This window comes from Rhodococcus sp. 06-156-4 (assembly GCF_002259345.1).
Taxonomy (GTDB): domain Bacteria; phylum Actinomycetota; class Actinomycetes; order Mycobacteriales; family Mycobacteriaceae; genus Rhodococcoides; species Rhodococcoides fascians_E.
The window spans coordinates 57,672-114,737 of sequence record NZ_NPGB01000039.1 but is presented as its reverse complement, the minus strand read 5'-3'; the positions used below and the strand labels follow the sequence as shown (position 1 = coordinate 114,737).

Genomic DNA, 57,066 nt, shown 5'->3' with positions numbered 1-57,066 from the left:
CAAGACCGACCTCGCAGTGCTCAAGGCCGACGTCGGCAACCTCACCGTGGCCGAGCTCGGCAACTCCGCCGACGTCCAGGTGGGGGAGGACGTCGTCGCCGTCGGCTCGCCGCTCGGCCTGAACAAGACCGTCACACGCGGCATCGTCAGTGCACTCGACCGGCCCGTTCGACTGTCCGGCGAAGGCACCGACACCGACGCCGTCATCGACGCAGTGCAGACCGACGCCGCGATCAACCCGGGTAACTCCGGAGGACCACTGATCGACGCCGAAGGCCGCGTCATCGGCATCAACTCGGCTATCCGCAGCGAGAGCGGCGGATCGGTCGGCCTCGGTTTCGCCATCCCGATCGACGACGTCACCGAGGTAGCTCAATCGCTGATCCGGACCGGCGAGATGAAACACCCGGACATCGGCATCAACGCTCGATCGGTGATCAACGACGCAACATCCGGTGCCGAAGTGGCGAACGTGCGTGCGGGAGGGCCGGCACAGGAAGCCGGAATCGTCGAGGGCGACGTCATCACCAAGGTCGGTGACCGCGCTGTGACCAGTGCCGATGAGTTGGTCGTTGCCGTTCAATCGAGCGAAATCGGCCAGTCGACGCCTGTTCAGCTGGTCCGGTCCGGCAGACTCGTCGATGTGTCGGTCACCCCGGTTTCGGACTAGGCTGGCAGGCGTGTTCGGCAACATCGGCTGGGGAGAGCTCGTCATTCTCCTGGTAGCAGCACTCGTCATCCTCGGTCCAGACCGGCTGCCCGGCGCCATCAGCTGGGTCACCAAGTCCATCCGCCAGGTCAAGGAATACGCCAACGGCGCAAGCCAGCAACTCAAGGACGAGCTGGGCACCGACTTCGAGGACCTGCGTAAGCCCCTCGCCGACCTCAATCAGCTCCGCGGCATGACGCCCCGCGCTGTCATCACCAAACACCTGCTCGACGGTGACGACTCCATCTTCACCGGCAACTTCGACTCCAAGAAGCCGAACGGCAGCTCCAACGGAACCCCGAACACCCCCGCCAAGCCGTCGCTCGAGAAGAAACTGCCCGCAGGCCAGACCCCGCCCATCGACTCCGACGCCACGTAGCGCTCTTAGCGTCACAGCATGAAGGCGCCACCGCAGTGCACTGGATCCCGTGGGTCGGACAGCTGCGGTGGCGCCTTCATGCTGTGGGTCGAGCCTTACAGCACCTTGTTCAGGAAGTCCTGGGTCCGAGGGTTCTGCGGATTGCCGAAGAGCTGATCCGGGGTTCCCTCTTCGACGATGACGCCGTCGGCCATGAAGATGACTCGGTCCGAGACCTCGCGGGCGAAGCCCATTTCGTGGGTGACGACGACCATTGTCATTCCGCCCTTGGCGAGGTCCCGCAGAACCTGCAGTACTTCGCCGACCATTTCGGGGTCGAGTGCCGAGGTGGCTTCGTCGAACAGCATGATCGACGGGCTCATCGCGAGTGCTCGGGCGATGGCGACGCGCTGCTTCTGACCGCCGGAGAGGCTCGCGGGCTTGTAGTCCGCGCGCTCGGACAGTCCGACCTGCTCGAGCAGTTTCAGTGCCGTGTCCTTGGCCTCGGACTTCGACATCTTCTTCGTCTCGACGGGTGCGAGCATGACGTTCTCGAGTGCCGTCATGTGCGGGAAGAGGTTGAAGTGCTGGAACACCATGCCGATGTTCTGGCGAATCTTGTCGAGATTGACGTTCTTGTCGGTCAGGTCGACGCCGTCGACGACGACGTGGCCGCCGGTGATGTCCTCGAGCTTGTTGAGGCATCGCAGGAAGGTGCTCTTACCGGATCCTGACGGTCCGATGACGCAGACGACCTCGCCGTTGGCGATCTCGGCGTCGATTCCCTTGAGGACCTTGTTGTCGCCGAATGCCTTCTCCAGCGCCTTGATCGAAATCTTGGTGCTCACTTGTTGATCCTCTTCTCGAGCCGGTTCGACAGCTTGGTGAGTGCCATGATGATGATGAAGTACATGACGCCGATGATCAGCCACATGTTGAACGACTCGAAGTTGCGGGCGATGATCAGTCGGCCTGTCTGGGTCAGCTCGGCCAGGCCGATGACCGACAGCAACGAGGTGTCCTTCAACGTGATGACGAACTGGTTGATGTACGACGGAATCATCGTGCGGATGGCCTGCGGCATGACGACGCGGCGCATCGACTTGAGGTAGCTGATCCCGAGGCTTCGCGACGCTTCCATCTGGCCCTTGTCGACGGCGAGGATTCCGCCTCGGACGATCTCGGCCATGTAGGCGCCCGCGTTGAGCGACAGCGTGATGATGCCGGCGGTGAATGCGGACATCTGGAAGTTCAGTGCCGCAGGGACACCGAAGTAGATGAAGAATGCCTGCACCAGCAGCGGTGTGCCGCGGAAGACGTCGACGTACGTCGTGCCGATTCCTCGGAGCACGATGTTGGACGAGACACGGAACAGGCCGAAGATCGCGCCGAGAACCAGAGCGATCGCGATGGAGATGACGGTGAGAACGACCGTCAGCCACAGACCTTTGAGCAGCAACTGCCAGCTGCTCTTGATCAGACCGGGGATCGAGTTGTCCGACGTCGACGCTTCCGCGCTGAGGTAGGTGTCGAGAATGTCGTCGTACTGCCCGCTCTCACGCAGGTTCGCGAGCCCGGTGTTGAACTGCTCGAGCAACTGCGCGTTGGTGCCCTTGGCGACGGCGAAGCCGTAACTTGCTCCGGCTTCCTTGTCGGTGACGGTCTTGAATCCGTTGCCCTGGTTGATGCCGTAGGCGAGAACGGGGTAGTCCTCGAAAGCGGCGGCGGAGTTGCCGGTACGCACTTCCTCGAACATCGTCGCCGAGTCGTCGAAACTACGGATCGTGAAGCCGTACTGGTCTGCGATGGAGTCCGCGAACGTCGCGCCCTCGGTGCCGTTCTTGACGGCGACGGACTTCCCGCGCAGGTCCTCGTAGCTCTCGATGTCGTTGTTGGACTCCAGAATTGCCATCTGGACACCTGAATCGAAGTACGGGTCCGAGAAGTCGAACGTCGCCTTTCGTGCGTCGGTGATGGACATTCCGGCGATCATTCCGTTGAACTGACCGCTCGTGACGCCTTGCAGGGCGGTGTCGAAGCCGACCTGCTCCACGTTGTAGGTGAAGCCCTGGTCCGCGGCGATCGCTGCCAGGAGGTCCATGTCGATTCCGACGAGTTTGCCCTGCTCGTCCTGGAACTCGAAGGGAGCGAACGTGGTATCGGTGGCGATGGAGTAGTTCTGTCCGGACGGCGGTGGCTGCTGCGCCGACGCCAGGGCCGGACCGAACAGCGACCCCACCAGGGTCACGAAAAGGGCGAGCACGATCGGTACCAGTACCGTCCGACTCGATTGCGGCTTCTTCATGCAGGCCACTCTCTATCGAAGAAAAGGATTCTCACCAAAGTGTAAGACTTGGCGAATTCTAAGACTCCAACCCTCGACAGGTGTGCATTCGGGTGGTATCAGGCCCTTCGGGTGGTGTCGATGCTCAGCGACATTCCGACGAGCCCGCGCTCCCGCACTGCGAGTTGCTTGGCCACCGCTTCCAACGCCTGCGCGGCCGGAGTCTCGGGCTGCGCCAACACGATCGGAGTGCCGGCGTCGCCACCCTCACGGACTGCAGTGTCGAGTGGAATCTGGCCCAGCAGAGGCACTTTCGCGCCCACGGCTTTGGTCAGCCGATCCGAGACATCCTGGCCGCCGCCGGATCCGAAAATGTCCATGCGGGTGCCGTCGGGCAGCTCGAGCCAGGACATGTTCTCCACGACTCCGGCGATGCGCTGACGGGTCTGCAGAGCGATGGCGCCTGCGCGTTCGGCGACCTCGGCGGCAGCCTGCTGCGGCGTCGTCACGACGAGGATCTCGGCGCCGGGAATCAACTGAGCCACGGAGATGGCGATGTCTCCGGTGCCGGGCGGAAGGTCGAGGAGCAGCACGTCGAGGTCGCCCCAGAACACGTCCGCGAGGAACTGCTGCAACGCGCGGTGCAGCATCGGTCCACGCCACACGACGGGCGTGTTGCCCGAGGTGAACTGCGCGATGGAGATGAACTTCACGCCGTGTGCCTGCGGCGGCATGATCATCTTCTCCACTTGAGTGGGTTTGGCGTCGTTGCCCAGCATGCGGGGGACCGAGTGACCGTAGATGTCGGCGTCGAGCACACCCACCGACAGACCACGCTTGGCCAGCGATGCGGCGAGGTTGACCGTCACCGACGACTTCCCGACGCCGCCCTTGCCCGACGCGACGGCGTACACACGCGTAAGCGAGCCGGGTTGAGCGAACGGGATGATCGGTTCCGCGGAATCGCCGCGTAGAGACTTGCGGAGTTCGGTGCGCTGCTCGTCGTTCATGACGTCGAGTTCGACGGTGATGGTGCCGACTCCCGCGACATCGGCGACGGCTTTGGTGACGCGGTCGCTGATCTCCGTTTTCATCGGGCAACCGGCAGTGGTGAGGTAGATCCCGACGTCGACGGATCCTCCGTCGCCGATGGTGACACCCTTGACCATTCCCAGGTCGGTGATGGGTTTGCGAATTTCCGGATCGATGACTTTCGAGAGCGCGCTTCGAACGTCGGATTCCGTCAGTACTGCCATGAGCTCATGCTAGTGGGGCGGGAGTGGAGCCTGCGGAATGACCCGGGGGAGGCGGGAGTGGAGCCTGCGGAATGACCCTTAGTGGATGCGCGGGAGCTGGTCGGAGGTGGGGACGATGCCGGTGGCGTAGCCGGTGGACCAAGCGAGGACGTTGGCGACGTAGGCCATGGAGTTGTTGTAGCGCAGGATGGCTTTGGTGGTCTGTCCGAGGTCGCGGAGGTTCAGGCCGCCGTCGCACAAGTAGTCGCCGGTGGCGAGGGCTGCGTCGTAGAGGTTCTGTGGGTCGGAGATGCCGTCGCCGTTGCCGTCGGCTTTGTAGCGGTTCCATGTTTCGGGGAGGAACTGCATCGGTCCGACTGCGCGGTCGAAGTTGGGGTCGCCGTCGAGTGCGCCGCCGTCGGTGTCGGCGATGACGTTGTTGCCGGCGAGTGATCCGTCGAGGCGGGGGCCGAGGATGGGCTCGAGCAGCTGGCCGAGGTCGTCGGCTTTGCCGTTGTTGGCGTGGGTGGATTCGACGCGGCCGATGCCGGCGATGATGGTCCAGCTGATTCCGCAGCCGGGCTGGGTTTCGGCGAGAATCCGCTCGGCGTTCTTGTAGGCGGAGACGTTGACCGTCGGGATTGCGATGGGGCTGGCGGCGAGGCTCGTCGGCAGCTCGGGAGTCGGCGGGATCTCCGGCGCGGGCGCCGGGACGGGTGCTGCCTGCGGGACGGGTGCCTCGGCTGCGGCGACGGGCTGTGCCTCGGTGTCATCCGCGATGGGGGCGGGTGTTTCCACGACGGGCTCGGCTTCCTGCGCCGTGGAGGTGGTCGTCATGAAGGGGATGTACTCGGCCGCGCCTGCGCTGGTGGCGGCGGTGATGAGTCCTGCGGGGACGAGACCCGTCAGAGCAATCACCGAATTCCGGCGTACGTTGGAATTCGATGCTTTTCTGTGACGTCCCACGCGTCGGTACCTCCTGATCGTTTGCGAACCGGAGTCGAGGGTACCTGATTCGAGATCGTTCCGTTACACGGCCGTTATCAAGCGGCCCGGGCGGAACTAGTCCACGTCGAACGGGGCGTCGCTCTCCGGCGCCGGACCGTCCTCACGCTTGCGTGGGCTTTGCTTCTTCCGTGACTTCTTCGGCGCCGCGGACGGCTCGCCGCCCATCTGTTCCAGCAACTCGCGGATCTCGTCGAGTTCACGCCGCAGGTAATCACGAGTCGCGACCTCACCGACGGCGATACGCAGCGACGCCAGCTCGCGGGCAAGAAACTCCGTGTCCGCCTTCGTCTGCTGTGCCCGGGCACGGTCCTCTTCCAGCGAGACCCGGTCGCGATCGTCCTGACGGTTCTGCGCGAGAAGGATCAGCGGCGCCGCGTACGCAGCCTGCGTCGAGAACGCGAGGTTCAACAGAATGAACGGATACGGGTCCCACTGAAGTGCGACGACGGCGACGTTCAGGAAGATCCAGACGATGACGATGATCGTCTGAATCGCCAGGTACCGTCCGGTGCCGAGGAAGCGGGCGGCGCGCTCTCCCGAGCTGCCGAGGTCGACGTCGAGATGCCAGTTGAACAGCCGCGAGCCCTGCGGTGTGTCCATGCGCTGCCGAGCGGTTTCCTTCACTGTCCTGCCACCTCCTGATCACGCCAGTCCTCGGGAAGAAGATGGTCGAGAACGTCGTCCACTGTCACTGCTCCGACCAGGTGATCTTCGTCGTCCACCACCGGCCCGCACACCAAGTTGTACGTCGCGAAATATCGGGTGACGGCCGTCAGGCTGTCCTCCGGCGACAACTTGGGCAGCGCCTTGTCGATCACGCCGCCGACCAGGCTCGCCGGCGGCTCGCGGAGCAGTTGCTGCAGGTGAACACACCCGAGGTACGCGCCCGTCGGAGTTGCCGTCGGCGGGCGAACCACGAACACCAGCGAGGACAGCGCAGGCGTCAGATCCGGGTTACGTACCCGGGCGAGAGCCTCGGCCACCGTCGTCGATGCGTTCAACACCACCGGTTCGGTGGTCATCAGACCACCGGCAGTGTCCGGTGAGTGTTCGAGAAGGCGCCGGACAGGAGCGGAGTCCTCCGGGTCCATCAGACGGAGCAGCGACTCCGCCTCGGGCTCGGGCAGTTCACCCAGAAGGTCGGCTGCGTCGTCGGGGTCCATCGCCTCGAGCACGTCGGCGCCGCGTTCTACACCGAGGTAATGCATCAGTTCGACCTGATCGTCGTCGGGAAGTTCCTGCACGACGTCGGCGAGCCGCTCGTCGTCGAGGGCGTGTGCCACCTCCATCCGTCGTTTCACCGGCAGCTCACGCATCGCGTTGGCCACGTCGGCAGCCCGGAGATCCTCGAACTGCATCAACAGCTGCGCGACGCCTTGGCCGGGGAGGGACAGCTCGTTCTGGGTCAGGCCCTGGACGTGTTGCCAGTCCACGACATGGATTGCACCTCGGCGCGCGAGCCTGCCGCGGCTGCGCCGGACCGCGACCCGAGCGACCAGCCAGTCACGGGTTCGAGTCAGTTCGATGCCGAGGTCGACGACGATGGAATCGGCGTCGTGCAGCTCTTCGAGTTCCGGGTCGTCGACGCGAACCTTGGAGTCGAGAATCTGCGCGAACACGAGGATTTCGTTGGCTCGCTGCGAGAATCTGCGCAGACTCACGTTGCCGGTGTTGAGCTGAACGGAGTTGGGTTCGATGCTGGTGACGCGCAGCATCGGCACGAAAATTCTTCGGCGCGTCGCGAGTTCGACGACCAGGCCGAGTACTCGGGGTTGGGCGCGGCCGACGCGCATGGTGATGACGAGATCGCGGACGCGGCCGATCGATTCGCCGTCGGGGCCGAGCACGACCAGACCCGCGAGCCTGGCTGCGAATAGCTTGCTCAGTGCTGCCATGATGGAAAGGTTAGAGCGTGACAGTACGAACCGGAGAATCGACAGCCGGTGAACAAGCAGGGAGCGATGAGGCTCGAATGAGCTCGGTGAAGCAAGACCGTCCCCGCCGATCCGTACTCGCGGTTCCCGGCAGTTCCGCGAAGATGATCGAAAAGGCCAAAGGACTGAAGGCCGACGCGATCTTCCTCGATCTCGAGGACGCAGTCGCCCCGATCGCCAAGGTGGAGGCGCGCGGACGCATCGTCGAAGCGCTCCGGTCCGACGGATGGGGAGACCAACTGAAGGTCGTCCGCGTCAACGACTGGACGACGCCCTGGACCTACGGCGACGTCATCGACGTCGTCTCCGGTGCAGGTTCTCGGTTGGATGCGATCCTGCTTCCGAAGGTCGAGACCGCAGCGCACGTCGAAGCACTGGATCTGCTTCTGACCCAGGTCGAGAAGACGAGCGGACTCGAGGTCGGCGCCATCGGAATCGAACCGCAGATCGAAAGTGCTCGCAGCCTGCGCAACATCGACGAGATCGCCACGGCCAGTCCCCGTGTGCAGACTCTCGTGTTCGGTCCCGCGGATCTGATGGCCAGCGTGAACATGCGCACCCTCGTCGTCGGCGAACAGCCGGAGGGGTACGACACCGGTGACGCCTACCACCACATCCTGATGACCATTCTGCTCGCCGCGCGGACCTACGGACTGCAGGCGATCGATGGTCCGTACCTCCAGATCCGAGATCTAGACGCGTTCCGCCGCGCCGCGGGCCGCACGGCCGGTCTCGGCTTCGACGGCAAGTGGGTACTGCATCCCACCCAGATCGATGCCGCCAACGAAATCTTCTCGCCCCGGCAGGCCGATTTCGACAAAGCCGAGAACATTCTCGAGGCGTACGAATTTCATACCTCCGAGGCCGGTGGTGGCCGCGGTGCGGTGATGCTCGGAGACGAGATGATCGACGAGGCGTCGAGAAAGATGGCCCTGGTGGTCAGTGCGAAAGGGCGCGCGGCAGGAATGCTGCGTAGTGAAGTAACACAAAGTGCAGATTCGGGCACAATAGAGCAATGACGAATCCACTTTCGCAGCCCGGCCGCCCAGGTCAGGGTCTTCCGACTCCGCCGTCCGGGTGGCCGATCGGTTCCTACCCGACGTACGCCGAAGCGCAGAAGGCCGTCGACTACCTCTCCGACCAGGAGTTCTCGGTTCAGGACGTCACCATCGTCGGCGTCGACCTCATGCAGGTCGAGCGTGTTCTCGGTCGGTTGACGTGGCCGAAAGTCATTGGCGGAGGCGTCGTCTCGGGCGCCTGGCTCGGACTGTTCCTCGGCCTGGTGCTTGGTATCTTCACCAACGGCAACATTCTCGGGGCGTTGATCATCGGCATCGTCGGCGGCGTCATCTTCGGATTGATCTCCGCGGCCATTCCGTACGCGGCCACCAAGGGCCAGCGAGATTTCGCGTCGAGCATGCAGTTGGTCGCCGGTCGGTACGACGTGTTGTGCGAGCCCAAGAGTGCGGAGAAAGCACGCGATCTGCTCGCGCGTCTCGCGCTCTGACACGTTCGTCGAGACGGCAGGTTACGGAATAGTTCCAATATCCCTATCGCCGGCCTTCGTTCGGTTACGTTTCTTTACGTACAGGACAGTCAATAAGGAAGTTCTGTATACGTAATCGAAAATACGGAGGCGGAAAGTGCCGAGACAACGTAGTCAAAGGCCTCGGAGTGCGAGGCCTGCACACGCAACCAGAATAGGGGTGTTGGCGGCCGCTGCGTTGGTCGCCAGCCCGTTGCTCGCAGCCTGCGGATCCTCCGACAGCAGCACACCGGTACTGAGTTTCTACACCGCAGCGGACGGCGCCGAGCAGTACGCCGCCGCTGCGGAGGCGTGTTCGGCCGCGTCTAACGGACGCTATCGAGTGGAACAGCGAACTCTCCCCAAGAGCGCGAACGATCAGCGACTGCAGTTGGCCCGACGTCTGGCGGGCAACGACAATTCGTTGGACCTGATGACCCTCGACGTGGTGTGGACCGCCGAGTTCGCCGAGGCCGGCTGGGCACTTCCGGTCCCGGATGATCTCGCCGCCAAGCTCGAAGGCGGCGCCACCCTGGAAGGCCCGCTCGAAACGGCGCAGTGGCAGGACCAGCTGTACGCGGTTCCACTGAACTCCAACACGCAGCTGCTGTGGTACCGACCCGATCAGGTGCCGGGTGGTCAGCCGCCGCAGACGTGGGACCAGATGATCGACGAAGCCGAATCGAACGCGGCCGAAGGCAAACCCGCGTACATCGGCGTCCAGGCCAAGCAGTACGAGGGCCTGATGGTGTGGTTCAACAGCCTCCTCGTCAGCGCAGGCGGTCAGGTCGTCGCCGACGACGGTACGACGGTGACCCTGAACGACACTCCCGAGCATCGTGCGGCGACCGAGAAGACACTCGAGATCATGAAGCGCGTCGCCACGGCCGACGGCCACGACCCGTCGATCTCGCAGACCGACGAGGCCACCGCCCGTCTCGGTATGGAGGCCGGCAACTCGGCATTCCAGGTCAACTACCCGTTCGTGCTCCCGGGCATCAAGGAGAACGCGGCAGCCGGGGCAGTACCGTTCCTCGATCTGACGAACGTCCCTGCGGACCAACAGGATGCCAAGGTCGCCGAGGTGTTCCGCAGCGCGCCGTACCCGGCGGTGATCCCGGATACTCCGGCCAAGGTGACCATCGGTGGCTTCAACATCGGCGTCGCCAAGACCACTCAGCACGAGGACCTCGCGTGGGAAGCCGTCGAGTGTCTGACCAACGAGGACAACCAGCGCAACAACGCCGTCAACGGCGGAGTTCCGCCGGTGCTGGCACAGCTGTATCAGGACCCTGAATTCCAGGCCGTCTACCCGGCGTGGGAAGGCGTACTCGACTCCATCGAGAACGCCGCGGTCCGACCCGTCTCACCTGCCTACCAGAGCATTTCGATCCTGCTTGCCGACGCGCTCAATCCACCTCAGAACATCGATCCCGTTGCGGACGTGGACAAGCTCGCCGACCTGGTCTCCAAGGCTGTCAATTCGGAAGGGCTGATTCCATGAGCGAGACGTTGGACAAACAGGAGATTCTGAAGAAGGTCTCCGACGGCAAGAAGGCCGAACGTCGGCTCGGTCTGACGTTGATCGCTCCCGCCGCGATCATGATGATCGCGGTGACCGGATACCCGATCATCTACGCCTTCTGGCTCAGCCTGCAGAAGTACAACCTCGCGTTCCCCGACGATCGTGAGTTCGTCGGAATCTCCAACTACGTCACCGTTCTCACCGACGGATACTGGTGGACGGCGTTCGGTGTCACCACCGCGATCACCATCATCTCGGTGATCATCGAATTCGTACTCGGCCTCGCGGTAGCGCTCATCATGCACCGCACGATCTTCGGCCGCGGACTGGTGCGCACGGTCGTGTTGATCCCGTACGGCATCGTCACCGTCGCCGCCGCCTACAGCTGGTACTACGCGTGGACGCCGGGCACCGGCTACCTCGCCAACCTGCTGCCCGACGGCAGTGCCCCACTGACCGAGCAGATTCCGTCGCTCGCCATCGTCGTGCTCGCCGAGGTGTGGAAGACGACGCCGTTCATGGCCCTGCTTCTGCTGGCCGGTCTCGCACTCGTCCCGGACGATCTGCTCAAGGCCGCGCAGGTGGACGGCGCGGGAGCGTGGACACGGTTGGTGCGCATCACGATCCCGCTGATGAAACCGGCGATCCTCGTTGCGCTGCTGTTCCGCACACTCGACGCATTCCGCATCTTCGACAACATCTACGTGCTCACCAAAGGCAGCAACGGCACGGGATCGGTGTCGATTCTCGGCTACGACAACCTGTTCGGAGCGTTCAACCTCGGACTCGGCTCGGCGATCAGCGTTCTGATCTTCTTCTGCGTCGCCATCATCGCGTTCGTGTTCATCAAATTGTTCGGTGCGTCGGCGCCGGGCTCGGACGACGGAGGCCGTAAGTAATGACGACCGTGACGCCTCGCAAGAAGGTCGGTTGGACCGTCATCAATGCGCTCGTGCTGCTGTACGCGCTCATCCCACTGGCATGGATCATCAGCTTGTCGTTCAAATCGACGGCCACCATCGCCGACGGCAAGTTCATTCCGAGCTCGTTCACCCTGGACAACTACAAGGGCATCTTCCAGACCAACCAGTTCACCTCGGCACTGATCAACTCGATCGGAATCGGACTGATCACCACGGTCATCGCCGTCGTGATCGGAACCATGGCTGCCTACGCCGTCGCTCGCCTCGACTTTCCGGGCAAGAAGGCGCTCGTCGGTGCGGCTCTGCTCATCGCGATGTTCCCGCAGATCTCGCTCGTGACACCGTTGTTCGACATCGAACGCGCCATCGGCCTGTTCGACACGTGGCCGGGCCTGATCATTCCGTACATCACGTTCGCGTTGCCGCTCGCGATCTACACGCTGTCGGCGTTCTTCCGGGAAATCCCCTGGGAGTTGGAGAAGGCCGCCAAGATGGACGGCGCGACACCGGCACAGGCATTCCGCAAGGTGATCGCACCACTGGCGGCACCCGGCATCGTCACGGCCGCGATCCTGGTGTTCATCTTCGCCTGGAACGACCTACTGCTCGCGATCTCGCTGACCGCGACGGAGCGATCCATCACCGTTCCGGCCGCGATCTCGCAGTTCACCGGTAGCTCTCAGTTCGAGGAGCCGACCGGGTCCATCGCCGCGGCTGCCGTGGTCATCACCATTCCGATCATCATCTTCGTGCTCTTCTTCCAACGACGTATCGTGGCGGGCTTGACGTCCGGCGCAGTGAAGGGATAACCGTCATGGCCGAAATCGTTCTCGACAAAGTCACCAAGCTCTACCCGGACGGCGCGGCTGCGGTCAGCGACGTCGACATCACCATCGCCGACGGCGAATTCATCATTCTCGTCGGTCCGTCGGGCTGCGGAAAGTCGACGACGCTCAACATGATCGCCGGTCTGGAGGACATCTCCTCGGGTGAGCTGCGCATCGCAGGCGAACGCGTCAACGAGCGGGCACCGAAGGACCGCGACATCGCGATGGTGTTCCAGTCCTACGCGCTGTACCCGCACATGACGGTGCGTCAGAACATCGCGTTTCCGCTGACGCTCGCGAAGCTCAGCAAGGACGAGATCAACACCAAGGTCGAGGAAGCAGCGAAGATCCTGGACCTGAGTCAGCACCTGGACCGCAAGCCGTCGAATCTGTCGGGTGGTCAGCGTCAGCGAGTCGCGATGGGCCGGGCCATCGTTCGTACACCCAAGGCGTTCTTGATGGACGAGCCGCTGTCCAACCTCGACGCCAAGCTGCGCGTGCAGACGCGTGCGGAGATCTCGCGGTTGCAGAAACGTCTCGGCACGACGACGGTGTACGTCACGCACGATCAGACCGAGGCCATGACGCTCGGGGACCGGGTCGTCGTACTGCGGGGTGGGCTCGTGCAGCAGATCGGATCGCCCCAGGAGCTGTACGACAAGCCGCGCAACCTGTTCGTGGGCGGGTTCATCGGATCGCCGTCGATGAACTTCGTTCCGGGCCAGCTCACGTCGGACGGGGTGCAGACGGACCTCGGCACGTTCGAACTGCCGCACGAGCGTCGTCAGGCGATCGCGCAGAAGAACCCGGGCAAGGACGTCGTCGTCGGTATCCGTCCGGAGCACTTCGAGGACGCGGCGTTGATCGATTCCTATCAGAAGTTGAACGGTGCGACGTTCACCGCGAGGGTGGATGTTCTGGAGTCGATGGGCAGCGACAAGTACGTGTACTTCGAGTCCAAGGGCAGCAAGGTGCAGTCCGCGGAGTTGCAGGAACTGGCTGCGGACGCCGGTCTCGGGGACACCGGAGGTGCTCAGATCGTCGCCCGTCTGGCCGCGGAGTCGGCGGCCCGCGAGGGCGGCGACGTCGAGCTGTGGTTCGATCCGGGCAAGATCTCGGTGTTCGACCAGGCCTCGGGTGACAACCTGACGCTGTAGAGGGCTCTACCCCCTGTGTGAGTGGAAATGTAGGCCCTGGGCCACCGGAGCGGAGTCGGCGAAGCGACCCGAAGACACATTTCCACTCACATAGGGGAAGCGAGCTACAGGGACGAGCCGGTGGACAAGCCCTGGAAGAACCCGGGCGCGAAGTTCGGAATGTCGGTCGGCGCCGGGGCGGGGGCAGGCGCGGGGACCGGTTGAGCCGGAGCCAGATTCGGCAACTGGAACTGCGGAAGCTCCCATTGAGGCTGAGCCTGCTGATGTCCCTGCTCGTCACGGATCGGATCGGCCGAGGCGGTACCCACCACCGCGACGAGCGGAACGGCAACCAGTACCCCGGTGACAGCGGTGCGGGACAAAATCTTTCGAGCGTTCATTCGGATTCCCTTTCGTATGCGTACAACTCGAATCTAGGTACGCACGGAAGGGTCCGAAAGGGAGAAGCGGCTACTCCCAGAACGTCAGCAGTCTTCTGCCAGGATGCGCTCACCAGCGGATGCGCGTGCTTTTGCCTGCTCGGAATCGCCTCCGACCGTGGAGGCTGCTGTGAGTGTGCTCCGAGTCGCGCGGGGTACGCGGATCGCGAAGGCGGACAGGGTCGCAATGGCGCACGCGAGTGCACCGACCAGGAACGCTGCGGTGTAGACGATCTCGCGAGGAACAGATGTACTCGCGATCGTGTAGGTGGCGAGCATCGTCGTCAGGACCGCGCTCGCAATGGATGTCCCGACTGTTCGAACGATGGAGTTGACGCTGTTCGCGACGCCGGTGTCCGCCGGAGAGACCTCGGCCATCAGCAGGTTCGGGATCGAGGCGAAGGCCAGCGACACGAAGACGTTGACGATCGACGACGCGAGAATCACCTGCCACGTCGTGTCGTGGAACAACGCGAACTGGATGAATCCGACGATGCCGATCGCGCCGCCGCCGATCAGAACCGGCCGTGGGCCGAACCGTCGGATCAGCCCACCGCTCAACGTCGCCGCGACGACGCCCACCGCGGCACCGGGGAGCAGGTAGACGACGCTGGCGGACAGCACGTCGGCGCCGAAACCGTATCCGGCGACCTCGCGCGGTGTCTGCACGAAGTACGAGCACGCCAGGAAGTTGACGAACATGCCGATGCCGACGAACAGCGTCGCGACGCTCGTTGCGAGCAGTGGGCCGTGGGTCAGCATGCGCGGCGCGACGAGCGGGGCGGCAATGCGGTTCTCGAATATCCACCAGCAGGCGAGGACGACGATGCCGCCGACAGCGCAGAGAACCGTCGGAATCGATCCCCAACCCCACGACCGGCCCTGTGTCAGTGCGAGGAAGAGAAGTACCAGTGCGGCCGCGAGCAGGATCGCACCCCACCAGTCGACCGAGCCGGTTCCGGTGCGTGCGCGCGTGGGAACACCGAACCAGACGAGTGCGATCGCCGCGGCGACGAAAGCGACGGTGAGCCAGAACACACGGTGATAGTCCGCGCCGTCGGCCGTCAGGACTCCGGTGAGCACGAGACCGAACCCACCGCCCGCGCCGAGAGTGCCGGACAGAATGGCCATCGATCCGACGAGGCGGCGCGGGGGCATTTCGTCGCGCAGCAGAGCGAGGGAGATGGGAAACAGCGCGTAGGACAGACCCTGGAGGACGCGTCCGGCGAGCAGAAGTGGCAAGGATTCGGTGACGGCGGCCAGGAGCGATCCGAGCAACACGAGAACCAGGACGGCGATGAGGACGGGTCGCTTGCCGTGCAGGTCGGCGAGGCGACCGATGACGGGGGTCGCGACGACGGCGGCCAGTAGGTTGGCCGTCAGGACCCAACCGGCCGCTGTCGTGCTGACGCCGAGCTGTGTACCGATCGTGCCGATGATGGGGACCACCATCGTCTGAAGGACAGCAAGTGTCATGACGACGAAACAGAGGCCGGGAAGCAGCAGGCGTCCAGGGTGGATCTCGTCGGTGCGAGCCTGGGTGGGCATGACGAAAACCTCGTTACTTTTTCACAAGAGCTAAAGGGAAGACCAAAAGTTTGATGTGTGCATCTAAGTAACTATCAGGTTTGTGCCCGCCGGGAAAGACGAGCGGTGTTCTACGGAGTGCGCGAGCTGCGAGCGCGCTGGCGAAGCTCGGACACGATCTCGTCGTTCCAGATGTGTTCGCGGACCAATCGGTACCGCTCTCGGCTCATCCACATGTACGCCTCGGCGTCGGTCCGGCCCTCGAGAATGTCGGCGGCCCGGACCATCCTGACGACGGGCAGGAACTCCTCACCGAACCATCGGCGCGCGACGGTCGCCCGATCCACGAATTCGCCCAACTCCTGCATCAACCTGAAACCCCACGCTTCGACCGACTCGCTCAGCTCGGCGTAATCGAACGGGTCGGTCACGGTGACGGCCTCACGAGCCTTCCCGACGAGGGGGACCCGGGACAGGAAAATCCGTCGGTGATCCTTGATCAGCAGGTCACCGCGCCGAGTGATTCCTTCGGGGGAGATGCGGGTGACGATTTCCGTGACGAGCGCGTCGATCGTGGTGCGGTGCATCGCGAACGCGATCGACACCCGGTGATGGCCGTCGAGCACGAAATGCATGGAACCGATGCGGTAGACCTGAATCGGCGGCATCGCCTCGCCTCGCCGCTGCGCCGCAGCAAGACGCTGCCACCGCTCCCTGATCCGAGCCGACGTCGGCCTGAAGAACCGGTCGAAGTCCCGGGTGCGGTCGACACTGCCGACGATCGAATCGACACGAATGACCTGAACGCCCAGTTGGCGTTCACCGACCTTGCCGAGCGCGGCGACCACCTCGTCGAACGGCAGGATCGTGTTGATGTCGTCGGGTTGGCGACGCAACCAGCCGACGAGACGCGCCACATCGGCACGCCGACGCTGACGGGTGAAGTCGTTCTCGGCGTCGGCCGCGGGGAATCCGGTGTCACGTGCCATGGCGTCGCCTCACGATGGTCGGTGCTGTGATCTCCCGAGCCCCTCCACCGGGTTCTATGTCCAGCAAGGTGTAGCCGACGGTGTTCACGACGGCTGTGTCGTGCAGTCGAAGATCCGGAGGTGACTGCCCGTGCGGATGAATGTGCCCGTGCAGCAGAACCTGCGGTCGAAGAGACTGCACCGTGTCGTGCAGGCACTCGAATCCGACGTGCGCGGGATCGGTGTCGTCTCCGACGCCGAACGGTGGACTGTGCGTCAGCAGTACATCGACGCCGCGGTCGTCGCCCCGGACCTTCTCTGCCCACGTCTTGGTCCGTGTCAACGTCCGTGCCCGACGCCTCTGTTGGCGCTGGGTCCACTGGTTGGGTCCGCCGTTGTAGCGGATGGACCCGCCGAGACCTGCGATGCGAAGGCCCGCTGCGGTCACGATCCGACGATCCGCGTTGACGGCGCCGACGGGGCCCGGCCAGGTGCTCGGCAGTCCCGCCCGCATCCATCCGGCGCGTCCGGCCGAGTAGCCCGTCAGGTCGGCGTCGTGGTTTCCCGGCACGAACACGCACGGCGCGTTCAGGGCGTCGGTCAGATACTCGAGGTAGTCGAACGGGAGGTCTCCCGCGCCGAGAACGAGGTCGACGTCCAGTGAACGCACCTGAGAACTCCACAGGCTTTCGATCGTTTCGTCGGAGACGGCAAGGACAGAGACCACGCGGACGACGCTACCGGGCAGCGGTGGTGTTGGATGGACTTCGTGAGCGACAGTGTCATAGCTCGGGTACGCAGTCATCTGCTTGCCGCGATCGGAGACGAGAAGCCGACGCCGTTCTCGGTGACGTTCCTCGGTCTCGAATCGTTGGACGTGTTGACGTTCTTCCCGCGACGCGACGAGTTCGCCCGGTTCGTGACGCTCGGTTGTTCGAGGTATCCGATGTCGGATCCGAGCGAGATGATCGCCGACGCCACCCGCGGTCCTCGCGCCGAGCTGATTCTCGTCACCAGAGTGTTCGACGGTATCGACAAGGATTTCCTGCGGAACCTGGCCAAGCTTGCCGCGACGCCGTCCGTCGAGGGTGTCGTGCTCCGCGAGGATCTCCTGCTGGATCTCGGTGAACCATTGTGGGCGGGTGCGCCGTTCACGGCGGTACTGCTCGGGCGCAGCGACATCGAGGATCTCGAGCTGCCCGAGCCTGCCGACCCGGTCCAGTTTCTCGACGTCGTACCGATCACGGGCACCGAGGCGGCGTGGGTTCGGCTGCGCGGCGCCGAGGCCCTGCGCGACGCGTGGACGGAAGCGGGAATCGACGTCCGTGACCCGAGCCGGTCCGCCGTGACGCTCTAGAGCCAGTCGTTCTTGCGGAACGTCGCGAACAATCCCACGCAGGCCACGGCCACCACGGCGACGACGATGTAATACCCGTACTTCCAGTGCAGTTCGGGAATGTTGTCGAAGTTCATCCCGTAGATGCCGGCCACCATCGTCGGCAGGGCTGCGATGGCCACCCACGCCGAGATCTTGCGCATGTCCATGTTCTGCTGCATCGTCACCCGCGCCAGCGCGGCGTCGACGAGCGAGCTCAGAACCTCGTCGAACTCCGCTACCCGTTCCGCGACCAGAGTGTGATGGTCCTGCACGTCGCGCAGGTAGCGTCGTACCGCTTTGGGGACAGGATTCTCCGAGCTCTGCGCCAGCTGATTCAACGGCGTCGACAACGGCGTGACGGATCGTCGAAGTTCGACGACCTCACGCTTGAGCAGATAGATGTTCTCGATCGGTACGTGATGGTGAGGCGAGAAGACCTCTTCCTCCATGACGTCGACATCTCGCTCGATCGAGCCGGTGACCTCGAGATATTCGTCGACGACGTGGTCGGCGACGGCGTGCAGAACGGCCGACGGCCCCAGAGCCAGCTGCTCGGGATTGTTCTCGAGCGTTCGCCGCACACCGGACAACCCCGAATGCTCGCCGTGGCGCACGGTGATGACGAAGTCCCGTCCGAGGAACACCATGATCTCGCCGCTCTCGACGATTTCGTTGGCCGTGGTCACCGATTCGTGTTCGACGTAGCTGATGGTGCGCAGAACGAGGAACAACACGTCGTCGTAGCGCTCCAACTTGGGACGCTGATGCGCGTGGACGGCGTCCTCGACCATCAGTTCGTGGAGGCCGTAGCACTGCGCGACACCGTCCATCTGACCCTCGTCCGGGGCATGCAGACCGAGCCAGACGAAGCCTTCCCCTCGCTTGCGGACCTCGGCTACCGCCGCCGAATGCGTGTACTTGCCCGGCAGCCGGTGCCCGTCGACGTAGACCGCGCAATCGACGATCGCGCGAGCGGTGGGTACGGGAACCTTCGGTCCGGCTGCCTGTCCACGATTGGACGGCCGCAGGGAGTGGAGCGACGGAAGCGACGGCCTCGGAGGTAGAGACGGCATGGCGCGAATCGTACGCCTGCGATACCAACGCCCGGTGCGCCTGAGACACTGGCTGTCGTGCGCATCGACCTCCACACCCACTCCTCGGTCTCCGACGGCACCGACACTCCCGCGGAGCTGGTCCGCGCCGCTCGTACCGCCGGACTCGACGTCGTCGCGCTGACCGATCACGACACCACATCGGGGTGGGACGAGGCCCTCGATGCAGCCCCGACCGGACTGACCGTCGTGCGCGGTATGGAGATGTCGTGCGTCGGCCGAGGGGAAGACGGCAAGCCGGTCCCGGTGCATCTTCTGGCCTACCTGTTCGATCCGAACGACTCGAGCTTCGCCGACGAACTCGCCCGCCTTCGAGGGGAGCGAGCGGCCAGAATCCGGCTGATGGCCGAGCGTCTAGCCGCTGACATCCCAGGCATCGTCCCCGACGACATCATCGCGGCCACCGGCGAATCGGCAGGCAGGCCTCACCTCGCCCGAGCCCTCGTCGACCTCGGCGCCGTCGACAGCGTTCAGCACGCGTTCGACGGCTACCTGTCGACGACCAGCCCGTACTACGTCGACAAAGTGGACACACCGATCCAGCGGGCCGTGGAGATGATCGCGGCGGCAGGGGGCGTCAGCGTCGTCGCGCACGCCCGTGCACGCAAACGCGGACGGATTCTCGACCCGAACCACATCCGAGAACTCGTCCCGCACGGTCTCGGCGGCGTCGAAGTCTTCCACGCCGACCACGACGAGCCGGACACCCACTTCATGCACGAACTCGCCGACGAACTCGGCATCATCGCGACCGGATCGTCGGACTACCACGGAGCGAACAAACCCCTGAAGCTCGGAGAACACACCACCGCGCCGGACCAGTACGAGCGCATCCTCCGCGCGGCGACAGGGTCGACGGTCCCGTCGTGAGCTTCGACACGACCCTCTACCTCACCGTCCTGATCACCCTGTTCGTGATCATGGACCCGCCCGGTGCCATCCCGGTGTTCCTCTCCCTCGTCGGACGCAAGAGCAAGGAAGCACGCAACCGCGCCGCATGGCAGGCACCGGCGGTATCGCTCACCGTCATCACCGTGTTCGCGATCGGTGGCCAGGCCATCCTGAACTACCTGCACATCGGTATCCCCGCACTGCAAGGCGCAGGAGGACTGCTCCTGCTCATCATCGCGCTGTCCCTGCTCACCGGACGCGGAGCCGGCGGCGGCGCCGAAGCCGAAGACGTCAACGTGGCACTCGTCCCTCTGGGAACCCCACTGATGGCCGGGCCGGGAGCAATCGCCGCCGTGATCGTCAACGTCAGCCAAGCCGAAGGACACGTCGGATCCCTCCTCGCGGTCGCACTCGCAATCGTGACCATCCACCTCGTGTTCTTCCTCGTCCTCCGATTCTCGACCGTCCTCATCCGCATCCTCGGCGAAGGCGGCATCACACTGCTCGCCCGCATCGCAGGTCTACTGCTGGCCGCAATCGCGGTCCAGCTCATCGCGGACTCCGTCCGCGGATTCATCACAGGAGGCTGACGGTTTGCTACGAGGTTTGAGTGGGGCCGTCACCGCGGGCCTCGTCGTACTGGCCGTCGTCGTCGCCGGCGCACAGTATCTCGGCAGCCAACGGGGATTCCCCGGCCCGGGAACAGTATCCGTCGCCGCGCACATCGCCGCAGCCATCGGCGCCGTCGTGATCCAACACTTCGCGGATCACCGACGCCGCGCCGTCTCCGTCATCGCATCACTACTGGTCCTCGCCGTCGCCGGCATCCTGCTGTGGACACAGTGGTGGGGCTGACGCGGGCTCACTCCGCAGGCTCCGCTCGCGGGTGGGGCTGACGCGGGCTCACTCCGCAGGCTCCGCTCGCGGGTGGGGCTGACGCGGGCTCACTCCGCAGGCTCCGCTCGCGGGTGGGGCTGACGCAGGCTCACTCCGCAGGCTCCGCTCGCGGGTGGGGCTGACGCCGCGGGCTCAGTCCGTCCTGGACCGCAGTCGACGGCAGGGATGTTTGCGCATCACGCGGTCCCGGTGGCAGACTGACCGACCAGTGCAGCCTGCGGTGCCACAGCGCCCGGCTCTTGTCTGCGACGGCGTCACCCGCCTCACGCCATCTTCGTGATTTCCCGACGCTTTTACGCGTCTTTACGTGACTGGGGCAACTAACGTGACTGCTGTGACCGAATCCATCGACAACGCCATCGACCCGACCGCCATCACCGACGAGGACATCTTTCTCGGCCACGTCGGCGGAAAACTCTCGGTCGAACTGACTGCGCCGTTGGACACGCAGCGGGACTTGTCCATCGCTTACACGCCCGGCGTCGCGCAGGTCAGCCGCGCGATCGCGTCCGACGCCTCGCTGGCGAAGCAGTACACGTGGACCGACCGTCTCGTCGCCGTCATCACCGACGGATCGGCTGTTCTCGGACTCGGCGACATCGGACCACGCGCGTCGCTTCCCGTCATGGAAGGCAAGGCGGCGCTGTTCAAAAGGTTCGCCGGCCTCAACTCCATCCCGATCGTTCTCGACACGAACGATGTCGACGAGATCGTCGACACCATCGTCCGGCTCCGCCACAGTTTCGGTGCGGTCAATCTGGAGGACATTTCTGCGCCCCGCTGCTTCGAGATCGAGAAGCGGGTCGTCGAGGCTCTCGACTGCCCGGTGATGCACGACGACCAGCACGGCACCGCCATCGTGGCGCTCGCAGCACTCAACGGCGCCGCGAAGTTCCAGGGCCGACGTACCTCCGAACTGAAGATCGTGATCTCCGGAGCGGGCGCCGCTGGAGTCGCATGTGCCAACATCTTTCTCGCAGCGGGTATCTCGGATGTCGTGGTGCTGGACTCCAGAGGCATCGTCTCCGCCGACCGCGGTGACCTGAACGCCGTCAAGGTCGATCTCGCTGCACGCACCAACCCGCGTGGACTGTCCGGTGGGGCAGGGGATGCGCTCGTCGGCGCGGACGTGTTCCTCGGGGTCTCTGCGGGCAAGATCGACGAGAGCTACATCGCGTCGATGGCGCCGCACTCCATCGTCTTTGCATTGTCGAACCCCGACCCCGAGATTCATCCGGAACGGGCTGCGCTGTACGCGTCGATCGTCGCGACCGGTCGCAGCGACTTTCCCAATCAGATCAACAATGTGCTCGCCTTCCCCGGCGTGTTCAGAGGCGCACTCGACGCCGGAGCGCGACGGATCACCGAAGGCATGAAACTCGCCGCCGCCGAGGCAATCCTCTCGGTACTCGGCGACGAGCTGGCTGCGGACAAAATCGTGCCCAGCCCGCTCGACCCTCGCGTCGCCCCGGCCGTTGCGGACGCAGTTGCGGCAGCAGCGCGAGCCGAGGGTGTCGCGTAGGACAGGGAAACGAAGCGCCCCGAATCACGCCTCACCTGGCTGTGGTTCGGGGCGCTTTCCTGCGTAGGGTCAGCCGGCCGGTGCCGGGCACGGACGCGTACACCGCGAGGGCGAGGAGGCCGTCGACGACGAGTGCGAGCACGGCAACCAGGATGGCGCCGACGAGAACTCGGTCGTAACTGTAGAGCGCCAGACCGTCGAAGATGTAGCGGCCGAGCCCGCCGAGGTTGACGTAGGCCGCGACGGTCGCGGTAGCGATGACCTGCAGGGTGGTGTTCCGAAGACCGCCGAGAATCAAGGGCATCGCGTTGGGGATCTCGACTCGGAACAACACTTGCAATTCGGTCATGCCCATAGCGCGTGCTGCATCGACGACGTCTGCGTTCACGTTCGCCACTCCGGCATACGTTCCGGCGAGCATCGGCGGAATGCCCAGTAGGACAAGGGCGATGATCGGTGGAACGAGCCCGAGACCGATGAGCAGCACGAGGAACACGAGCACGCCGAGCGTCGGAAGCGAACGAAGGGCGTTGACGAGTCCGACGATCAGCACCTCGCCGCGGCGCAAGTGCCCGATCAGCAGCCCGACGGGTACTGCGATCGCGGAGGAGACGACGACGGCGATGAAGCTGTACCAGATGTGTTCGAGGATCCGTGCGCCGATTCCGGTGCTGCCCTCCCAGTTCGCCGGGTCGGTCATGTACGCGAAGGCGTCGGTGAAGATGTTCATGCCCGTGCTCGCTTCTTGCCTGCCGACGTTCCGATACGGGTCCACGGCGTCAGTCGACGCCCCAGCAGATACAGCGCAGCGTCGAAGATCAGCGCCAGGAACACGATGGAGATGATCCCCGCGACGATCTGATCCGGGTAGTCACGCTGGTACCCCTGGGTGAACAACTGGCCGAGACCGCCGATGCCGATGACCGAACCGACGGAGACGAGCGAGATGTTGGTGACGGCGACAACGCGGATGCCTGCCACGAGAACCGGAAGTGCCAGTGGCAGTTCCACTCCGATCGCGCGGCGCAACGAGGTGTAGCCCATCGCCTGCGCGGAGTCGACGACGGCGAACGGCACCGAATCGAGTGCTTCGGGGACCACTCTGATCAGGAGCGCGGTGGAGTACACGGCGAGAGCGATGACGACGTTGATCTCGTCGAGAATCCTGGTGCCGAGGATGGCTGGGATGGTCACGAACAAGGCGAGCGACGGGATGGTGAACGCGATGCTGGCCACCGTCAACGTGATTCGGCGGATCCACGAGACGTTGCGAACCAGAGTGCCGACGGGGACCGCGATTGCGAGTCCGATGAGCAGGGGGACCAAGGACAGGTACAGATGAGTCTTGGTCAGGTCGAGAACGACGTCGAAATTGTCGACGAGCCAACGCATCAGAGCGACCCGAAGTGGTGCTCGTTGCGCGCCTCGTCCTCGGCGCGGCGTTGTGCCGCCAGATGCTCGAGAATTTCCGAGCCGTCGAGACTGCCGACGACCGCACCCGACTCGTCCACAGCGACACCGATTCCGGACGGAGACGAAATGGCTGCGTCCAGCGCCTGTCGGAGGTCACCTCCGACGGTGAACAGCGACCCGCCTGCCGCGGTGCTTTCCTGAACACTGCGCCCGGCGCGGATGCCCTCGACACCGGTGACGTCGATCCAACCCAGCGGCGCACGATCGGCCGTGACGACGAGAACCCACTGGCCCTGCTCGAGCCGGAGGCCGTCGAGTTTCTCGACCGGAGAGGTGTCGATGTCGTGCACGGGAACGGCGTCGGCGCTGCGGAAGGACAATCCGCGGTAGCCGCGATCGCGTCCGACGAACGAGGCCACGAAATCCGTTGCGGGTGAAGAGAGTACGACCTCCGGCCGGTCGTACTGCTGAAGCCTGCCTCCCGTCCCGAAGACGGCGATACGGTCCCCGAGGCGTACGGCCTCGTCGATGTCGTGGGTGACGAACACGATCGTCTTCTTCAGCTCGGCCTGCAGCCGGAGCATTTCGGTCTGCAGGTCCTCGCGAACGACCGGATCGACGGCGCTGAACGGCTCGTCCATCAACAGGATGGGTGGGTCCGCAGCCAGTGCACGGGCGACACCGACTCGCTGCTGCTGCCCACCGGACAGCTGAGCCGGATAGCGGTCGGCGAAAGCAGGGTCGAGCCCCACACGTTCGAGGACACCCAGTGCGGCGGTTCGTGCAGCGCGGCGCGACGTGCCCCGCAACACCGGGACCGTCGCGACGTTGTCGACGACGGTCCGGTGGGGGAGCAGACCCGCACTCTGGATGACGTATCCGATACCGCGCCGCAGCTTCACCGCGTCGGACTCGGCGATGTTCTTCCCGTTCACCGTGATCACCCCGGACGTCGGGGTGATCATGCGGTTGATCATCCGCATGGACGTCGTCTTGCCGCAGCCCGACGGCCCGACGAACACCGTGAACGATTCGGCCTCGATGTTCAGATTCAGCGAATCGACCGCGGTGGTGCCGCTGAGAGTGGAGCCTGCGGAACGACCCCCGGCTTCCGGGTATCGCTTGGTGACGTTCTCGAATGTGATCACGTGCGGCTCTCTCTAGGAGACCGGAGTATCCAGTCCCTGTGCGGTGACCCACTGCTGTGCGGCAGCAGCAGGCTCTGTCTTCGACTCACCGGATACGGACTGGTTGAGCGCCAGCAGTTCCTCGGTGGTCAGCTTGTCCGAGATGGCGTTCAGCACCGACGTCAGCTTGTCCGACGTCTTGCCCGCGTTGATGACGGGAATGACGTTCTGCGCGGCGAAGTTGAACTCCGGATCCTCGAGGACGACGAGGTTGTTCTCGGCGATCGACGCGGATGTGGAGAAGATGTCGGCGGCCGTGACCTCGCCGGAGGTCAGCGCGCGGACCGTGGCCGGGCCACCACCGTCGGACAGCGGCACGAAGTTGGCCGGATCGATGTTCACGCCGTAGTTCTCGCTCAGCCCGGGGAGGCCGTAGGTGCGCTCGGCGAACTCGGGAGGTGCACCCAACTTGATCTCACCGGAGTAGGGGGCGAGGTCCGCGATGGACGTCAGATTCCACCGGTCGGCGGTCTCCCTCGTCACGACGATGGAATCCTTGTCCTCCGCCGACGCCGGGTCTGCGACGACGAGGTCCGAGCCCAACGCGTCAGGGAGCGCAGCTTCCACGTCGTCCGCCGACGTTGCCGTGGCCTCGGGATCGAGGTACTGCAGCAAGTTACCGGTGTAGTCCGGGATCACGTCGATGGAGCCGTCCTTCAGTGCCGGGATGTACGCCTCACGGCTGCCGATGTTCAGGGTTGTGCTGACGTCGAAGCCGTTGACCTTCAGCACCTCGGCGTAGATGTTGGCGATGATCTCCGACTCGGTGAAGTTCGCCGATCCGACCACGATGGAATTGGGGTCGGAATTGGTGTCACCTCCGCCCGAGGACAACGGATCGGAGTCCTCGCCGCCGCATGCAGTGAGAGCGAGGGCCGCTACCGACAGGGCCGCGACAGCGCGCGCAGTTCGGGTGATCTTCACAAGGAATCCTTCCATCGTGTCCAGCCGTCGCGTTCAGCCTGTTCCAGAGCTGTCCGAGCATGCGGGATGGTGCTTCGAGCGAGTCTAGCCATAAGGTTGTCCGGAGTATTTCTCTCGCAGGGCTCTGTTCCCAGCGTGCGAAACGTTAAACCAGACCACCGACAACTACTCCTCGAACGGAGATCTCTCTCGTGCGTGCGTTCGGCAACCGGCTGGTCGGCTCCCTCGTCCTGGCGTCGGTGGTCACCGCATGCAGCGCCGTGGCCGAGCCGACGGACGCGTCGTCGGTGGTGGTCGGTCGCGGAGACGACACGACGAGTGAACTGCTGGCCGAGATCTACGCGGGAGCGATTCGGTCCGCCGGAGTCACCGTGTCGGTGACGGACGGTCTCGGAGAACGCGGTGACTACCTTGCCGCACTCGACGCCGGGGATGTCTCGCTCGTTCCGGATTTCACGGGCGAACTTCTGCGTACGTTCGATTCGACGTCCACGTCGACGGACGCCGAGGATGTCTTCGTCGACCTGAACAGGTCGTTGCCGGAAGGGTTGTCTGTGGGCGACTACGCGCTTGCGGAAGACCGCATTGCTGTCGCGGTAGCGCCCGACGGGCCGCTTGCCGAACTGACGACAGTCTCGGAATTCGTGGACAACCGCGGTAGGGCGACGTGGGGTGTCGTCGGTGATCCGCCCGACCCGGACCCGATGGAGGTCGCCATGCGGCTGGTTCCTAGCGGAACAGGATCTGTGTTCGAGGACATCGCCGTCTACGTCGATGCAGACGCTGCGACAGCCGCACTCGAGTCCGGCGAGATCGGAGCGTTGGTGTTCAGAACGGCATCGCTCGGCCCGGCGGCGGCGAATCTGCTGACCCTCGAGGACGAACAGTCGGCGTTCAGCGCGGAGAACGTCGTGCCGTTGATGCGCACGGGGACGTTGAACGATGCCGCGACAGCGACGTTGAGTGTCGTTGCGGGCGAACTGACCACAGCGGACCTCGCCGACATGATCGGCGAGGTCCGCAGTGGCGGAGAATCAGGCGATGTCGCTGCTCGTTGGCTCGGCGAGCACAACCTCTGACGATCGCAGACGCGCCCCGAGGAAAGCACCGAGGTGGTGAGTCGCCTCGGCGGCCTCGCGCAGTATCGAGGTCTGCAGATGCGCGACGTGCCACAGCTTCTCGTACTCTACGTACTCGACCTCGTTGCCCTGCGTCAGTAGCCGATCGTGAAAATCCACGATCTGCGAGTAGAGCACCTCGGCCTTGCCGACGTGCATGACGATGGGCGGAAGTCCGGACAGGTCTCCGTGCAACGGCGCGAAGCCCTGATCGAGTGGATCCCCGTCGCCCAGGTACGCTTCCGCGGCCGCGAAGGACCAAGCGGTGTTGACGACGATGTCCCGGGGGAACGGCGCGTCGCGAGCACCCGGATCCACCCACGGCGAGATGAGGCCCAGCGCAGCCGGTTTCACACCGTCGTCGACGAGATGCCGGGCCGTCGCGACGGTCAGCCCGCCGCCCGCGGAATCGCCGGCGATGGCAATCCTGTCCGGCGTGTATCCGTGTGCCTTGACGAGTTCGCGGAACGCCGCGACGGCGTCGTTCAGGCCGGCGGGATAGGGGTTCTCGGGCGCCAGGCGATAGTCGAGAACGTACACGGCACTGGCCGATTCGCGCGCCAGGTGGGCAGCGAGCGAACGGTGCGTCGAGATGGATCCGATGGTGTACGCGCCGCCGTGCAGATACAGAATCGCAGTATCGCGCTCGGTTGCTCCGACGGTGATCCGCTCGGCGGGTCGGCCGGCAAGCGTCGTCTTCAGGCTGACGGCGCCGTCGGGCATGGTCTGCAGCGGAGAAGCCAGATCGAGGATCCGTCGCTGCACCGACACCGGCAACCTGGCGTCGAGGGCCAAGCGGTAGAACGGTTTCAGTGCGGCGGCGACCAGCGGAAGCGGCAGGTAGAAGGACTTCATCGTCCTACTTCTTCCTGGGCATGACGCGGTTGGCGATGGTGGCGACCACTCGCTGGTACTTCGACCCGGTGATCCGCTGGAACAGGTCCAACGCGATGGCGTCGGATCCGATGAGTACGCGGCCCTTGCCCTTCTCGACGCCTTTGAGGATCGTCTTCGCGGCCTGATCGGGTGTTGTCTTGGCGAGTTTCGCGTCGAAGAACTTCGCGACCGACTGCTGGTCGTAGTTCTCGGCAACCGTGGCGTTGCGCGCGATGGCGGTCTTGATGCCACCGGGGTGCACGACGGTCATCTTGACGGGGGCCTTGGAGATCAGCAGTTCCATCCGCAGCGCTTCACTGAAACCGCGGACGGCGAACTTCGCCGCGTTGTAGGCGGCCTGCGACGGCATCGCGAGCAGCCCGAAGAGGCTGGAGATGTTGACGATGTGACCGTCGCCGGATTCCTGCAGGTGCGGGATGAAGGCTTTGGTGCCGTTGACGACGCCCCAGAAATCCACGTCGACGATGCGTTCGATGTCCTTGAACGAGGACTGCTCGACGTCACCGTGGTACGCGATGCCTGCGTTGTTGTAGATCTGGTTGATCTTGCCGAAGCGTGTCTTGACGGTCTCGGCGTACTCGATCACGGTTTCCCGCTGGGTGACGTCGAGGAACTGTGATTCGACCTCGCCGCCGAGTGCCTCGACCTGTCGCACGGTCTCGGCCAGGCCGTTCACGTCGACGTCGGACAGTGCGAGTTTCGCTCCGCGCTGAGCCAGGTTCAGCGCAAGGGCGCGTCCGATACCCGATCCCGCGCCGGTGACGACGGCAACCTTGCCGGTGAATGTGGTGGTCACTTCGCTGCTACCTCGATGTCGGAGTCGTTCACGGTGCCCACGGCGGGAGCGGGCAGATCGGATGCTGCGACGCTTCGGTAGGCCGCCAGATCGAATTTACGGGTGATGGCGCGGAAGCGGAAGGTGAAGTCCGGCCACAGCGTCGTGTTGTTCCCGTGCTTGTCGAGGTACCAGCTGGCGCAGCCGCCGTTCATCCAGACGCTGTCCGCCATGCGGTCCTGCAGGTCGGCGTTGTAGTCGTCCTGGATGTCCTTGCGGACCTCGATGACACCGATGTCGTGCTTCTCGATGGTGTCCAGGGCGTCGACGACGTAGTTGAGCTGCGACTCGATCATGAAGACCATCGAGGTGTGGCCGAGACCTGTGTTGGGCCCGACGAGGAAGAACATGTTGGGGAAGTTCGCGACAGCGGCCCCCTTGTAGCCTTGCTGGCCTTCCTCTTCGAAGGTCTGCGCGAGGGTCTTGCCGCCCTTGCCGTAGATCCCCTGGTAGGCGGGCGAATCCGTGACATGGAATCCCGTTGCCACGACGAGTGCGTCGATCTCGCGCTCCGTGCCGTCCGCGGAGACGATCGAGTGCGCCTTGACCTCGGCGATGCCGTCGGTGACGAGGTCGACGTTCGGGCGGTCCAGCGCGGGGTAGTAGGCGTTCGAGATGAGCATGCGCTTGCAGCCGATTCGGAAGTTCGGCGTGACCTTCTTGCGGAGCGCCTTGTCCTTGATGCCCTTGTTGATCTGCTGCTTGGCGATGAGCTCGAAGATGCGCATCAGCGCGGGCTTCTTCGCGAGACCGACGACCTGCGTCTCGCGTGCCGCGTAGATGCCGGTGCGGGACAGTCGCTGGAATCCGGGGATGCGCTTGAAGGCGAACTTCTCGAGTGCGGTGTACTCGCGGTCGAACCGGGGAAGGATCCACGGCGCGGTGCGTTGGTACACGTCGAGGTGCTTCACCTTGCCGGCGATTGCGGGCACGATCTGGATGGCCGACGCACCGGTGCCGATGACGGCGACACGCTTTCCTTCCAATGAGACGTCGTGGTTCCACTGTGCGGAGTGGAAGACGTCGCCTTCGAAGCTCTCGATGCCTGCGATGGGCGGCAGGTTCGGCTCGCACAGGGCGCCGACGGCCGTCACGACCACCTTTGCGGTGTACTCGCCGGTGCTCGCGACGACGTCCCAGCGGTGAGTGCTCTCGTTCCAGGTCACGGAGGTGACGTCGGAGTTGAACACGTGCTTGTCCAGCACGTTGTACTTCCGCGCTACAGACGAGATGTACTTCTGGATCTCGGGCTGAGTGGAGAAGGAGCGGGTCCAGTCCGGGTTCAGCGCGAACGAGTACGAGTACAGGTGCGACGGCACGTCGCAGGCTGCGCCCGGGTAGGTGTTGTCGCGCCAGGTGCCGCCGACGTCGCTGCCGCGTTCGAGCACGAGGAAATTGTGCTTGCCCTTCTGGGACAGCTTGATCGCTGCACCGAGGCCTGCGAATCCGCTGCCGATGATGAGGGTGTCGACCGTGCGCGGGGCAGTCACGCGCTCCGAGTTATCTGTTACGGAAAGACTCATGAAACAGAGAGTAGGAGCTTATTGAGTGTGAGTCAATAGTTATTGACTGCTATTCAGTAAGCTGGTTGCATGTCCAGTGTGAACACCCCGGCTGCCAAGCGAACGCGTATGAGTCCACAGGAGCGTCGTGCCCAGCTGATCGAACTGGGAACGGAGATGCTCGCGGACCGGCCGCTGGAACAGGTATCGGTCGAGGACATCGCCGACCAGGCCGGAGTGTCCCGCGGCCTGCTCTTCCACTACTTCTCGTCGAAGCAGGACTTCCACCTCGCCATCGTGCGAGAAGCAAGCAAGACCATGCTCGAGCGCACCGCCCCGGACATGACCCTCGACCCGTACCAGATCCTGCGCGACTCCATCGCCAACTACGTCGACTACGTGACCGAGAACCGCGAAACCTTCATCTCTCTACTCCGCGGCTCCGCCACCGGCGACCCGGACATGCGCGACGTCTTCGAGCAGACCAGAACCACCATGGCCGAGCGCACCATCGCCAACCTCTACAAACTGCACGTCGAGGCCAACCCCACCACCGAACTCGCCGTGCGTGGATGGATCGCCTTCGTCGAGGAAGCCACCATCTCGTGGCTCCGCGACCCCCGCATCAGCCGAGACGAACTCATCGAACTGAACGTCGGCGCACTGCCCGCCGTCGCCCTGGCGCCCAGCATGATCGCCAGCCTCCTCGGCACCGGGGCTGAGTAGACCTCCCTCTGTTCGGCATGAATGCGCCATGGCAGCCGTACGACGAATGTCATGTGACATCGATGCCGATGCCGAAACTGGCGGCCGAAAAAACGAATGCGCCGTTCGGTCACTCGAGGTGACCGAACGGCGCATTCGCTCCGAACTGGTGCGGGTCGGCTATCCCTCGCCGACGCCCGAGAAGGCTTCGTCGATGATTTCGAGCTGCTCCACGGCGTGGACCTTGCTCGAACCCGAGGACGGTGCGGACATTGCACGGCGGGAGACGCGCTTGATGTTGCTGAGCACGTCGGGCATGAGCTCGGGGAATGCGAGGCCGAAGAACGGCCATGCACCCTGGTTCGCAGGCTCTTCCTGGACCCAACGGAATTCCGTTGCGTTCGGGTAGCTCTTGATGGCCTCGGTGATCCGACGGGTCGGGACCGGGTAGAGCTGCTCGATGCGGACGATGGCGACGTCGTCGCGGTTGTCCTTCTGCTTGCGTGCCAACAGCTCGTAGTAGAGCTTGCCGCTGACCATCAGGACGCGCTTGACCTTGCTACGGTCACCGGTTCCGGTTTCGTAGGTCGGCTCGTCGAACACCGAGTGGAACTTGCCGTCGGTGAAGTCCTCGATGTTGGACACAGCGGCCTTGTTGCGCAGCATCGACTTCGGGGTGAAGACGATGAGCGGACGCCGGATTCCATCGCGTGCGTGGCGACGCAGCAGGTGGAAGTAGTTGGCAGGCGTCGACGGAACCGAGACGGTCATCGATCCTTCGGCGCACAGCGTCAGGAACCGCTCGATGCGGCCGGACGTATGGTCCGGGCCCTGGCCTTCGTGGCCGTGCGGGAGGAGCAGCACGACGTCGGACAGCTGTCCCCACTTGGCTTCACCGGAGCTGATGAACTCGTCGATGATGGACTGCGCGCCGTTGACGAAGTCACCGAACTGCGCTTCCCACAGGACGAGTGCGTCCGGGTTGCCGACGGAGTAGCCGTACTCGAAGCCGACGGCCGCGAACTCGCTGAGCGCGGAGTCGTAGACCATGAACTTGCCGGGATTCTCGCTGCCGATGTTGTGCAGCGGGGTGTACTCGGCGCCGGTCTTGCGGTCGATGATGACCGAGTGACGCTGGGTGAACGTTCCGCGGCGAGTGTCCTGGCCGGAGAAACGGACGTTGCGTCCTTCGTCCACGAGCGATCCGAGGGCGAGCAGCTCGCCGAACGCCCAGTCGACCTTGCCTTCGTAGGCCATCTCGCGACGCTTCTCGAGCACGGGCTTGACGCGCGGGTGCACGTTGAAGCCTTCGGGGACCTCGAGGAACGCATCGCCGATGCGGTGCAGGATGGACTTGTCGACGGCGGTGGTGAGCTTGGCCGGCAACTGCTGGTCGAGTTCGACCGATTCGCTGGGCTCGGGGTTGTACTTCTCGAGTTCGCGAACCTCGTTGAACACCCGCTCGAGCTGTCCCTGGTAGTCGCGGAGCGCGTCCTCTGCCTCCTTGAGGGAGATGTCGCCGCGGCCGATGAGGGATTCGGTGTAGCTCTTGCGGACGCTGCGCTTGGTGTCGATGACGTCGTACATCGCCGGCTGCGTCATCGACGGGTCGTCGCCCTCGTTGTGGCCACGCCTGCGGTAGCAGATCATGTCGATGACGACGTCCTTGTTGAACTTCTCGCGGAAGTCGACGGCGAGCTGTGCAACGCGGACGCATGCCTCGGGGTCGTCGCCGTTGACGTGGAAGATCGGCGCGCCGATCATCTTCGCCACGTCGGTGCAGTACTCCGAGGAACGGGAGTGCTCGGGTGCGGTGGTGAAGCCGACCTGGTTGTTGACGACGATGTGCACGGTGCCGCCGGTGCGGTAGCCGCGCAGCTGTGCGAGGTTCAGCGTCTCGGCCACGACGCCTTGGCCTGCGAAGGCCGCGTCGCCGTGGAGCATGAGCGGCAGAACCGAGAAGCCACCTTCGCCCGGTCCCTTGTCCAGAAGGTCCTGCTTGGCGCGAACGAGGCCTTCGAGGACCGGGTCGACGGCCTCGAGGTGCGACGGGTTCGCGGTCAGCGACACGGCGATGTCGTTCTCGCCGAACATCTGGATGTAGGTGCCTTCGGCGCCGAGGTGGTACTTCACGTCGCCGGAGCCGTGTGCGGCTGCCGGGTTCATGTTGCCCTCGAACTCGGTGAAGATCTTCGAGTACGGCTTGCCGACGATGTTGGCCAGCACGTTCAGTCGACCGCGGTGCGGCATACCGATGACGACCTCGTCGAGGGCGTGCTCGGCGCTCTGGTCGATGACGGCGTCCATCATCGGGATGACGGACTCGGCGCCTTCGAGCGAGAATCGCTTCTGGCCGACGTACTTGGTCTGCAGGAAGGTCTCGAATGCCTCGGCGGCATTGAGCTTGCTCAGGATGTACTTCTGCTGTGCCACAGTCGGTTTGACGTGCGTGGCCTCGACGCGCTCCTGCAGCCAGGCAACCTGGTCGGTCTCGAGGATGTGGGTGTACTCGACGCCGACGTGGCGGCAGTACGAGTCGCGCAGAACGCTCAGCACGTCCCGCAGCTTCATCTTGTCCTTGCCGTGGAATCCGCCGACCTTGAATTCACGGTCGAGGTCCCACAGCGTCAGGTCGTGGCTGATCACGTCGAGGTCCGGGTGCATCCGGAACTTGTCCTTGGTGAACTGCAACGGATCCGTGTCGGCCATCAGGTGACCGCGGTTCCGGTACGCCGCGATGAGCTCGAGAACGCGGGTGTTCTTGTCGACGGTGCCCTCGGGCAGATCCTTGCGCCAGCGGATGGGCTCGTACGGGATCTTCAGCGAATGGAAGATCTCGTCGTAGAACTCGTCGCTGATCAGCAGGTTGTGGATCGTGCGGAGGAAGTCGCCGGACTCTGCACCCTGGATGATGCGGTGGTCGTACGTCGAGGTCAGCGTCATGAGCTTGCCGACGCCCAGTTCCGCGAGGCGCTCGTCGGACGAGCCCTGGAACTCGGCGGGGTACTCCATGGCTCCTGCGCCGATGATGGCGCCCTGGCCGTTCATCAGGCGAGGAACGGAGTGCACGGTTCCGATGCCGCCGGGGTTGGTCAGCGAGATCGTGACGCCCTGGAAGTCGTCGCCGGTGAGCTTGCCGTCACGGGCACGCCGGACGATGTCCTCGTAGGCGTTGTAGAACTGCGTGAACGAGTGCTCGTTCGTGTTCTTGATGGCGGCGACGACGAGGGAGCGGTTTCCGTCCTTGCCGGGCAGGTCGATCGCGAGGCCGAGGTTGGTCGACGCCGGGGTGACTGCGTTGGGCTTGCCGTCGACCTCGGCGAAGTGCCGGTTCATGTTGGGGAACGCCTTGACGGCCTGCACGATGGCGTAGCCGAGGAGGTGCGTGAACGAGATCTTTCCGCCCCGCGTGCGTGCGAGGTGGTTGTTGATCACGAGGCGGTTGTCGACCATGAGCTTGGCCGGGATAGCGCGGACGCTGGTCGCCGTGGGGATCTGCAGTGAGGCCGACATGTTCTTCGCGACGGCAGCAGCGGCGCCGCGGAGGACCTTGGACGATGCCTCGGCCGCGGGGGCGGCTGCAGCGGGCTTGGCTGCGGGAGCGGACGGTGCCGCACCTGCCGCCTTGGAGGTCGCGGGCTTCGCGGTGGGCGCAGGCTTCTCGGCAGCTGCCTTCGGCGTTGCGGATTTCGGGGCGTCGGCCTTGGCTGCCGGGGCCTTGGGCGCAGCCTTCGCTGCCGGGGCCTCGGACTTCGTGGGCGCACCGTTGCCGTTGGAGCTCGTGCCGTTGGAGCTGCTGGAGCTCGTCGACTTCCCGGAGCTCGCCGAGCCGCTTCCTGCACTTCCGTTCGGAACCGGCGCGGCCTCGTCACCTGCCGGCGCGTCCGGGTCGTAGTCGGTGAGGAATTCGTGCCAGCTTGCGTCGACCGATGACGGGTCGTCCTTGAATCGCTGGTACATCTCGTCGACCAGCCATTGATTTTGTCCGAATTGGGTAGTGGAGCTGCTGCTCACGGCAGTAGTTCGCCTCGCTTCTTCTCTTCGTTCCCGATCACACGCGCGTACACATCCAGGGTAGACCTCATCCGGGGAGCGCGGACGTCCGGGACGTGGCTGTGGTATGTACTCACGAGTAACTGTCAACCTCGTTGCTGACGACTCCTGTGCTTATCGAATTATTCCCGCCGCGCGTTTCGGCCGCATCCCACAAGCGTGCGTAATACCCGCCGCGGGATCTCAGATCGTCGTGAGTCCCGGTCTCGACGATCCGGCCGTGGTCGACCACGACGATCATGTCGGCGCGTGCCGCCGTCGCCAATCGGTGCGCGACGACGACGGACGTTCGTGCACGCAGCACCCGCGTGCTGGCGTCGAGAACCGTGCGTTCGGTCGCGGGATCGAGTGTCGCGGTCGCCTCGTCGAGGAGCATCAGGTCGGGGTCCACCAGCTCGGCTCGGGCCAGCGCGATCAGCTGCCTCTGCCCGGCGGACAGGCCTTGACCACGTTCGCCGACGGGTTGGCGCATACCGCCTCGAAGTGCGGCGATGGCCTCCAGTGCGCCGACGGCGCGGGCCGCTGCTTCGATCTCCTCGCGTGTTGCGTCGGGTTTGCCGAAGGCGATGTTCGACGCGACGTCGCCGGTGAAGAGGTGCGCTTCCTGCGGGACGACGCCGAGCCTGCCGCGGTATTCGGCGAGTGAATAGTCGCGGAGATCGGTGCCGCCGACGCGTACCGATCCGGAAGTCGGGTCGTAGAACCGGGCGAGGAGTTTGACGATGGTGGACTTGCCCGCGCCGGTCTCTCCGACGAGGGCGACGGTTGCTCCACGGGGGATTGTGAGATTGACCTCACTGAGTGCTTCGGTGTCTGCCCCGGCATAGCGGAAGCCGACTTCGTCGAAGGCGATGTCGGTTCTGAGTCGGCCGTCGGGAATGCGTGTGGCAGCTCCGGTCGTCGCTGCTTCGATGGAACTGGGGGTGCGCAGGAGGTCGCCGATTCTCCGTACCCCGACGCTGGCTTGCTGGTAGCCGTCGAACACTTGGGACAGTTGCTGGATGGGCCCGAACAGCAGGCCGAGGTAGAGCACGAACGCGACGAGGGTTCCGGCGGAGGTCGACCCGGAGGCGACCTGGTGAGCACCGACGAACACGACGAGCGCGAGTGCGGCGTCGGACAGGAACGTGATGAAGGGGAAGTACACCGAGATCGCGCGCTGAGAACGCATCCGGCTTGCGCGATACAGGTCGGCTCGCTCGGCGAACCTGTCGGCGGCGAACTGTTCTCGGCGGTAGGCCTGTGCGGAGCGCAGACCGGCGATGTTCTCCTGGAAGTCGGCGTTGACCGCGGAGATTCTTTCCCTGGACTCGGTGTACGCGGCGGAGGAGATCCGCTTGAACACGACGGTCGCGATGATGAGAGGAGGTACGACTGCCAGCGCGACGAGTCCGAGAGGCAGGTCGGTGATCAGCAGGGCCGTGGCGATGCCGACGACGGTCACGAGGCTGACTACTGCCGTGGACGCCCCGGTCTGTATGAAGGTGGACAGTGCGTCGACGTCCGTCGTCATTCTGGTCATGATGCGGCCGGACAGTTCCCGCTCGTAGTAGTCGAGTCCGAGGCGCTGGATGTGCGCGTAGCTCTTGACCCGTAACCCGAACAGCACGCGTTCGCCTGCTCTGGCGGTGATGACCGTGGTGGCTGCGATGACGAACCACCCGGCGACCGCGAGGAACACGCCTGTCGCGGTGGCTGTCCAGAGGGCGCCCGTGTCGGCGCGGGAGACTCCGTCGTCGACGGCGAAACGAACGATGGATGGAAACGCGATCGACGCGAGGGAGTCGAGCGCGAGCAGGACGACGACGGCTACGAGGAGTGTGCGTACCGGCGTGAGGAGCCGTGACAGCCGGAAGTCGGTGTCCGGGGCGCGTACGTCGCTGGGCGTGGGCGGCATTTCGGTAGCTGGGGGAAGGGCGTCGACGGCGTCCCTGAGCTCGGGGGTGGCCGCGACACTTCCGAGGGCCCCGGCGATCTGACCGCCGCCTCCGCCGCCGGTGGGTCTGCCCGCGCTCTGTGGTGTGCCGGACGTCGTAGCCGCCGTGCCCGCAAGTGCAGGCTCGGTGTCGGGCCACAGCTCGTTGCGGTGCGGGTTCGCAGACGCGGAAGCGTCGGTAGCGCCGTCGTCGGCTTTCTGGTCGTTGGAGAGCAGTTCGCGGAACAGTGGACATCGCGCGTCGAGTTGGTCGACGGTTCCGATGTCGATGACTCGGCCGTCGTCGAGTACGGCGACTCGGTCGGCGAGGGTCAGCGTGGATCGGCGGTGCGCGAGGACGATGGTGGTGCGCCGTGGTCGACGCCGGAGTGCGTCGAAGATCTTGGCCTCGGTTGTCGCGTCGACAGCGGAGGTTGCGTCGTCGAGGACGAGAACTCGCGGGTCGGTGAGCAGAGCCCGGGCCAGCGCTATGCGTTGTCGTTGGCCGCCGGACAGGGTGAGGCCGCGTTCGCCGACCACGGAGTCGTAGCCGTCGGGGAGTTCGGAGATGAACTCGGCTGCTTCGGCGAGTACGGCGGCGTCGTGTATTTCCTCGGCGGTGGCGTCGGGACGGCCGAGGGCGATGTTGGCTGCGATGGTGTCGGAGAACAGGAACGGCTCGTCGAACACGAGGCCGACTGCTTCGCGGAGATGCTCGGCGCTGACGTCGGCCACGTCGATTCGCGCGGCGCCCTCGCCGGTCGAGGTGAGGGCGACGGAGCCCGAGCGCGGACTGTAGAAGCGTGGCAGAAGCAACGACAGTGCTGTCTTGCCCGACCCTGCGTGCCCGACGACGGCGACGCTCTCACCTGGTGCGACGGCGAGATCGAAGGATCGGAGTACGTCGCGTTCGGGCTCGAAACCGAAGGTGACGGCGGACAGGTCGATACCGAGGGGGCCGTCGGGGAGGGCGATGGGGTGCGGCGGCTCGGGTACGGATGGGTGGGTGTCGATGACGTCGTAGACACGCTCGACTGCGGCGCGAGAGAGCTGCGCGAGGATGACGACGGAGGACAGAGTGCGGGTGACTGCGGACAGGGTCGCGACGTAGGTGGCGAAGGCCAGGAACGTGCCGACGGTGATGTGGCCGTGCAGTGCGAGGTAGCCGCCGAGCGCGATGACGCCGACGAGGCCGAGCTGGGGGATTGCGGCCATGGAAGGGGCGAGCCGGGCGTTGATCTTCGCTGATCTCATCCGCTCGGCGAACAGGGTGCGGGACAGGTTCTCCAGCCGATCGACGGCGCGTCCTTCCTGTCCGAAGCCTTTGACGACGCGGACACCGGTGACGGTTTCCTCGACGTGTTGGGCCAGGTCGGCGGCGCGTTGTTGGGCCGACCAGGTGGCGGCGAACTGCTTCGGTCGGACTTTGTACACGACCAACGTGACGGCGGGGACGATCGCCAGCGCGACGACGGTGAGGAGCGGGGACAGGTACGCCATCACCACGAGTGCGAGGACGAATTGCAGGAGCGCGCCCGCGGACAGCGGAACCATGGCGAGGAGGCCCTGCACCAGCTGTAGGTCGGTGATGGACCGGGACACCACTTGGCCGGTGCGGATTTCGTCCTGTTTGCGGCCGTCGAGGCGTTGCAGGGAGGAGAGCAGGCCGAGGCGCAGGTCGTGTTGTACGTCGACCGAAAGGCGACCGGCGAGGAGTCGTCGGCCGAACTGGCATCCGAACCGGACCACGGCCAGGCCGCCGATCGCGAGGGCGACCCACATGATGGTCTCGCCCGCACCGGCAGAGGCGTCGTCGATGGCGATCCGTGTCAGCAACGGAAACGAGATGTCGATGACGGCGGCGATCATCGTGACGGCCAACGCGCCCACGGCGGTGCGTCGGTGCACCCAGCACTGCGCTACGAGCCGACGTATCCAGGATTCACTCATCGATAGCGAACGGTAGTCCGCACCTCCGACAGGCGATCAGCTGATGTCACGCTCCCGGGTCCGCAGCCACCCGGCAACGACGATCAGTGCGGCCCACAGCGCCAGGCCGATGGGCGCCCACGGCCACTCTGCCAAGCCGTTGCCGTCGTCGAGGTTCCACGCGACGACGGTGGACAGCGTCAGAGATCCGGGTGCGATCTGCCAGAACCCGACGAGGCCGAGGCCGGAGAGAATGCCGAGGACAACCAGTTCACCGACGGGGAACCAGGCGACGATGGCGATCGACGGCCAGGTGGGTGAACCGAACAGCAGCCCGAGACCGGATCCGATGAGCGACCACATCACGACGACGAACAGTCCTGCTGCGATGTAGCCGAAGACGTCGCCGTTCAGTGTGAAGTCTCCGGCGGTGAACGCGAGCATGCACAGAATGGTCAGGATGGAGACCACCAGCCCGTATCCCAACGCGAAGAGTGCCGTCACGAGCACTTTGGCGCCGATGACCCGATCGCGCCCACGCGCGGACAGGAACGACGTCGTGATCGTGTCGTGGCGAAACTCCGTTCCGGCGTTGATCGCCGAGAACACGGACCCGAACAGTGTTGCCGCACCGAGGGCGACGAAGAGCCCGGCGAGGACCACTTCGTTCATCTCGCTGCCGGTGATGTCGCTCATGCCCTTGCCGACCGCCGAGGAGATGGCGGTGGCGCCGATGCCGACGAACACCGGCGGTAGTGCCAGGGCCCACCAGAACTTCAGGGTGGTGACCTTGCGAATTTCCGAGGTGAGGACAGTGCTCATCGTCGGTCACCTTCCCACGGAGACGGTTGTGCAGCGGGCGGCCAGTAGCCGGGCTGCGGTTGTCCGTAGCCGGGTGGCGGTTGTCCGTAGCCGGGTGGCGGGTAACCCGCGTGCTGTGGTGGGTGGCTCGGTGCTGCCGCGTACTGCCCGGCCGTCATGGAGAGAAAGACCTGCTCGAGGTCGACGTGTTCGCTGCTGGTTCCGAAGACCGTGACCTCGGCTGCCACGGCGATGCGGCGCACGGTGTCCGCGTCGGCGCCGGCGACTCCGAGACGGCCGTCGGGAAGGAGTTGTGTGTTGGTGATGCCGTTCGACGCGAGGGCGAGGGCGAGGGTTGCGGGATCGGATACCGCGACGAGGATCCGGTTGGGTCGTGAGGAGCGCAGTTGTTCGATGCTGCCCTGGTAGACGAGCGACCCTGCACTGACGATGACGAGGTTGTCGACGGTGGCCTCGACCTCGCGCAGGAGATGGCTGGAGATCAGCACGGTCCTGCCGCCGGCCGTGTAGGACTTCAGGAAGTCGCGGAGCCAGGCGATGCCTTCGGGGTCGAGTCCGTTGGCCGGTTCGTCGAGTACGAGGATCTCGGGGTCGCCGAGCAGCGCGGTGGCGAGGGCCAGTCGTTGCCGCATTCCCAGGGAGAAGCCGCCGACCTGGCGTTTTGCGGTGTCGCTGAGTCCGACGAGGTGGAGGACGTCCGCGGCACGTGAGTCGGGGACACCGATCGCCGACGCGAAGATGCCGAGGTGACCGATGGCAGTTCGCTTGGGATGCAGGCTGCGCGAGTCGAGTACCGCGCCGACGGTACGGGCCGGGTCGACGAGTTCGGAGAACGGGACACCGGTGACGAGTCCGATTCCTGTGGTGGGTTTCGCGAGACCGAGCAGTAATCGAAGGGTGGTGGTCTTGCCGGATCCGTTGGGGCCGAGAAAGCCGGTGATGGAGCCGCGGGGCACGGCGAAGGACAGATCCGACACCGCGCGGACGGTACCGAAGTTCTTGGTCAGTCCGTGCGCTTCCAGTGCGTTGCCGAAGCCGTACGTCATGTGTGCGTGTCCCCCGGGCCGACGTGAAGTACCGGGCCGGAAGATCCGGCCCGGTACGAGGTTACGGGTTCACACGTCGGTCAGGGGAGCACGTGCTTCACAGAAATGCCGCGGCCACTTCCCGGTAGATCACCGACGGGTCGCCGTCGTCGGGTAGCGAGTGCAGCGTGACGTGCGAGGCGCCCGCGTCGAGGTGCTGACGGAGCCGGGAAGCGATGGCGTCCGCGTCTCCGTGTGCGACCAAGGCGTCGATGAGACGATCGCTGCCGCCGTCGCCGATCTCGTCCGCGGAGTACCCGAGACGCTTCAGGTTGTTCACGTAGTTCACCAGGTGCAGGTAGGGATTGTTGACGGGCGGCCGCCCGATCTCCCGAGCCTTCTCCGCATCGGATTCGAGCACTGCCTTGTGTTCGGGCGCGAGGATTTTGTCCGGGCCGAGGATCTCGCGGGCTTCGGCGGTGTGCTCGGGCGTCGTCAGGTACGGGTGAGCGCCTGCGCTTCGATCGGCCGACAGTTTCAGCACCTTCGGACCGAGGGCGGCGAGTACGCGTCGGGACTCGGGGACGCCGCCGTCGTCGAGGGCGTCGAGATAGTTGACCAGTGCGTCGTACGGCTTCTGGTACTCCTGCGTCGCTTCGGGATGCCCGGCACCGATGCCGAGGAGGAATCGACCGGGATGCTTCTTCTCGATGCGGTGGTAGGACTCGGCCACGTCGGGCGCGGCGGCGGACCAGATGTTGACGATGCCGGTGGCAACGACGATGGACTCGGTGGCGTCGAGGATCTCCTCGGCCGAGGTCAGGTCTGCCGGCGGCGAGCCACCGAGCCAGATCGTGCCGTAGCCGCTGGATTCGATGATGCGGGCCAGTTCCGGCGGGATGCCGGAGTAGTGCCGCCAGATTCCGAGTGTGCCCAAATCGGGTGTGCCCAGATCGGGTGTGCGCTGCTCAGGTGTGTCGGTGGTCATATGGTGTCCCAACGCCGAGTCACTGCTCGAGAATTCCGTCGATCGGGTCCGCGTCGATGACGGCGCCTTCGGGCCACATCTTCGGTGCCGGTCCGAAGGCTTCGCGGGCGTTGCGGATGACGCCCTTGCCGATGACGCGGTTTCCTGCGCCGCCGATCACGGCGCCGATTCCTGCGGGCAGAAGTTTGCCGAACAGCAGTGCACTGCGCTTGGCCAGGTACTTCTGGACGAATTTCTTGACGAGGGACTTGTTCATGTTCGTCATCGCGCCACCGGGAATTCGCGATGTGACGAGCGGGCCCCAGTTCTTCGCGGAGCTGCCGACGGTCTTCTGGACGATCTGCATGCCGGATTCACCCAGCGCCACCGACAGGACCAGCGCGCGTCGTTGTTGGTGATCGTGCACCGGAATGCCGTGCACCGATGCGACCGACAATGTCAGCAGCGCGGACGATTCGATGAAGAATGCGGTCTCGGCGCCCACGGCGGCGATCGACGCGACGGTGCCGACCCCCGGTACCGCGGCCGCTCCGCCGACGGCGCTGCCACTGCCGGTGACGGCGAGGAGGAAGCGGTTCTCCAGACGCTCGATCAGCTGTGCAGGCGTGTCGTTCGGGTGTGCCCGACGCATGTGTGCGACGTACTTCTCGACGGCGGGCCCCTGCAGGCGCGATGCGTTGTCGAGGATCTTGACGAGCGATTTCTCGAGACGCCCGCCTTCCTTGATGGTGTCGACCTGGTCGTTGCTCTTCTTCGCCACCGGCGCTCCCGATCTGCTCGTCGTACCGGTTTCCCGGCCCCGACCCATTGCTACCCGTTCGCTCACGGTTCTACCCTGCGTGAATGGGCTGTGTTTCCGATGGTGCGCGACGGCGTCCTGCCGGCCGGCTTCGGCCGTACGTCTCGTCGTACGACGGATATCGGCTTGCCGGTTTCGAGCCGGGCGAGCATGTGGGCATGCCGAGTCCGGCGTTGACGGTCATCGTGTCGATCGAGTCGAAGCTCGAGATCGCGGATTCTCCGCGGCAGGGGTCCTGTGCGTTCGAGACGTTGGCCAGTGGCATTTCGGCCGAGCCCGTGACGATTGCGCACGACGGCAATCAACACGGGATCCAGTTGTCGTTGACGCCTGCGGGGTCGCGCGCGCTGTTCGGAGTGCCGACGTCGGCTTTGGGGGAATGGATGGTCGATCTGTCGGAGGTGCTGCCCCAGGCCGCCGAGATGGTCGAGCGTGTGTCCGCCGAGTCGGACTGGGATCGACGCTTCGATGTGCTCGACGAGATCCTCGGCCGTGTGTTGGTGGCGAGCGCGATCGATCCGACGTTGACCGAAGCCTGGCGTCTGCTGGTGGAGAACGGTGGATCGGCACGCGTCGGGGATGTGGCGCGGGAAATCGGGTGGAGTCGACGGCACCTGATCAACCGGTTCACGGCGGAGTTCGGCGTCGGGCCGAAGGACGCGGCGCGGATCGCGCGTTTCGATGCATCTCATCGACTTCTGCGACGCGAGACGATTCCTCCCCTCGCCGACATCGCCGCACAGTGCGGGTACTACGACCAGGCACACATGGCGCGGGAGTGGCGCGAGTTCGCCGGGATGGCGCCGTCGCGGTGGCGTCGGGAAGAGAAGTTCGCATTCGTACAAGATGACGACGTCTGATCCGAGCATGCTGTGGCCATGACATCCACGACAGTCTGGCCTTGTTTCCGCTACCGGGACGCCCGCGCGGCAATCACGTTCCTCGTCGACGTCCTCGGGTTCGCCGAGGCCGCCGTATATGGCGACGGCGACGTCGTCGAACACGCCGAACTCCGCTGGCCCGAAGGCGGCGGCGTGATGCTCGGCAGTGCAAGTCGGGTCGTTCCGCAGGCTCCACTCCAGGCCCGACCGGACAGCGCGATATCCGATCTACCTGCTGGAGTGGGCTCTGCCTATGTCGTCACCGACCACCCCGACGAGATTCACGATCGCGTCGTGGCGGCAGGTGGCGTCGTCGTCCAGGGGCTTCGGGAGGAGGACTACGGAAGCCGCGGCTTCACGTGCCGCGACCCCGAGGGTGTGCTGTGGAGTTTCGGAACCTACGCCGGAACCCAGTGATCGGCGGGAACGAGCTCCTCGGTGCGAGGCGGGGGAGGCGGGGTTCCGTCCCCGAAGGGACGTCCACCGAGTGATTCACGGCCGTGCGGTTCGAGCCAGCCGTGCAGATCCGGTCCTTTGGGCACGATCGACGTGGGATTGATGTCGGTGTGCACCACGTAGTAGTGCCTCTTGATGTGGTCGAAGTCGACGGTGTCTCCGAAGCCCGGCGTCTGGAACAGGTCCCGGGCGTAGTTCCAGAGCACCGGGATCTCCGTGAGCTTGCTGCGGTTGCATTTGAAGTGGCCGTGATAGACGGCGTCGAACCGCACGAGTGTGGTGAACAGGCGGACGTCGGCCTCGGTGATGGTGTCTCCGACGAGGTAGCGCTGCTCGCTCAGCCGCCCGGTCAACCAATCCAGTGCAGTGAACAGCCTGTCGTACGCATCGTTGTACGCCTCCTGTGACCCGGCGAATCCGCAGCGGTAGACGCCGTTGTTGACCTCGGTGAACACGCGCTTGGAGACTTCGTCGATCTCGGATCGAAGCGCCTGCGGGTACAGGTCGGGGGCGCCGTCGCGGTGGTGCTGCGTCCACTCGGTCTCGAGATCGAGGGTGATCTGCGGGAAGTTGTTGGTGACGACCTGTCCTGTGGCGATCTCGACGATCGCCGGCACGGTGATGCCGCGCGGGTAGTCGGGGAACCGTGCGAAGTAGGCGTCCTGCAGCCGGGGGATGTTCAGGACCGGGTCGACGCCCCCGGGTTCCTCGTCGAAGTTCCAACTGCGTGGATCGTGCGTCGGACCTGGAATGCCGAGCGACAGCACGTCTTCGAGGCCGAGAAGTCGACGGACGATGATCGAGCGGTGAGCCCACGGGCACGCGCGGGCAGCGACCAGTCGATATCTGCCCGGCTCGACCGGATACCCGTCGCGGCCGTCCGCGGTGATGCGGGTTTCGATGTAGTTGGTGTCGCGGGTGAATTCCTTGCCGTTCTCCACATAACTCATACCTTCAACCTACTTCGATCGACACCAGCGCACCCCACTCTTCGAAACCCAGTCTCGCGCCGAGCCGTCGGGCAACGACGTTGTCGGCGTGGCACCGCCACTGCGGGATCATTCCTTCGTCGAACGCTTCGTTGGTGGCGAGGCGCGACACGACCTGGCCGTTGCCCTGGCGTCGGGCATCAGGGGCGGTGAGTACCCCGACGTCGCCGAGAAGTCCTTGCCATTCCGCGTAGCCCGCACTCGCGAGCGGCGTGGCTGCGTCCACAGGTGCGTCGTCGCCGAGAAGGGTGAACCACGACTGCTTGTGCGCGAGGTCGGCAGCGATCACGTCGTCGGGCGCACAGGCGGATTCGAGACTGTCGACGTGTGCGCGTTCGTGCGAGATCAGTGGATCGTGGCGGTCGATGGTGGTGCCGGCATCGTCGGCGTACGACAACACGATCGGGCCGGATGTGCGACCGGAAGCGAGTTCCCTCAGGCGTCCGCCGGTCAGCTCGTCGTCGGACATCGTCGCCGCCGCGGTCAGTGCCGACGCGGGCCCGATCAGTGCGCTGGAGTCACCGAGACGAACAAATGTGACGGAGGTCGCATTCTCGTCGGAGTGCACGTGGCGAACACCGGGCCGAAACGCGGAATCGCCGAGGTCGAAGTGCCTGGACCACGCGAGGCGGATGATGTCGTGATGATGTGAATCCACCGAATCGAGGCTATCGGGTGCTCGGGAAAATCAAGCTATTGGACTTTTTCTGCCCCGCTGTTTCGCAATCGCGTGATCAATGGCAGTATCGCCAGTGAGATTAGTGCTTCGACGTGAAGGGCTAGCTCGCTTACAGAAGGTTTACGGTATGACGCAGGGCAGTGTTAAGTGGTTCAACGGCGAAAAGGGCTTCGGCTTCATCGAGCAGGATGGTGGCGGACCTGACGTGTTCGTTCACTACTCGGAGATCCAGGGATCTGGCTTCAAGACGCTCGACGAGGGTCAGCGCGTGGAGTTCGAGGTTGGACAGGGCCAGAAGGGTCCTCAGGCAACGGGCGTTCGCGCTATCTGATCCCCTCGAGGATCGCCACCCGAAATTGCTGACGGCTTGACGCTGTCTTCAGTTCAGGTACCCGAAGAGGCCGGGCACACGGAGTTCGCTCCGAGTGCCCGGCCTCTTTGCGTGCCGACTTCGCTGTGGTGGCATTGTCATCGGGGACCGAATGAACCGTTCGGTCACTCCAAGTGACCGAACGTCACGTTCGGTCACCTCAGGCGATGAACCGACGGGGGACAGACGATGACGACGCAGAGTGCGCCGGTCGAGATCAAGCCGTGGCCTGCGCTGTGGGCGCTGTGTCTCGGCTTTTTCATGATTCTCGTCGACACGACGATTGTCGCGGTGGCGCAGCCGGCGATTCTCGACGGTTTGCAGACCGATATCAACAATGTCATCTGGGTGACCAGTGCGTACCTGTTGGCTTATGCCGTACCGCTTTTGGTGACCGGTCGGCTCGGGGATCGGTTCGGACCTCGGAATCTCTACATCGCGGGCCTTGTGGTGTTCACCCTGGCGTCGGTGTGGTGTGGTCTGTCGGGTTCGATCGAGATGTTGATCGCGGCTCGTGCGGTGCAGGGTGTGGGCGCAGCGATGATCACCCCGCAGACCATGGCGGTCATCACGCGAATCTTCCCTGCGGACAAGCGCGGGACGGCGATGGGCGCCTGGGGTGCGGTGGCCGGGGTCGCGACGCTCGTCGGGCCGATTCTCGGCGGCGTGCTCGTCGATTCGCTCGGGTGGGAGTGGATCTTCTTCATCAACGTGCCGGTGGGGGTCGTCGCCATCGTGTTGGCGCTGAGGTTCGTTCCGGTGTTGCCGACCAACGAGCACAAGTTCGACATCCTCGGTGTGGTGCTCAGCGCGATGGCGTTGTTCGCCATCGTGTTCGGGATTCAGGAGGGGCAGCGGTTCGACTGGGACGGCCGCGTCTGGTCGTTGATCGCCGCCGGGACAGTGGTCTTCGCGGTGTTCGTGTACTGGCAGGCCAAGAACCGCAACGAGCCGCTGGTTCCACTGGCGCTGTTCAAGGATCGTAATTTTTCGCTGTCCAACATCGGTATCGCCGCAATGGGTTTCGCGACGGCCGGAATGATGTTGCCGTTCATGTTCTATGCGCAGAGTGTGACCGGACTGAGCCCGACGCGCTCTGCCATCCTGTTCGTTCCGATGGCCGTGCTGACGGGGGCTCTGGCGCCGAACGTCGGAAAGCTCGTGGACCGAACCCATCCCCGCTACATCGCGGGCACCGGTTTGTTGTTGCTGGCGATATCGCTGCTCGCATTGGCCGTACTCATGACGCCGACCACGGCAATCTGGAAGCTTCTGATTCCCATTGCGCTGATGGGTGTGGCGAACGCGTTGATCTGGTCGCCGTTGGCGGCCACGGCGACTCGTAATCTCCCGCTGTCTCAGGCAGGCGCAGGCGCCGGTGTCTACAACACGACGAGAATGATCGGATCGGTCCTGGGCAGTGCGGGTATCGGCGCCCTCATCCAGTCTCGGTTGGCTGTGGAAATTCCGGGTTCCGACGCGGCCGGTGCCAACGAGTTCAGCGGTCGTGTACCGGAAATGCTCCGTGACGGGTTCTCCACGGCCATGGCGCAGTCGTTGATTCTGCCGGCCATCGTGCTGCTGCTCGGCATGGTGGCGGTCTCGTTCTACGCCAGGCCTGCGTTCAAGCCTATGTGAGTGGAAATGACAGTCCCATCGGGTCGCTCCGCAGGCTCCGCTCCTGCCCCAGGGCCTACATTTCCACTCACACAAGCATTTCGACTCACACAGGTCAGAGCCCGAGATCGCGGCCGATGAGCTCTTTCATGATTTCGTTCGACCCGGCCCAGATCTTGCTGACGCGGGCGTCCTTCCATGCCCGGGCGGCGCGGTACTCGTTCATGAAGCCGTAGCCGCCGTGCAGCTGCACGCAGTGGTCCAGGATTTCGTTCTGAACCTGGGACGTCCACCACTTGGCCTTGGCCGCGTCGATGGCGGTGAGCTCGCCCTTGCCGTGCGCGACGATGCAGTTGTCCACGAATGCCTGTGCGACATCGAGTTTGGTGACCAGCTCGGCGAGCAGGAATTTGTTCCACTGCAGTGATCCGATGGGCTGACCGAATGCCTTGCGGTCCTTGGCGTACTGGATGGTTTCCTCCAGGATCGGCCGTGTCTGCCCGAGGTTGGCCACGGCGCAACTGATGCGCTCCTGCGGCAGCAGCTGCATCATGTGGATGAATCCACCGTCGAATTCGCCGATCATGTTCGACGACGGCACGCGGACGTTCTCGAAGAAGAGTTCCGCGGTGTCGGATTCCGGCTGGCCGACCTTGTCGAGTTTGCGGCCGCGAGAGAAGCCTTCGGTGCCGTTCTCGACGGCGAAGAGCGTGATGCCCTTGGCCTTCTTCTCGGGCGTCGTGCGGGTAGCGACGATGACGAGGTCGGCGCTGTTGCCGTTGGTGATGAACGTCTTGGAACCGTTGATGATGAAGTCGTCGCCGTCCTTGACGGCGGTGGTCTTCAATGCGGCGAGGTCCGATCCGCCGGACGGTTCCGTCATCGCGATGGCGGTGAGGAGTTCACCGCTGCAGAACCCGGGGAGCCAGCGCTTCTTCTGTTCCTCGGTGGTGAGCTTGACGAGGTACGGCGCGACGATGTCGTAGTGGATCCCGAAGCACGACGCGACCGCCGCGCTCGATCGTGCGAGTTCCTCGCCGAGGACTGCGTTGAATCGGTAGTCGTCGGCGCCGCTGCCGCCGTACTCTTCCGGTACTTCGAGGCCGAGGAAGCCGTTGCGTCCGGCTTCGAGCCAGATGTCACGGTCGATGAAGCGCTGCTCGATGAGCTTCTCTTCTCGGGGCGCGATCGTGCGGGTGACGAATTCTCGGGCGGATTCGCGGAACGCGTCGTGGTCGTCCTCGAACAGGGAGCGCTTCATGTGTGTTCCTTCCGGTAACGGTAATTCTCGTCTGCACAATACTCGCCGGTAACTTCGCCTTCGGCAGCGTATGGCACTCTGACAGTCATGGCTGACCAACCCACGTCCCTCGTCCGGTACACCACCGACGCCGGCGCCGAGGTCGCAGTGCTGACCTTCGACCACGGCCCCCTCAACCTGTTCGACCAAGCGATGTTCGACGCCGTGGCGGCCGATGTCGCCGCCCTCGTCGCCGATCCGCCTCGCGCGGTCCTGCTGCGCGCCGAGGGCAAGGTCAACTCGGCCGGGGTGGACGTGCATGTCTTCGAGGGGCTGACCGCTCAGCAGGGCGCTGATCTGTGGCGCACGCTCTTCGCGCAGATCGCGCATCCGCTCGAGGCGTTGCCGTGCCCGGTCGTGTATGCCGCGCACGGCCTGACTCTCACCGCGGCCTTCGAGATCTCTCTTGCCTGCGACATCATCGTGGCGTCGCCGAGAGCGAAGTTCGGACTGGTCGAGACCGTCGTCGGGCTCACGCCGTCCATGGGCGGCCCGCAGCGTCTCGCCGAGCGCGCCGGTTCCGGACGTGCGCGCGAGCTCGTGATGACGGGTGATCTCTACGACGCGGCAACCCTGAAGGAGTGGGGCGTCGTCAACAGCATCCACGACGATGTCGACGCCTATGCCCGTTCCCTGGTGGAGCGGTTGGCCGCCGGTCCGACGGTGGCTCACGCTGCCACCAAAAAGATTGTGGCAGCGTGGCGTTCGGGTGGTGTTGCTCATGCGGACGAGGTGACGTCGGACGTGTCGGGGGCGTTGTTCGAGACCGATGATCTTCGCGGGGCGGTTGCGAGTTTTCTCGAGAACGGCCCGGGTAAGGCGACGTACACAGGCAAGTAAGCTGGTTCCAATGACCACGTTGCCCCTCGCAGAATTGCACATGCACATCGAAGGGTCCTTGGAGCCTTCGCAGATCTTCGAGTTCGCCGAGCGGAACGGTATTGCGTTGCCGTACAGCGATATCGGTGAGTTGGAGGCGCTGTACGAGTTCACGGATCTGCAGTCGTTCCTGGATCTGTACTACGCGAACATGTCGGTGTTGCGGACGGCGGAGGATTTCGCCGATCTTGCGCGGGCGTACTTTCGTCGGGCTGCGGCGGGTGGTGTGACGCGGGCGGAGATCTTCTTCGATCCGCAGGCGCACACGGATCGGGGTGTTCCGTTGGAGGCTGTCGTCGAGGGGTTGGCCGAGGCGTCGGCGTCGAGCGAGCGGGAGTTCGGCGTCACGAGTGGGTTGATCGCGTCGATTCTGCGGGACAAGCCGGTGTTGCATGCGAACAAGCTGCTGGATGATCTGCTGGCGATGAAGGCGCCGATCATCGGTCTCGGTCTGGATTCCGCGGAGGCGGGGTTCCCGCCGTCTCTGTTCGTGGACGTGTTCGCCAAGGCCAGGGCCGAGGGTTTGCACGTGGTCGCGCACGCGGGCGAGGAAGGTCCGGCGGAGTACATCTGGGAGGCTCTGGATCTGCTGAAGGTCGAGCGGATCGATCACGGTGTGCGGTGCCTCGAGGATGATGCGTTGGTGAATCGTCTTGTGGACGAAGAGGTTCCGTTGACGGTGTGCCCACTGTCGAATGTTCGCCTCAAGGTGATTCCCGACCTGAAGGACCATCCGATTCGGCAGATGATCGAGCGTGGCCTGGTGGTTACCGTCAATTCCGACGATCCGGCGTACTTCGGCGGTTACGTGGACGACAACTTCGCTGCGCTCACCGAGCAGGTGGGTCTCACCGAGCGCGAACGAGAGATCCTGTACGACAATTCGATCAAGGCGTCCTTCATCTGACGGTGACGAACGCCTTCGGGTAGCCGGTGGCGCCGTCGGGAACGGTGTCGGCCGTCATCGAGGTCTGGATGTCGCCGTCGGCGTCGGTGGCTCGTGCACGGATGGTGTGGTCGCCCGGTGCCGCGTCCCACTGGTACGTCCACTGGCGCCAGGTGTCCGTCGAGTACTCCTCGGACAGTGTTGCGGCGACCCAGTTTCCGTCGTCGATCTGGACGTCGACGCCGGAGATTCCGGTGTGTTGGCGCCAGGCGACTCCGGCGATCACGACGGTGCCGGCGTCGACCGCGGCACCCGAGCGTGGGGTGTCGATACGTGATGCGGTCTTGATGGGTCCACGTTCGCCCCAGCCTCGGTCGGTCCAGTAGGCGCTGGCCTTGTCGAAGCGGGTGATCTCGAGGTCGGTCACCCACTTGGTCGCGGACACGTAGCCGTACAGCCCCGGGACGACGAGACGAGCCGGGTATCCGTGTTCCACGGGCAACGGTTGACCGTTCATGCCGACGGCGAGCAGCGCGTCCCTACCGTCGAGCAACACGTCCAGCGGCGTTCCGGCGGTGAAGGCGTCGTGGCTGGAGGACAGCACCATGTCCGCATCGTCGTGAATGCCGGCCTCCTCCAGGAAGTCTCGCAGCGGGTAGCCGATCCACGTCGCATTGCCGACGAGGTCACCGCCGACGATGTTGGACACGCACGTCAGCGTGACCGTCCGCTCCACCGCTTGCCTCGACATCAGGTCCTCGAACGTGATCTCGATTTCACGGTCGACCATCCCGTGGATGCGTAGTGACCAGTCCTCGGACGACACCTGCGGCACCACGAGTGCAGTGTCGATGCGGTAGAAGTCCTCGTTCGGGGTGATGTAGGACGCCAAGCCGTCGATCCGCAGGTCGGCGCCGTCGGGAATCGGGGTCTGCGGAGTCGGTACCGGGAGGCGGAAACCGAGCCGGTTGGCCGTGACATCGCGTGCGTGGCCGATCAACCGGCCTGCCGTTCCCGCGGCGACGGCAACCACACCTGCGGCGAGCGCGAGTCGGAGAAAGCTGCGCCGGGATACACCACCTGCGACCGGGTCCTTCGTTTTCAGGAGGGCGTTCAGGACAACGATGCCGGCTGCGACGCCGAGGATCGTCGGCAGCGCGGTGAGCGGGGTCGCGGTCGAGCGAGTGACCGCGGCGAGCACGCCGATCACGCCCAGGACACCGAAGAGCACGGCGCCGAGTGGCCGACGCAGCATGCCCGCTCCGGCTGCAATAGCAGCGATGACCAGTGCCATTCCGATGAAGAGGGCGGTCTTGTCGGCTGTGCCGAACGTGTCGATGGTCCATTCGCGTACGGCTTCGGGGGTGTTGTCGACGACGGCCGATCCGACGGCGAAGAAGGGCGATGCGTTCGGCCCGAACGGTACGGCGACGAGTTCACCGACGCCGAGAACAACTCCGGCAGCGATGATCCCGGCGAGTGGCTTTTCGATCATCACTACAAGATAGGCGCCACTCACTCAGGGAGGGTGGTGCGCAGATACTCGTTGCCGAAGATACGGTCCGGGTCCATTCTGTTGCGCACCGCGACGAAGTCCTCGAACCGCGGATACATCTCGGCGAAATCGTCGGCGCGCATCGAGTGCAACTTGCCCCAGTGCGGGCGACCCCCGACGCTGCGGGCGATGGCTTCGACGGCATCGAAGTAGTCGCGATGATCACGGCGGTGGTACTGATGCACGGCGATGTAGGCGGTGCCGCGGCCGTAGGCGGTGGAGAGCCAGATGTCGTCGGAGGCTGCGAAGCGAACCTCGACGGGGAATGCGACGACCAATCCCGACGATCGTTGCCACCGATCGATTTCCCGTATCACCGACGCCACCGTGTCCGCGGGGACCGCGTATTCCATCTCGCGGAATTTGACGGTGCGAGTCGACGCGAACACCCGGTAGCTGCGATCGGTGAACTCGCGGGCGGACAGCGCACGGGACGACAACGCGTTGACGCGCGGAATGGCCGACGGGAATCGCGTCACGGCGCGGTTGACCAGCTCGAATGCCCGGTTGGCGAGCAGGTCGTCGTCGACGAACGCCCGCAGGCGAGAGAGTGGCCTCGTGGCGTCACCGGGCACGCGCGTGTTCGTTTTGGTGAGTACGCGGTCGGTGTGCGGGAACCAGTAGAACTCGAAGTGGTCGGCGTCGTTCCACGCCTGAGAGTCGAGCGTTCCACCGAGCGTCGCGGGTGCTTCGGCAGCGTGCAGCACGTACGCGGGCTCGCATCGCAACGTCACCTTCGTGATGATTCCGAGAGCGCCGAGCCCGACGCGTGCGGCGTCGAACACGTCGGTTTCGGTCTCCCGGGAGCAGTGCACGATGCTGCCGTCGGCGGTCACCAGTTCCAGCGCGAGAACCTGAGTCGAGATGCCACCGAAGCGCTGTCCCGTCCCGTGAGTACCGGTCGAGAGTGCACCGGCGATCGATTGTTCGTCGATGTCGCCGAGGTTCGTCATCGCCAGACCCAGATCCCACAACGCGGCCGACAATGCGCGGAGGCGAGTGCCCGCGAGGACGGTGACGGCGGAACAACCGTCGGGCAAGGGATGTACGGACTCGATGCCCTGCATCAGGTCCAGGCTCATCTGCACCCCGTCGGTGACCGCGATGGACGTGAACGAGTGCCCGGCGCCGACGCACTTCACCGTCGCCCCGCGCTGCAGAGTCCGTATCACGTCCTGCACCGATCTCGGCCGCACCACATCCGCCGGATGTGCGACTTGGTTGCCTGCCCAGTTACGCCACTCGCGCCCCGTCATCGACCCACTATGGCACTCGAGGGAATCCGACCACCGGGTCCGACACGCGGGCCTACTATCGGACGCATGCAGACCCGGCTGCCCGTCGATGCTCGGCGTGCACACCTGGTCCACGCGGCGTTGAACCTAGCCGAACGGGTCGGTGTGGACGCGTTGACGGTCCGTGCCGTCGCCGAGGAGGCGTCGGTTCCCCGCGGAGCCGTCTACTACTGCTTCGAATCCAAGGAAGATCTGGTCATCGCCATGGGCGAGGGCTTGGTGGTCGATGTCACAGCGGCGCTGTTCACCGCGTTCGAGCATCCGAGTCACGTCGGCGGGGTGCGTGGGCTACGGATGTTGGTGCACAGCGGTCTGACGGCGATCTGGCCACTCGTGGAGGAGACGGCCGATCGGCAATTGCTGTCCTACGAGATCAAGACGTATCTGCTTCGGCACCGCGCGCTCGGCTCGGAGGTCGCCGCGACCATCGCATCCGGGCAATACCGGATTCGCGACACCGACACGTTCGCGTTCCTGGACAGGTGCGCGCGGATCACCGGCACCCGCTGGCTGGAGCCGACGTCGGCCGTCGCGCATTTCGGGATGGCCACAGTCGACGGGCTGATTCTGCGGTGGCTGGTCGACAGGGACGACATGGCAGTGATCACTGCACTCGACGATCTGTCCGGTGTCATCGCAGGCAAGGCCGTCGAAATCTGACGGGGAGGGCGATCGGTGGTTAGCTGACCGGGTGCCGACCGACCGTATGCCCTCTCTGAATCTTCTCGCCGACGCCACCGCGCATCTCGAGCCGCCGTTCGCCGTCGTCGATGCGGGGGCTCTGGACGCGAACGCTGCTGATCTTCGGCGGCGGGCGGGGTCGACGCCGATTCGTGTCGCCAGCAAGTCGGTCCGTTCCCGGGCGATTCTGGAGCGTGTGCTGGGTCCGAATCTCACTGCAGCACAGCAGTTCGAGGGAATCATGGCTTACTCGCCGGCCGAGGCGATCTGGTTGGCGAGGGCGGGGGCGGAGGACGTTCTGGTCGGGTATCCGACGGTGGACAGGGTCTCGTTGGAGGAGATCACCCGAGATCGGGTGCTGTCGGGGCGCATCACGCTGATGATCGACGATCCCGCCCATCTCGATGTGATTCGCGAGGCCGCCGGTTCGGATCGGCCTCGGCCGCGCGTGTGCATCGACGTCGACGCCTCGCTTCGTCTGGGGCCGATCCACCTCGGTGTCCGACGGTCACCGCTGCGGGAGCCTGCGCAGGTGGCGTCGTTCGCGAGGACGGCCAAGGACCGAGGATTCCGGGTTGTCGGTGTCATGTTCTACGAGGCGCAGATCGCGGGACTGCCGGATTCCAACGCGGTGGTCGAGCTGATGAAGAAGGCGTCGGCTGCAGAGTTGCGGACCCGCCGGTCGACGGTTGTCGACGCGGTCGTCGATGCCGTCGGCCCGCTGGAACTGGTCAACAGCGGCGGCACCGGGTCGCTCGAAGTCAGCTCCGCGGCGTCCTCGGTCACCGAGGTGACGGCCGGGTCGGGGTTGTTCGCGCCGACGTTGTTCGACCGCTACCGGGCATTCACGCCGGAGCCTGCGCTGTACTTCGTGTTGCCGGTCGTTCGTACGCCGACGCCGACGATCGCGACGGTGTTCGGTGGGGGATACGTCGCGTCGGGTCAGGCATCGAGGTCGCGTCTGCCCGCCCCGGTGGCGCTCTCCCGAACTGCGCAGGGAATCCTGCGGGGAGGGCTGAAGCTTCTGCGCAACGAAGGCGCCGGTGAGGTGCAGACTCCCGTCGCCACCAGCGGTGCGCGTATCGGTGATCGCATCTGGTTCCGTAACGCGAAGGCCGGAGAGCCGTGTGAGCGGGTCGATACGCTGCATGTCGTCGATTCCGACGGCAGCGTCAGCGTGGTCCCGACGTACCGCGGCGAGGGCAAGAACTTCGGCTAGGCGCGTCGCCTCGGTCTGTGGAGCCGGGTCGCCTCGAACTATATGAACGCAAGTCGGGGCCGGGAAGGCATTAACTTAGCATTGCCTAATGCATCTGAAGAATGGGTTGTCTCGACGGTCGTTCATGGTCGGGAGTGTGTCCTTGCTGGGCTTGGCTGGGTGCGCTCGCGCAGAATCGTCGGTCACGCAGGACAGTTCGGAGTCCGCGGCGAGGGTGACCGTGCGAGGTGACGGATTCGAGTCGACAATTCCGCGAGACCCTGCTCGTGTCGTCGTGATGGAGGGTCGTGGCGACCTCGAGTTCGCTCTGCTCGCCGGGTATCCGCTTGTCGCAACGGGCAACACGGCCGCGCCGGGATCTCTTCCGGCCGGTCAGTACGACGGACGGATAGGGAGGGACGTGCAGTCCATCGGCGGTCCGGACGGTCCGAGCATCGAGGAAGTCTCAGCGCTCGCTCCCGATCTCATCGTGATGCGCGCCAACGGGTGGCGGCTGGACTGGTACGGCAACGAGCTGTTGTCGCAGGTTGCTCCCGTGCTGCCGGTCGAGGTGAACGAACCGGATTTCCGAGCGCAGATGTCGAGCCAGTTCGACGCTCTCGGGAGGGGATCGGACGCAGCGGTGCTGCTCGACGCCTACGATGCGACCGTCGCCGATGCGCGCTCCGAACTGGGAGACGCGTTGGTGGGCAGAAGGATTGCGTTGGTCACGAGCGAACCTGCCGCGAAGGGCTACGTCAACTTGTGGACCAATCAGATCGGCACCACCGTGGCCCGAGATCTCGGGTTGGACGTGCTGTACTTCGACCCCGCGGACGAGAAAGGCAATCAGCAGCTGTCGCTCGAGAACCTGTCCTCGCTGGCGGATGCGGACTACATCTTCCACCAGACGACGGACCCTGCGGTTGTCGGTGCGGCGGGAACATGGCAGGCGCTCCCTGCGGTCGCCGAGGGTAGGACCGCTGTGCTCGATCCTCGATTGAACAACGGGCTGGTCATCACCGCGTCGGCCATTGCCGACACGATCGCCGGTTCGATCGGCTCCTGGACGAGGGCGTCGTAGCGGCTGCTATCCGGTCAACGCCATGAACGCCCCGAGGGAGTCCAGGCCGTCGGGGGTGGCGGGGAGGTAGTGGGTGAGGGTTCGGGACTGGATGATCATTGCTGCCCATTGCCCGCGAGAGAGGGCCACGTTCAACCGGTTTCGGGACAGCAGAAATCCCGCTCCGCGGGGTGAGTCACCGAGGTTCGATGCGGTCATCGACAGGAGGGCGACTGCGGCTTGTCTGCCTTGGAACTTGTCGACGGTTCCGACGAGGACCTCGGCCAGTCCGGCGCGGTCCAATGACTCTCGGATGCAGGCGACCTGGGCGTTGTACGGGGCGACGACGATGAAGTCGGTCGGCTCGAGTGGGCGGGGACCGGAGTGCGTGTCGGGGTTGGTCCACGGCAGGCCGACCATCTTCTCGATCTGTCGACGAACTTCTTCTGCTTCTTCGGGTGATTCGGTGGTTCTGGCGTCGTGGTCGATGGTCACCGTGTGCAGTCCGGGTCGCAGGCCGTCCAGGACGCGTCGGGACGTGGCGTCCTCGTTGGAGAACAGTTTGTTCTCGTAGGACAACGCGGAGACCGGTGCGCACAGGTCGGGGTGCATGCGCCAGGTGCGGCTGAGGAAGTAGCCGCGGTCGGCGGGAAGTGCACCATGCCCGGCGGCGAGCCATCCGAGCGCGGACTCGTCGACGGGCTCCGGATGTGTTCCTTGGCTGACCTGGGGGAGTTGCTGAGGGTCGCCCAGTAGCAACAGGTTTCGTGCGGACCCTGCGACGGCGATGGTGTTGGCCAGGGAGAATTGTCCGGCTTCGTCGACGACGAGCAGGTCGAGCGATCCGGGGACGACGCGGGTGGTGTGCGAGAAATCCCAGGCGGTTCCGCCGACGACGCAACCCTC

At 64.8% G+C, this 57,066-nt stretch carries 54 protein-coding genes (2 of these 54 running past the window's edge); 24 read left to right on the top strand and 30 right to left on the bottom strand.

The window, feature by feature from the left end; genetic code table 11:
* Both CH290_RS29265 and tatB read left to right on the top strand, forming a co-directional pair.
* Window positions 1–670, top strand: the final stretch of a protein-coding gene (locus tag CH290_RS29265; protein WP_196806923.1) for a S1C family serine protease. Its footprint begins 806 nt before the window's first position; 670 of the gene's 1,476 nt are visible here — the last part of the coding sequence; its start codon lies beyond the left edge, outside the window; it ends in the stop codon at window positions 668–670.
* A 10-nt stretch (window positions 671–680) separates the two neighbouring features.
* Window positions 681–1,088: a Sec-independent protein translocase protein TatB gene (gene tatB, locus CH290_RS29260; protein WP_019665382.1), complete on the top strand. Its 408-nt coding sequence runs from the start codon at window positions 681–683 to the stop codon at window positions 1,086–1,088.
* 95 nt (window positions 1,089–1,183) lie between these two features.
* On the opposite strand, the gene CH290_RS29255 is transcribed toward tatB, so the two are convergent.
* From CH290_RS29255 to CH290_RS29230, 6 genes are all read right to left on the bottom strand, one after another.
* Complete coding sequence (locus CH290_RS29255) at window positions 1,184–1,915, bottom strand: amino acid ABC transporter ATP-binding protein (RefSeq protein ID WP_019665381.1); 732 nt, start codon at window positions 1,913–1,915, stop codon at window positions 1,184–1,186.
* Complete coding sequence (locus tag CH290_RS29250) at window positions 1,912–3,372, bottom strand: amino acid ABC transporter substrate-binding protein/permease (protein ID WP_033188059.1); 1,461 nt, start codon at window positions 3,370–3,372, stop codon at window positions 1,912–1,914. The genes CH290_RS29255 and CH290_RS29250 overlap by 4 nt, the downstream gene beginning before the upstream one ends.
* A gap of 98 nt (window positions 3,373–3,470) precedes the next feature.
* Entirely contained in the window at window positions 3,471–4,607 is a 1,137-nt protein-coding gene (locus CH290_RS29245; RefSeq protein WP_019665379.1) for an Mrp/NBP35 family ATP-binding protein, read from the bottom strand.
* 78 nt (window positions 4,608–4,685) lie between these two features.
* The gene (locus CH290_RS29240; RefSeq protein ID WP_027499054.1) at window positions 4,686–5,552 is read right to left on the bottom strand and encodes a lytic transglycosylase domain-containing protein; all 867 of its coding nucleotides are present in this window, start codon (window positions 5,550–5,552) and stop codon (window positions 4,686–4,688) included.
* Window positions 5,553–5,648: 96 nt separating this feature from the next.
* Window positions 5,649–6,194 (bottom strand): DUF1003 domain-containing protein, encoded by a 546-nt coding sequence (locus tag CH290_RS29235; RefSeq protein ID WP_051104910.1) that lies wholly within the window; start codon window positions 6,192–6,194, stop codon window positions 5,649–5,651.
* Window positions 6,195–6,214: 20 nt separating this feature from the next.
* The gene (locus CH290_RS29230; RefSeq protein ID WP_019665376.1) at window positions 6,215–7,489 is read right to left on the bottom strand and encodes a magnesium transporter MgtE N-terminal domain-containing protein; all 1,275 of its coding nucleotides are present in this window, start codon (window positions 7,487–7,489) and stop codon (window positions 6,215–6,217) included.
* Between the two features lie 77 nt (window positions 7,490–7,566).
* On the opposite strand from CH290_RS29230, the gene CH290_RS29225 reads away from it, so the two are divergent.
* The 6 genes from CH290_RS29225 (at window position 7,567) to CH290_RS29200 (ending at window position 13,485) form a co-directional block, all read left to right on the top strand.
* Entirely contained in the window at window positions 7,567–8,547 is a 981-nt protein-coding gene (locus tag CH290_RS29225) for an HpcH/HpaI aldolase/citrate lyase family protein (protein ID WP_033188061.1), read from the top strand.
* Complete coding sequence (locus CH290_RS29220; RefSeq protein WP_019665374.1) at window positions 8,544–9,035, top strand: YflT domain-containing protein; 492 nt, start codon at window positions 8,544–8,546, stop codon at window positions 9,033–9,035. The genes CH290_RS29225 and CH290_RS29220 overlap by 4 nt, the downstream gene beginning before the upstream one ends.
* A gap of 199 nt (window positions 9,036–9,234) precedes the next feature.
* Entirely contained in the window at window positions 9,235–10,557 is a 1,323-nt protein-coding gene (locus CH290_RS29215) for an ABC transporter substrate-binding protein (protein WP_019665373.1), read from the top strand.
* A complete protein-coding gene (locus CH290_RS29210; protein WP_019665372.1) occupies window positions 10,554–11,477 on the top strand; it encodes a carbohydrate ABC transporter permease in 924 nt (307 codons plus the stop codon). Before CH290_RS29215 ends, CH290_RS29210 begins: the two co-directional genes overlap by 4 nt.
* Window positions 11,477–12,310: a carbohydrate ABC transporter permease gene (locus CH290_RS29205; protein WP_019665371.1), complete on the top strand. Its 834-nt coding sequence runs from the start codon at window positions 11,477–11,479 to the stop codon at window positions 12,308–12,310. The genes CH290_RS29210 and CH290_RS29205 overlap by 1 nt, the downstream gene beginning before the upstream one ends.
* A gap of 5 nt (window positions 12,311–12,315) precedes the next feature.
* The gene (locus tag CH290_RS29200) at window positions 12,316–13,485 is read left to right on the top strand and encodes an ABC transporter ATP-binding protein (RefSeq protein WP_019665370.1); all 1,170 of its coding nucleotides are present in this window, start codon (window positions 12,316–12,318) and stop codon (window positions 13,483–13,485) included.
* 104 nt (window positions 13,486–13,589) lie between these two features.
* Here the strand turns inward: CH290_RS29200 and CH290_RS29195 are convergent, their stop codons facing one another.
* The 4 genes from CH290_RS29195 to CH290_RS29180 form a co-directional block, all read right to left on the bottom strand.
* Entirely contained in the window at window positions 13,590–13,865 is a 276-nt protein-coding gene (locus CH290_RS29195; protein ID WP_019665369.1) for a hypothetical protein, read from the bottom strand.
* Between the two features lie 84 nt (window positions 13,866–13,949).
* The gene (locus tag CH290_RS29190; RefSeq protein ID WP_033188062.1) at window positions 13,950–15,452 is read right to left on the bottom strand and encodes an MFS transporter; all 1,503 of its coding nucleotides are present in this window, start codon (window positions 15,450–15,452) and stop codon (window positions 13,950–13,952) included.
* Between the two features lie 110 nt (window positions 15,453–15,562).
* Window positions 15,563–16,420 carry a hypothetical protein gene (locus tag CH290_RS29185; protein WP_019665367.1) on the bottom strand — a complete coding sequence of 286 codons (858 nt, stop codon included), beginning with the start codon at window positions 16,418–16,420 and terminating at the stop codon, window positions 15,563–15,565.
* Window positions 16,410–17,126, bottom strand: coding sequence for a metallophosphoesterase family protein (locus CH290_RS29180; protein ID WP_033188063.1), 717 nt, complete (start codon window positions 17,124–17,126; stop codon window positions 16,410–16,412). Before CH290_RS29180 ends, CH290_RS29185 begins: the two co-directional genes overlap by 11 nt.
* 33 nt (window positions 17,127–17,159) lie before the next feature.
* Between CH290_RS29180 and CH290_RS29175 the strand changes: the two genes are divergently transcribed.
* Entirely contained in the window at window positions 17,160–17,756 is a 597-nt protein-coding gene (locus CH290_RS29175; protein ID WP_019665365.1) for a suppressor of fused domain protein, read from the top strand.
* On the opposite strand, the gene CH290_RS29170 is transcribed toward CH290_RS29175, so the two are convergent.
* The gene (locus CH290_RS29170; protein WP_094620716.1) at window positions 17,753–18,850 is read right to left on the bottom strand and encodes a magnesium and cobalt transport protein CorA; all 1,098 of its coding nucleotides are present in this window, start codon (window positions 18,848–18,850) and stop codon (window positions 17,753–17,755) included. The genes CH290_RS29175 and CH290_RS29170 overlap by 4 nt on opposite strands.
* 57 nt (window positions 18,851–18,907) lie before the next feature.
* Here CH290_RS29170 and CH290_RS29165 point away from each other — a divergent pair, with 57 nt between their 5' ends.
* The 4 genes from CH290_RS29165 to CH290_RS29150 all read left to right on the top strand — a co-directional run bounded on the left by CH290_RS29165 (window position 18,908) and on the right by CH290_RS29150 (window position 22,199).
* Window positions 18,908–19,759, top strand: coding sequence for a PHP domain-containing protein (locus CH290_RS29165; RefSeq protein ID WP_020113102.1), 852 nt, complete (start codon window positions 18,908–18,910; stop codon window positions 19,757–19,759).
* Window positions 19,756–20,370: a MarC family protein gene (locus CH290_RS29160; protein ID WP_019665362.1), complete on the top strand. Its 615-nt coding sequence runs from the start codon at window positions 19,756–19,758 to the stop codon at window positions 20,368–20,370. Before CH290_RS29165 ends, CH290_RS29160 begins: the two co-directional genes overlap by 4 nt.
* 16 nt (window positions 20,371–20,386) lie before the next feature.
* Window positions 20,387–20,635, top strand: a complete 249-nt coding sequence (locus CH290_RS29155; RefSeq protein WP_019665361.1) for a hypothetical protein — start codon at window positions 20,387–20,389, stop codon at window positions 20,633–20,635.
* Between the two features lie 367 nt (window positions 20,636–21,002).
* Complete coding sequence (locus tag CH290_RS29150; RefSeq protein ID WP_020113101.1) at window positions 21,003–22,199, top strand: NAD(P)-dependent malic enzyme; 1,197 nt, start codon at window positions 21,003–21,005, stop codon at window positions 22,197–22,199.
* A 31-nt stretch (window positions 22,200–22,230) separates the two neighbouring features.
* Here the strand turns inward: CH290_RS29150 and CH290_RS29145 are convergent, their stop codons facing one another.
* The 4 genes from CH290_RS29145 to CH290_RS29130 are packed head-to-tail and all read right to left on the bottom strand — an operon-like array spanning window position 22,231 to window position 25,738.
* On the bottom strand, window positions 22,231–22,929 hold the full coding sequence (locus CH290_RS29145) for an ABC transporter permease (protein ID WP_033188066.1): 699 nt from the start codon (window positions 22,927–22,929) through the stop codon (window positions 22,231–22,233).
* Window positions 22,926–23,591 carry an ABC transporter permease gene (locus CH290_RS29140; RefSeq protein ID WP_019665358.1) on the bottom strand — a complete coding sequence of 222 codons (666 nt, stop codon included), beginning with the start codon at window positions 23,589–23,591 and terminating at the stop codon, window positions 22,926–22,928. Before CH290_RS29140 ends, CH290_RS29145 begins: the two co-directional genes overlap by 4 nt.
* Complete coding sequence (locus tag CH290_RS29135; protein WP_019665357.1) at window positions 23,591–24,760, bottom strand: ABC transporter ATP-binding protein; 1,170 nt, start codon at window positions 24,758–24,760, stop codon at window positions 23,591–23,593. The genes CH290_RS29140 and CH290_RS29135 overlap by 1 nt, the downstream gene beginning before the upstream one ends.
* Window positions 24,761–24,772: 12 nt before the next feature.
* Window positions 24,773–25,738: an ABC transporter substrate-binding protein gene (locus CH290_RS29130; RefSeq protein ID WP_170947450.1), complete on the bottom strand. Its 966-nt coding sequence runs from the start codon at window positions 25,736–25,738 to the stop codon at window positions 24,773–24,775.
* Window positions 25,739–25,914: 176 nt separating this feature from the next.
* Between CH290_RS29130 and CH290_RS29125 the strand changes: the two genes are divergently transcribed.
* Complete coding sequence (locus CH290_RS29125) at window positions 25,915–26,802, top strand: glycine betaine ABC transporter substrate-binding protein (RefSeq protein WP_033188067.1); 888 nt, start codon at window positions 25,915–25,917, stop codon at window positions 26,800–26,802.
* Here the strand turns inward: CH290_RS29125 and CH290_RS29120 are convergent.
* From CH290_RS29120 to CH290_RS29110, 3 genes are read right to left on the bottom strand one after another with little or no spacing between them, the layout of a single operon-like run.
* Window positions 26,758–27,696, bottom strand: coding sequence for an alpha/beta hydrolase (locus tag CH290_RS29120; RefSeq protein WP_019665354.1), 939 nt, complete (start codon window positions 27,694–27,696; stop codon window positions 26,758–26,760). The two genes, CH290_RS29125 and CH290_RS29120, sit on opposite strands and share 45 nt — an antisense overlap.
* A 4-nt stretch (window positions 27,697–27,700) precedes the next feature.
* Window positions 27,701–28,534, bottom strand: coding sequence for an SDR family NAD(P)-dependent oxidoreductase (locus CH290_RS29115; protein ID WP_019665353.1), 834 nt, complete (start codon window positions 28,532–28,534; stop codon window positions 27,701–27,703).
* Window positions 28,531–30,096: a flavin-containing monooxygenase gene (locus tag CH290_RS29110; protein WP_027499051.1), complete on the bottom strand. Its 1,566-nt coding sequence runs from the start codon at window positions 30,094–30,096 to the stop codon at window positions 28,531–28,533. The genes CH290_RS29115 and CH290_RS29110 overlap by 4 nt, the downstream gene beginning before the upstream one ends.
* Window positions 30,097–30,165: 69 nt before the next feature.
* Between CH290_RS29110 and CH290_RS29105 the strand changes: the two genes are divergently transcribed.
* Complete coding sequence (locus CH290_RS29105) at window positions 30,166–30,801, top strand: TetR/AcrR family transcriptional regulator (RefSeq protein ID WP_019665351.1); 636 nt, start codon at window positions 30,166–30,168, stop codon at window positions 30,799–30,801.
* Window positions 30,802–30,960: 159 nt separating this feature from the next.
* On the opposite strand, the gene CH290_RS29100 is transcribed toward CH290_RS29105, so the two are convergent.
* The 6 genes from CH290_RS29100 to CH290_RS29075 form a co-directional block, all read right to left on the bottom strand.
* Window positions 30,961–34,794, bottom strand: a complete 3,834-nt coding sequence (locus CH290_RS29100; RefSeq protein ID WP_080733888.1) for a multifunctional oxoglutarate decarboxylase/oxoglutarate dehydrogenase thiamine pyrophosphate-binding subunit/dihydrolipoyllysine-residue succinyltransferase subunit — start codon at window positions 34,792–34,794, stop codon at window positions 30,961–30,963.
* A 112-nt stretch (window positions 34,795–34,906) separates the two neighbouring features.
* Window positions 34,907–38,698, bottom strand: a complete 3,792-nt coding sequence (locus CH290_RS29095) for an ABC transporter ATP-binding protein (RefSeq protein ID WP_170947451.1) — start codon at window positions 38,696–38,698, stop codon at window positions 34,907–34,909.
* A gap of 36 nt (window positions 38,699–38,734) precedes the next feature.
* Window positions 38,735–39,499 (bottom strand): ABC transporter permease, encoded by a 765-nt coding sequence (locus CH290_RS29090; RefSeq protein WP_019665348.1) that lies wholly within the window; start codon window positions 39,497–39,499, stop codon window positions 38,735–38,737.
* Window positions 39,496–40,545: an ATP-binding cassette domain-containing protein gene (locus CH290_RS29085; protein ID WP_033188068.1), complete on the bottom strand. Its 1,050-nt coding sequence runs from the start codon at window positions 40,543–40,545 to the stop codon at window positions 39,496–39,498. The genes CH290_RS29090 and CH290_RS29085 overlap by 4 nt, the downstream gene beginning before the upstream one ends.
* Before the next feature lie 97 nt (window positions 40,546–40,642).
* Entirely contained in the window at window positions 40,643–41,512 is an 870-nt protein-coding gene (locus tag CH290_RS29080) for an LLM class F420-dependent oxidoreductase (RefSeq protein ID WP_019665346.1), read from the bottom strand.
* A gap of 19 nt (window positions 41,513–41,531) precedes the next feature.
* Entirely contained in the window at window positions 41,532–42,272 is a 741-nt protein-coding gene (locus tag CH290_RS29075; RefSeq protein ID WP_019665345.1) for a YbdD/YjiX family protein, read from the bottom strand.
* A gap of 83 nt (window positions 42,273–42,355) precedes the next feature.
* On the opposite strand from CH290_RS29075, the gene CH290_RS29070 reads away from it, so the two are divergent.
* Window positions 42,356–43,171, top strand: coding sequence for an AraC family transcriptional regulator (locus tag CH290_RS29070; RefSeq protein ID WP_230620846.1), 816 nt, complete (start codon window positions 42,356–42,358; stop codon window positions 43,169–43,171).
* Window positions 43,172–43,189: 18 nt separating this feature from the next.
* Window positions 43,190–43,609 carry a VOC family protein gene (locus CH290_RS29065; protein WP_026347826.1) on the top strand — a complete coding sequence of 140 codons (420 nt, stop codon included), beginning with the start codon at window positions 43,190–43,192 and terminating at the stop codon, window positions 43,607–43,609.
* Here CH290_RS29065 and CH290_RS29060 read toward each other — a convergent pair.
* Together CH290_RS29060 and CH290_RS29055 are read right to left on the bottom strand one after the other, a co-directional pair.
* On the bottom strand, window positions 43,591–44,598 hold the full coding sequence (locus CH290_RS29060; RefSeq protein ID WP_051127791.1) for a glutathione S-transferase family protein: 1,008 nt from the start codon (window positions 44,596–44,598) through the stop codon (window positions 43,591–43,593). The genes CH290_RS29065 and CH290_RS29060 overlap by 19 nt on opposite strands.
* A 4-nt stretch (window positions 44,599–44,602) precedes the next feature.
* The gene (locus tag CH290_RS29055; protein ID WP_033188070.1) at window positions 44,603–45,295 is read right to left on the bottom strand and encodes a GNAT family N-acetyltransferase; all 693 of its coding nucleotides are present in this window, start codon (window positions 45,293–45,295) and stop codon (window positions 44,603–44,605) included.
* Between the two features lie 148 nt (window positions 45,296–45,443).
* Between CH290_RS29055 and CH290_RS29050 the strand changes: the two genes are divergently transcribed.
* Together CH290_RS29050 and CH290_RS29045 are read left to right on the top strand one after the other, a co-directional pair.
* Window positions 45,444–45,647 (top strand): cold-shock protein, encoded by a 204-nt coding sequence (locus tag CH290_RS29050; RefSeq protein ID WP_019665340.1) that lies wholly within the window; start codon window positions 45,444–45,446, stop codon window positions 45,645–45,647.
* Window positions 45,648–45,875: 228 nt separating this feature from the next.
* Entirely contained in the window at window positions 45,876–47,324 is a 1,449-nt protein-coding gene (locus CH290_RS29045; protein WP_033188071.1) for an MFS transporter, read from the top strand.
* Window positions 47,325–47,418: 94 nt separating this feature from the next.
* Here the strand turns inward: CH290_RS29045 and CH290_RS29040 are convergent, their stop codons facing one another.
* Window positions 47,419–48,564, bottom strand: a complete 1,146-nt coding sequence (locus tag CH290_RS29040; RefSeq protein ID WP_019665338.1) for an acyl-CoA dehydrogenase family protein — start codon at window positions 48,562–48,564, stop codon at window positions 47,419–47,421.
* An 87-nt stretch (window positions 48,565–48,651) separates the two neighbouring features.
* Here CH290_RS29040 and CH290_RS29035 point away from each other — a divergent pair, with 87 nt between their 5' ends.
* Complete coding sequence (locus CH290_RS29035) at window positions 48,652–49,443, top strand: enoyl-CoA hydratase/isomerase family protein (RefSeq protein WP_019665337.1); 792 nt, start codon at window positions 48,652–48,654, stop codon at window positions 49,441–49,443.
* Between the two features lie 10 nt (window positions 49,444–49,453).
* On the top strand, window positions 49,454–50,389 hold the full coding sequence (locus CH290_RS29030; RefSeq protein ID WP_019665336.1) for an adenosine deaminase: 936 nt from the start codon (window positions 49,454–49,456) through the stop codon (window positions 50,387–50,389).
* Here CH290_RS29030 and CH290_RS29025 read toward each other — a convergent pair.
* Complete coding sequence (locus CH290_RS29025) at window positions 50,382–51,863, bottom strand: molybdopterin-dependent oxidoreductase (RefSeq protein WP_033188105.1); 1,482 nt, start codon at window positions 51,861–51,863, stop codon at window positions 50,382–50,384. The two genes, CH290_RS29030 and CH290_RS29025, sit on opposite strands and share 8 nt — an antisense overlap.
* 20 nt (window positions 51,864–51,883) lie before the next feature.
* Window positions 51,884–53,179: a D-arabinono-1,4-lactone oxidase gene (locus tag CH290_RS29020; protein ID WP_033188072.1), complete on the bottom strand. Its 1,296-nt coding sequence runs from the start codon at window positions 53,177–53,179 to the stop codon at window positions 51,884–51,886.
* A gap of 66 nt (window positions 53,180–53,245) precedes the next feature.
* On the opposite strand from CH290_RS29020, the gene CH290_RS29015 reads away from it, so the two are divergent.
* The 3 genes from CH290_RS29015 (at window position 53,246) to CH290_RS29005 (ending at window position 56,181) form a co-directional block, all read left to right on the top strand.
* Complete coding sequence (locus CH290_RS29015; RefSeq protein ID WP_019665333.1) at window positions 53,246–53,878, top strand: TetR/AcrR family transcriptional regulator; 633 nt, start codon at window positions 53,246–53,248, stop codon at window positions 53,876–53,878.
* A gap of 46 nt (window positions 53,879–53,924) precedes the next feature.
* Complete coding sequence (locus tag CH290_RS29010; RefSeq protein ID WP_170947452.1) at window positions 53,925–55,118, top strand: alanine racemase; 1,194 nt, start codon at window positions 53,925–53,927, stop codon at window positions 55,116–55,118.
* A gap of 88 nt (window positions 55,119–55,206) precedes the next feature.
* Window positions 55,207–56,181 (top strand): ABC transporter substrate-binding protein, encoded by a 975-nt coding sequence (locus CH290_RS29005; protein ID WP_230595619.1) that lies wholly within the window; start codon window positions 55,207–55,209, stop codon window positions 56,179–56,181.
* Window positions 56,182–56,187: 6 nt separating this feature from the next.
* Here the strand turns inward: CH290_RS29005 and CH290_RS29000 are convergent, their stop codons facing one another.
* A protein-coding gene (locus CH290_RS29000) for a TM0106 family RecB-like putative nuclease (protein ID WP_033188075.1) crosses the window boundary here: on the bottom strand, window positions 56,188–57,066 show its end. 2,544 nt of this gene lie beyond the right edge of the window; only the last 879 of its 3,423 coding nucleotides appear in the window; its start codon lies beyond the right edge, outside the window; its stop codon occupies window positions 56,188–56,190.

Bases quoted from the DNA above. Each gene is read 5' to 3' on its own strand.
- CH290_RS29035 (WP_019665337.1), top strand. From the start codon at position 48,652: ATGGCTGACCAACCCACGTCCCTCGTCCGGTACACCACCGACGCCGGC.
- CH290_RS29205 (WP_019665371.1), top strand. From the start codon at position 11,477: ATGACGACCGTGACGCCTCGCAAGAAGGTCGGTTGGACCGTCATCAAT.
- CH290_RS29185 (WP_019665367.1), bottom strand. From the start codon at position 16,420: ATGGCACGTGACACCGGATTCCCCGCGGCCGACGCCGAGAACGACTTC.
- CH290_RS29085 (WP_033188068.1), bottom strand. From the start codon at position 40,545: ATGACGTACGGCTTCGGCAACGCACTGGAAGCGCACGGACTGACCAAG.
- CH290_RS29245 (WP_019665379.1), bottom strand. From the start codon at position 4,607: ATGGCAGTACTGACGGAATCCGACGTTCGAAGCGCGCTCTCGAAAGTC.
- CH290_RS29045 (WP_033188071.1), top strand. From the start codon at position 45,876: ATGACGACGCAGAGTGCGCCGGTCGAGATCAAGCCGTGGCCTGCGCTG.
- CH290_RS29040 (WP_019665338.1), bottom strand. From the start codon at position 48,564: ATGAAGCGCTCCCTGTTCGAGGACGACCACGACGCGTTCCGCGAATCC.
- CH290_RS29010 (WP_170947452.1), top strand. From the start codon at position 53,925: ATGCCCTCTCTGAATCTTCTCGCCGACGCCACCGCGCATCTCGAGCCG.
- CH290_RS29170 (WP_094620716.1), bottom strand. From the start codon at position 18,850: ATGCCGTCTCTACCTCCGAGGCCGTCGCTTCCGTCGCTCCACTCCCTG.
- CH290_RS29025 (WP_033188105.1), bottom strand. From the start codon at position 51,863: ATGATCGAAAAGCCACTCGCCGGGATCATCGCTGCCGGAGTTGTTCTC.
- CH290_RS29140 (WP_019665358.1), bottom strand. From the start codon at position 23,591: ATGCGTTGGCTCGTCGACAATTTCGACGTCGTTCTCGACCTGACCAAG.
- CH290_RS29065 (WP_026347826.1), top strand. From the start codon at position 43,190: ATGACATCCACGACAGTCTGGCCTTGTTTCCGCTACCGGGACGCCCGC.
- CH290_RS29200 (WP_019665370.1), top strand. From the start codon at position 12,316: ATGGCCGAAATCGTTCTCGACAAAGTCACCAAGCTCTACCCGGACGGC.
- CH290_RS29080 (WP_019665346.1), bottom strand. From the start codon at position 41,512: ATGACCACCGACACACCTGAGCAGCGCACACCCGATCTGGGCACACCC.
- CH290_RS29220 (WP_019665374.1), top strand. From the start codon at position 8,544: ATGACGAATCCACTTTCGCAGCCCGGCCGCCCAGGTCAGGGTCTTCCG.
- CH290_RS29120 (WP_019665354.1), bottom strand. From the start codon at position 27,696: ATGAAGTCCTTCTACCTGCCGCTTCCGCTGGTCGCCGCCGCACTGAAA.
- CH290_RS29230 (WP_019665376.1), bottom strand. From the start codon at position 7,489: ATGGCAGCACTGAGCAAGCTATTCGCAGCCAGGCTCGCGGGTCTGGTC.
- CH290_RS29250 (WP_033188059.1), bottom strand. From the start codon at position 3,372: ATGAAGAAGCCGCAATCGAGTCGGACGGTACTGGTACCGATCGTGCTC.
- CH290_RS29030 (WP_019665336.1), top strand. From the start codon at position 49,454: ATGACCACGTTGCCCCTCGCAGAATTGCACATGCACATCGAAGGGTCC.
- CH290_RS29130 (WP_170947450.1), bottom strand. From the start codon at position 25,738: ATGGAAGGATTCCTTGTGAAGATCACCCGAACTGCGCGCGCTGTCGCG.
- CH290_RS29015 (WP_019665333.1), top strand. From the start codon at position 53,246: ATGCAGACCCGGCTGCCCGTCGATGCTCGGCGTGCACACCTGGTCCAC.
- CH290_RS29145 (WP_033188066.1), bottom strand. From the start codon at position 22,929: ATGAACATCTTCACCGACGCCTTCGCGTACATGACCGACCCGGCGAAC.
- CH290_RS29070 (WP_230620846.1), top strand. From the start codon at position 42,356: ATGGGCTGTGTTTCCGATGGTGCGCGACGGCGTCCTGCCGGCCGGCTT.
- CH290_RS29020 (WP_033188072.1), bottom strand. From the start codon at position 53,179: ATGACGGGGCGCGAGTGGCGTAACTGGGCAGGCAACCAAGTCGCACAT.
- CH290_RS29060 (WP_051127791.1), bottom strand. From the start codon at position 44,598: ATGAGTTATGTGGAGAACGGCAAGGAATTCACCCGCGACACCAACTAC.
- CH290_RS29210 (WP_019665372.1), top strand. From the start codon at position 10,554: ATGAGCGAGACGTTGGACAAACAGGAGATTCTGAAGAAGGTCTCCGAC.
- CH290_RS29190 (WP_033188062.1), bottom strand. From the start codon at position 15,452: ATGCCCACCCAGGCTCGCACCGACGAGATCCACCCTGGACGCCTGCTG.
- CH290_RS29175 (WP_019665365.1), top strand. From the start codon at position 17,160: ATGGACTTCGTGAGCGACAGTGTCATAGCTCGGGTACGCAGTCATCTG.
- CH290_RS29110 (WP_027499051.1), bottom strand. From the start codon at position 30,096: ATGAGTCTTTCCGTAACAGATAACTCGGAGCGCGTGACTGCCCCGCGC.
- CH290_RS29090 (WP_019665348.1), bottom strand. From the start codon at position 39,499: ATGAGCACTGTCCTCACCTCGGAAATTCGCAAGGTCACCACCCTGAAG.
- CH290_RS29225 (WP_033188061.1), top strand. From the start codon at position 7,567: ATGAGCTCGGTGAAGCAAGACCGTCCCCGCCGATCCGTACTCGCGGTT.
- CH290_RS29195 (WP_019665369.1), bottom strand. From the start codon at position 13,865: ATGAACGCTCGAAAGATTTTGTCCCGCACCGCTGTCACCGGGGTACTG.
- CH290_RS29105 (WP_019665351.1), top strand. From the start codon at position 30,166: ATGTCCAGTGTGAACACCCCGGCTGCCAAGCGAACGCGTATGAGTCCA.
- CH290_RS29050 (WP_019665340.1), top strand. From the start codon at position 45,444: ATGACGCAGGGCAGTGTTAAGTGGTTCAACGGCGAAAAGGGCTTCGGC.
- CH290_RS29095 (WP_170947451.1), bottom strand. From the start codon at position 38,698: ATGAGTGAATCCTGGATACGTCGGCTCGTAGCGCAGTGCTGGGTGCAC.
- CH290_RS29005 (WP_230595619.1), top strand. From the start codon at position 55,207: ATGCATCTGAAGAATGGGTTGTCTCGACGGTCGTTCATGGTCGGGAGT.
- CH290_RS29235 (WP_051104910.1), bottom strand. From the start codon at position 6,194: ATGGACACACCGCAGGGCTCGCGGCTGTTCAACTGGCATCTCGACGTC.